The following is a 57671-nucleotide window of genomic DNA, read 5'->3' on the forward strand; positions in this document are numbered from 1 at the left end:
GCCAGGCTCGCCACGCGCGCGTCGTGGGTGACCATCACGATCGTCTGACCCTCCTTGTGGACGTCGCTGAGCAGGCGGAGCACGTCGCGGGTGTTGCGGCTGTCGAGGTTGCCGGTGGGCTCGTCGGCCAGCAGCACGCTGGGCTGGTTGGCCAGCGCCCTGGCCAGCGCGACCCGCTGCTGCTCGCCTCCGGAGAGCTGGGCGGGCGAGGCGTCGGCGCGGTCGGTGAGGTTGAGCGCGCCGAGCAGGCTCTCCCTGCGCTCGCGGGCCACCTTGGGCGAGGCCCCGGCCAGCAGCGCGGGCAGCTCGACGTTGTCGCCCACGGTCATGTTGGCGACGAGGTTGAAGAACTGGAAGACGAACCCGACCTTCTTGCGCCGCAGCAGCGCCCAGGCGCTCTCCGAGAGCGTGTCGACGCGCTTGCCGTCGAGCCAGATCTCGCCGCTCGTCCTGGTGTCGAGCCCGCCCAGCATGTGGACGAGCGTGGACTTCCCGGAGCCGGACGGACCCATGATCGCGACGAACTCACCCGGCTCGACCTGCAGGTCCACGCCGCGTACGGCAGGCACGGGCACTGCGCCATCCTGGTAGATTTTGACCAGATTGACCGTTTTCACAACCGCGCTCATGCCAGATCCTCCTGGCAACGCTCCAGCCAGTCAAGGTCCGCCTGCAGGTGGAGCATGGCGCCCTCGATGAGGAGGATGGCCACCCGGTCGGTCGGCGCAGTGCGGGCCAGGAGGTCGTTGAGATCGCCCATGAGCGACAGGTAGTGGCGGCGCTGACGACTGATCAGCGCCATCCGGTCGGCGATGCCGGTGAGCGGCGCCAGCACGAGCTTCATGAAGAACTCGTCGCGCACCCTGGGGCCCTCGGTGGGCTCGTCCACCCAGAGGGTGAGCACGTCCCGGCCCTTGGCGGTGAGGTAGTAGACCTTCTTGTTGGGCCGGTTGGACTGCTCCACGTCCACCGCCCGGACGAGGCCGTCCTTCTCCAGCCTGCCGAGCGTGACGTAGATCTGGCCGATGTTGGGGGACGGATAGGCGCTGCCGAACGTCTGCTCCAGCGCCTGTTTGAGCTCGTACCCATGGGCCGGCTCCTTAGCCAGGAGCGCCAGCAGGTGAAGCCGCACCGCCCCACCTCCCCGCCGTGTTACGAACGCGTTACGTATCTAGCCGTTGACCTACAGATTACATGTGTGCATAACATGAATGCATCTACCTAACACGTATGTAAATCACTCTGAACGTGGAGGAAACAGAGTGCGCTCGCTCACGCTCTCCCTGGTCGTCCTCCTGGCGGCGGCCGGCTGCGCGCCCGCGAGCAATGAGGGCGGCGGCGAAACGGGCACGGGCGGCACAGGCCCCATCACGTTCGCCACCGGCCGCGACACCACGGCGTACCTGCAACCCTTGCTGGACCGCTGGAACCAGGCCCACCCGGCCGAGAAGGTGACGCTGCTGGAGCTGCCCGAGGCCGCCGACGAGCAGCGCGCTCAGATGGTGGCCAACCTCCAGGCCAAGAGCAGCCGGTACGACGTACTGGGGCTCGACGTGGTGTGGACTGCCGAGTTCGCGGAGAACGGCTGGATCATCCCCCTGGAGCGCGGGTTGTTCCCGCTCGACAGGTTCCTGCCGCCCGTCGTGGAAACGGCGGTCTACAAGAACAAGCTCTGGGCCGTCCCGTACACGAGCAACGCAGGGTTGCTCTACTACCGGACCGACCTGGTCAAGAAGCCGCCACGGACGTGGGCCGAGCTTCGCGACCAATCCCGACAAATAATGAAAAAGAACGATATTGGAGGCTATGCCGGGCAGTTCCTGGCGTATGAAGGGCTCACCGTCAACTTCTCCGAGGCGCTGCAGTCCGCCGGCGGGCAGATCGTCAGCAAGGACGGCACCGAGGTGACCCTCGATCCGGCCAAGACGCGCATCGCACTCGACTTCCTGCTCCAGGGCCTGCGCGAGGGCTGGATCCCCAAGGAGTCACTGAGCTACAAGGAGGAGGAGACGCGCCTGGCCTTCCAGGAGGGCAGGCTCGCCTTCGCCCGCAACTGGCCGCACGGCTACGGCCCGGCCAGGGCGAAACTGGGCGACAAGCTGGGGGTGACCCGGCTGCCGGGGCTCAACGGCCCCGGGTCCAGCACGCTGGGCGGCGCCAACCTCGCCATCAGCGCGTACTCCAAGCATCAGCACACGGCGCAGGAGTTCATCCGCTACTTCACCAGCCTGGAGAACGAGCGCCGCGTCCTCACCGAGGGCTCCTTCCCGCCCGTGTGGACCGAGCTCTACGACGACCCCGCCCTGATCAAGCGCTTCCCCTACCTGCCCGTGCTCAAGGAGAGCATCCTCGCCGCCAAGGCACGGCCGGTGAGCGCCAACTACAACCAGCTGAGCCTGGTGATCGCCAGTTCGGTCGCCAAGGCGCTCGGCAACCCCTCCACCGAGTCCGCGGACGACGCCGCGGTCTCCATGAAGTCCGAAATCGAAGAGATCATCAGAACACAGTGAGGCAGCCATGCGAAACGCCAGAGCAGCAGCAATCCTGGCCGGGCTCGCGGTAGCCGTCGCCGCCTGCGGCAACGCCCCGACGACCACCTCGCCGTCCACCGACGCTTCCGGCTCCGCGTCGGCCCCCGCCGCCGGCGCCAAGCCGCTGCAGGGCGTGAAGCTCGAGGTCGCCGCCAAGTGGACCGGCGACGAGCAGAAGAACTTCCAGCAGGTGCTCAAGGCCTTCACCGAGAAGACCGGGGCGGAGGTCACGTACGCCTCCACCGGTGAGGACACCGGCGCCTACCTCGGCCCGCGCATCCAGGGCAAGAACCCGCCGGACGTCGCGATCCTGCCGCAGCCGGGCCTGGTGCAGCAGTACGCCGACCAGAGCGCGCTCATCCCGCTGACCGACGACGTCGTCAAGGAGGTGGACACCAACTACACCCCGTACTGGAAGGAGCTCGGCTCCGCCAGCGGCAAGGTGTACGGCGTGCTCATCAAGGCGGCGCACAAGTCGCTGGTCTGGTACCGGGCGCAGGCGTACGACGACGCGGGCGTGCAGCCGGCCACCACCTGGGACGAGCTGGTCAAGAACGCGCAGACCATCGCCGACTCCGGCACCGCGCCGTTCTCGTTCTGCGGTGCGTCCGGCTGGACGCTGACCGACCTCTTCGAGAACGTCTACCTGTCCACCGCCGGGCCGGAGAACTACGACAAGCTCTCCAAGCACGAGATCCCGTGGACGGACCCGACCGTGACCACCGCGCTGGAGAAGATCGCGCAGATCGCGGGCAAGAAGGAGTTCGTGGTCGACGGCAACGCCGGCGCCCTGCAGACCGACTTCCCCGGCTGCGTGACCAAGGTCTACGGCGACAAGAAGGCCGCCATGGTGATCGAGGCCGACTTCGTGGCCGTCTCCGCGGCGCAGTCGAAGGCCAAGGTGGGCGAGGAGGCCAAGTACTTCCCCTTCCCCAAGGCCGGTGACACGGCCCCCGTCGTCCTGGGCGGCGACGTCGCGGTCGCGATGAAGGACTCCCCCGGCGCGATGGCGCTGCTGCAGTTCCTGGCCTCCAAGGAGGGTGGCGAGATCTGGGCCAAGCTGCCCGGCTACCTGTCGCCCAACAAGAACGTCTCCCCCGACAACTACCCGGACGAGCTGACCAAGCAGCTCGGCCAGACGATCGTCTCGGCCGGCGACGCCGTCCGCTACGACATGTCCGACCTGGCGCCGAGCGCCTTCGGCGCCACCGACGGCAAGGGCGAGTGGAAGGCGCTGCAGGACTTCCTGCGCAACCCGAGCGACATCAAGGGCACTCAGACCACACTGGAAGCCGAGGCCAAGAAGGCCTGGAAGAAGTAAAGAGGTAAGGCCGTGACCGAACGGTTGGACGGCCCGCAGGTCTCGTCCGCGGACACCGCGGACGAGCCCTCCACCGGACCGGCTGAAACCCCCCGTACGCAACGACGCCTCGGCCCCTCGCCGGCGGTCGCCATCGCCTTCCTCCTCCCGGCGGCGGTGCTGCTGGGCATCTGGGTGGTCTACCCGATCGTCTACTCCATCTTCCGGAGCCTGTTCGACTCGGCGGGCACCGGATTCGTGGGACTGGGCAACTACGCCACGATCTTCACCGACTCCGGCATGCTCACCACGATCCGCAACAACCTCATCTGGGTTGTCATCGCGCCGATCGTGGTGACCACGCTGGGCCTGATCTTCGCGGTCCTGACCGAGCGGATCAGGTGGTCGACGGCGTTCAAACTGATCGTGTTCATGCCCATGGCGGTCTCCCTGATGGCGGCGGGCGTGATCTTCCGCTTCGTCTACGAGCAGGACCCCGCCAAGGGCGTGGCCAACGCCGTGCTCACCACCGTGCACGACACGTTCTCCTCCTCACAGGGCTACCCGGAGGCGCGCCCGCGCGAGGGCGAGCAGTCGCCGGTCGCCGCCGACGGCGGCGCGGTCGTCACCAAGCAGCCCGCCCAGGCGGGTCAGCCGGTGCTGATCCCGATCGTGGGCGTCAAGCCGAACGCCCTGCCGAGCAACGCCCAGACCGCCAAGGCCCCCGCGGCCGGCGACGGCCTCTCGGGGACCGTGTGGTTCGACTTCACGCCGGGAGGCGGCGGCAAGAACGGCGAGGTGGACGCCTCGGAGAAGGGCCTGCCGGGCATGACCGTCGAGGCGGTGCAGAACGGCAAGGTCGCCGCGACCGCCACGACGGCCGACGACGGCTCGTTCCGCTTCCAGGGCCTGTCCGCCGGCTCCTATGTCGTACGACTCCCGCAGTCGAACTTCCAGGCCGCCTACAAAGGCCTGAGCTGGCTCGGCCCGACACTCATCACCCCGGCGATCATCGGCGCGTTCGTGTGGGTGTGGGCCGGTTTCGCCATGGTGCTGATCGCGGCGGGGCTCGCGGCGATCCCGCGTGACGCCCTGGAGGCGGCCCGCATCGACGGCGCCTCGGAGTGGCAGGTGTTCCGCAAGATCACCGTGCCGCTGCTGTCGCCGGTGCTGCTCGTCGTCTTCGTGACGATGATCATCAATACGCTGAAGGTGTTCGACCTTGTCTTCATCATCGCCCCGGCCTCGGTCCAGCCTCAGGCGAACGTGGTCGCGCTGGAGATGTGGCGCGTGGCGTTCGGCGGCGGGAACAACCAGGGTCTGGGCAGCGCGCTGGCCGTCTTCCTGCTCGTTCTGGTCCTCCCCTTCATGATCATGAACATTCGCCGGTTCAGGAGGGACGAATCATGACGACAGCCACGGCTACCGCCCCTTCGGGGCTGGAGACGGGCGCGCCGCGCAGGAGCGTGGTGAGCAAGATCGTGGACCGGATCGGCGGCGGCGCCGTCCAGGTGATCATGATCCTGCTGGGCCTGTTCTGGCTGGTGCCGACGCTGGGCCTGCTCGTCGTCTCGATGCGTACGACGGACGTCAACACCTCCGAGGGCTGGTGGACGATCTTCACCAAGCCTGCCGAGCTGACCCTCGCGAACTACAAGGACCTGTTGGCCAGCGGCTTCACCGCGTCCTTCTGGAACACCGTGCTGATCACGGTCCCGACGACGGTCCTGGTGATCGGCATCGCGGCCATGGCCGCCTACGCGTTCGCGTGGATGGAGTTCCCCGGGCGTGACGGGGCGTTCCTCGTCGTGGTCGGATTGCTGATCGTGCCCATCCAGATCGCGCTGATCCCCGTCGCGTCCTTCTACGGAGGCATCGGGATCTTCGGCTCGATCCCGGGGGTGGTGCTCTTCCACACGGCGTTCGGCCTGCCGTTCGCCATTTTCCTGCTGCGCAACTTCTTCGTCGGCATCCCGTCCTCGCTGCTGGAGGCGGCGCGGATGGACGGGGCGCCGGAGTGGAAGATCTTCGTGTCGGTGGTGTTCCCGCTGGGCAAGCCCGCCATCGCCTCGCTGGGCATCTTCCAGTTCCTGTGGGTGTGGAACGACATGCTCATCGCGCTGGTCTTCGCCAACACCGACAACCAGCCGATGACCAAGGCCCTGCAGTCCCAGATGCGGCAGTTCGGATCGAACGTGGACATCCTCTCGTCCGGTGCGTTCCTGTCGCTGCTCATCCCGCTGGTCCTGTTCTTCGCCTTCCAGCGGTACTTCGTCCAGGGCATGATGGCCGGTTCCGTGAAGTGATCGTTATGGGTGCCCGCCTGTCAGCGTGGCGGGCACCCATAACGTGCGCTCGAGCGTCCTTCGGCCGTACCAGACCTAGTTGACTTCCCCCCAACGCCTAAAGGTGGAGGGTTCCAACCTTCGCAGGCTGGGGTTCCTGCTTCGTGGGCGACTGCACCCGGAAAGACCCGGGATGTCTGACGTCACCTCCACAGGCAGACACGGCAAGACCTGCCGCCAAGATGTTCTTCGCGGCGTTGACATCCCTGTCATGCAGGGTGCCGCATCCAGGACACGTCCAGTGGCGTGTCCTGAGCGAAAGCGCAGCCAGCAAGTGCCCGCACGCGCTACATGTTTTCGAACTTGGATACCAGCGGTCGATCACGATCAGGTGGCGGCCGTACTTGGCGGTCTTGTACGCGAGCTGGCGGCGGAATTCGCCCCACCCGCAGTCGGAGATCGCTTTGGCCAAGGAACGATTGCGGACCATGCCACGCACATTCAGATCTTCGACCACGATCACGTCGTGGTCGCGGACCAGCCGCGCAGATGTCCGGTGCAGGAAGTCAGCGCGGGACGCGGCAACCTTCCGGTGCGCGCGGGCGACCTTCGCCTTCGCCTTCTTACGGTTGTTGGACCCGCGTTGTTTGCTGGTCATGCGCCGCTGGTAACGGGCCAGGCTGCGTTCTCGTCTCGCCAGGCTTCGCGGGTTGGCGATCTTCTCACCGCCGGAAGTGACCGCGAAGTCTCCAACCCCGAGATCCACACCGACCGCGGCACCGGTCGCAGGAGCCTGCTCGGGGTCGGCCACGCCCACCGAGAAGGAGACGTACCAGCGTCCGCACGGGTCACGCGAGACGGTGGCTGTGGTCGGGTTGATCGAGGCCGGGTCGATGCCGGGCCAGGACCAGACGAACTGAAGCGGGGCGTCCATCTTCGCCAGGAACAGTCGCCCGTCTCGGTAGCGGAAACCCGCCCGGGTGTACTCGGCGCTCTGGCGGCCATTGCGGGCCTTGTAGCGCGGGTATTTCGCGCGTCCGGCGAAGAAGTTCGTGAAAGCCACCTGCTGGTGGCGGATCGCCTGCTGAAGCGGCACGGACGCCACCTCGCTCAGCCACGCCGTTTCATCTGCGCCCTTCATCGCGGTGAGGTAGGCGTTGGCCTGGACGAAATTCGTCTTTACCCGCTCACCGTGGTAGCGGGCGTGCCGCCAGGCCAGGGTCCGATTCCACACGAAGCGCACACAGCCAAACGTGCGGTTCAGCGTCGCAGCCTGTTCGGGTGTCGGGTAAACCCTGCACTTGTACGCGGTCCGCATAGATCCATATTAACAGAGCGAAACGAACTGATTACGAACCGTTGCCGTCGCGTTCGGTTTCTTTGTTGGGCGCGGCCAGACGTCTCCGGCGATCAAGAAATTTCGATAAGCTCATCGGCCATGGCCGGTCGTCCACTGAACGAAGTCGTCGAAGCCGGATGGGCCAGTGCGCTTGAGCCCGTCTCCGAGCAGATCTCCCTGATGGGCGAATTCCTGCGCAAGGAAATCGCCGATGGCAGGCAGTACCTGCCCGCGGGCACGCACGTGCTGCGTGCCTTCAACCAGCCCTTCGACGACGTCAAGGTGCTGATCGTGGGTCAGGACCCCTACCCCACGCCCGGTCACCCGGTCGGGCTGTCGTTCTCGGTGGCGCCCGAGGTGCGGCCGCTGCCCGGCAGCCTGCTCAACATCTACAAGGAGATGGAGACCGACCTCGGCCTCCCCCGCCCCGCCAACGGCGACCTGACGCCGTGGGCCGAGCAGGGCGTCCTGCTCCTCAACAGGGTCCTCACCGTGATGCCCGGCAAGCCCGCCTCCCACCGGGGCAAGGGCTGGGAGCAGGTCACCGAGCAGGCCATCCACGCCCTCGTGGCACGCAACAAGCCGATGGTGGCCATCCTCTGGGGCCGCGACGCCCGCAACCTGGCCCCGATGCTCGGCAATGTGCCCCGCATCGAGTCCGCCCACCCCTCCCCTCTCTCCGCGCGCAGCGGCTTCTTCGGCTCGCGTCCCTTCAGCCGGGCCAATGAGCTGCTGGAACAGCAAGGCGCGGCACCTGTCGAGTGGAAGCTGCCCTAGAGTCGTCGCCATGAGTGATGAACCGAAGTTCCTGCGTCTCACGGTCGAGCTGACCGTCGAGGTGCTTGACGTGGACGCTTTGCAGGCGGCGGCGCTGGCCGAGATCCGGCACCCGGACGCCGACCTCACCGCCGAGGAGCGCACCGAGCAGGCCGAGCTGGTCGGCTCCGACGAGACGGGCGCCTCGGCACTGCAGTGGCTCATCGAGCCGGACCACGTGCTGCAGCTCGTCGACCACATTAACGAGATCGAGCCGCGCGAGGCCGTCCTCGGGGTGGAGCCCTCCGAGGGGCCCAGCGAGGACGAGGACGAAGAGGAGCACGACCACGTGTGACGCGTGGGTGAAGTACGGCGGTGGCCACGGCGTTCTGGGAGGCGTCGTGGCTTTTCGCTTCTCTCTGGCGGCTCGTTGAGACCTGGCGGCTGTCGAGACTCGACGGCTCGTTAAGATCGGTACCCTCCGGCCCGCCGCAAGGAGGCACGCAGTGATCGTCGCATTCTCCATCACCCCGCTGGGCGTCGGCGAAGGAGTCGCCGAGCCCGTCGCCCGCGCCGTCAAGGTGGTCCGCGACAGCGGCCTGCCCAACCGTACGGACGCCATGTTCACCACGATCGAGGGCGAGTGGGACGAGGTCATGGACGTGGTGAAGCGCGCGGTGGACGCGGTGGCGGAGGTCGCGCCCCGGGTCAGCCTGGTGCTCAAGGCCGATCTCCGGCAGGGGGTCACCGACGGCATGACCAGCAAGCTCGAGTCCCTGGAACGCCACCTCTCCGAATAGCCGATTTTCCAACCTTGGACCCTTCGGCGAAGTTGTTTTATGCATGGACCGTTACGAGGGGTTCCACGAGTTCGTACGAACCCGCCAGCAATCGCTGATGCGGACGGCGTACCTGCTCACCGGGAACGCCCACCTCGCCGAGGACCTGTTGCAGACGGTCCTCACGCGCGTCGCCTCCCACTGGGCCAAGCTCGCCAAGGGTGGCAACCCCGAGGCGTACGCGCGCAAAGCCCTGGTGAACCAGACCATCTCCTGGCGCAAGCGCAAGCGGATCGAGGTCTCTGAGGCCGAACTGCCGGAGTTCGCGGCGTCCGGGCAGCCGCACGACGAGGCGACCGTACGCCGGATCGCCCTGCTCCACGCACTGGCGCGGCTCACGCCGAAGCAGCGGGCGCTGATCGTGCTGCGCTTCTACGAAGATCGCACCGAACACGAGACCGCGCAGCTCTTGGGCGTCTCGGTCGGCACCGTCAAGAGCCAGACCCACTATGCGCTGTCGAAACTGCGCGCGCTCGTCCCCCAGGAGGTGTACCGGTGAACCCGCTGCGCGAAGACCTGCACGCGCTGGCCGAACAGGCGCCCGCCGTCGATCTGGCGGCCCAGGCGATGCGGGGCGCCCGCCGTCGGCGCGCCACCCGCCTGGCCGTGGCCATCGCCGCGGCGACCTGCCTCATCGCGGGCGGCGGCACCGTGCTCCTCCAACAGCTACGCCCCGAGCCCCCGGTCATGCTCACCCCGCCGGAGACGACGGTCTCTCCGCTGCCCCCGGAAGGCGTCGGGCCGATCGAACAGGGGTACCGGCCGGAATGCCGCACCACCACGTGCGCGAAGAACGCCTGGCGGCTCGTGACCCGCGACGGCGACACCTACGAACTGACCGCGGCACCGGAGACCGGCCCCCTGGCGGTCACGGCGGACGGCCGCCGGCTGGCCTACTACAGCTCGAAGCAGCGCACGATCGTGGTGCGCGACCTGGCGAGCGGCAAGACCTGGAAGTCCCCGCTGAAGCAGCCCGCGGAGGACTTCTCGAGCTCGGCCGAACACACCCTGCGACTGTCGCCCAGCGGGCTGCGGTTCATCGTGTCGAGCTGGGGCGGGCGGCGGGAGCCCAACAAGCTGGTGGACGTGGAGCGGGGCACGGTGTCCGACCTCCCGCGCGGCTGGTGGCCGGTGAGCGTGTCGGACGGATCCGGCCCCGTCGTGCTCGTCAAGCCGTACGAGAACTCCAGCCAGGTGCGGGTGCTCGGCCACGACCCGATCACCATCCCGGACTTCACGTACGACTACAGCACCCTCGCCCCCGACGGCCGCACCCTCACCCGACTGGGCCAGACCTACGACCCGAACCGCCGCCCGATGGTGCAGCTGGACGGCTCGATCGTCGTCTTCGACCCGGTGCGGGGCGGCCGCGAAACCCGAGTCCCGATCTCCGGCATCCCGGAAGGGCTCCAGCCGTCGGGGCTCGGCGGCTGGCTGAACTCCACCGAGGTGACCGTGGTCGCCACCCCCGAGTCACCACGCGGACCCAAGCCGATGGTCTACGCCATGGACGTACGAACCGGCAAAACCCGAGAACTCTTCACCCTACGCAACTACGGAAAAACCCTGGTCCCAGGCCTGGTCCACTAACACCAACCCCCCACACCCACCCACCAACCCACGGACCCGCCCACCCCATGCGCGGGTCCACCTCACCCCCACAACATCGGCATCCACCACAGCGCACTCGCCCCACACCCCGGCACCCGCCGCGCACGTCCCACCCCACACCCCCGTACCGGCCGTGACACCCCCCACAAACCCCGACACCGGCCGAACCGCACACCTCCGCCCCTGCCAGCCGCACCCACACCCCCAAGCTCCGGCGCCAGCCGGGCCGCACACGCCTGACTCCGCACCCCTGACAGCAGCGCACATGCCCCAGCACTGGCCGAACCGCACATCCCGCCTCCGCCCCCTGCCAGCCGCGCACCCACACCCACAAGCCCCGGCACCGGCCGCGTCCGCACCCCCACCACCCACAACCCCCGGCACCCGGCACCCGGCCGGGGCGCGTACACCCCCGCCTCCGCGCCCCTCCCACCGCGCACACCCACGCCCACAAGGCCCCTGTGCCGACCACGCAGACCCACAAGTAGCCCTCGGCGCCGGCCGGGCCACGCACACCCCACAGCCACAACCCCTCCGGCGCCGCCCAAGCCGTGCGCATCCCGCACCCCGCTCCCCCTCGCACCCCGGTATCCCCGCACCCGCAGTTCACATCCCCACCCCAACCCAATCCCCGCTCCCCCACCCCCCATAACGCGATATGTCTTGACCGCCTCCCCTGACGCGACATATCGTGTCCTCGACCATAGACGCGATACTACGCGTTCCCGGAGGTGGACAAGCATGGAACAAGAGCGGGTGCCCGTCCTGGTGGTGGGCGGTGGGTACGCAGGTCTGAGCACGGCAACACTCCTGGCTTGGCGCGACGTACCCGTCATGCTGGTGGAGAAGCACCCAAGCACCTCGATCCAACCCAAGGCGTTCGGTGTCGGCCCGCGAGCCATCGAGCTGCTGCGCCCCGTCCCCGGCATCGAGCAGGAGCTCCGCGAGACCTGGGCAGGCATCGGGGACAACATGCGGATAGCGATCGCCAAGAGCTTGGCCGACCCGAACCCCCACATGATCATCAACGATGAGCGGGAGGAGATGGCCTTCCTGGCCGACATCACCCCGGCGGCGCAGGTGGGAGCGCCCCAGGCCGCGATCGAGCAGCTGCTGCGGTACACGGCAGAGGAGCTGGGCGCCGACCTGCGCTTCTCCACCGAGCTGGTCTCACTGGAACAGGACGAGGACGGCGTGACCGCGCTGATCCGCGACGCCGACGGCGACCGCCTCGTACGGGCCGACTACGTGGTCGCCGCGGACGGCTACCGGAGCCCGCTCCGCCGCCTCCTGAACGTCCCCACCTCAGGCAAGGGCGAGCTGGGCCGGATGTGCTCGATCATGTTCGACGCGGACCTGAGCGGGCTGGTACGCGAGCGCGAGGTCACGCTCTGGTACCTGCAGAACGACCTCTTCACCGGCGTGATCGTGACCGGCACCGGCGTCGGGGCGCACGTGCTGGGCGTCAACTACTCCGACGGCCAGAGCGAAGCCGACTTCACCGAGGAGCGCTGCAGAGAGCTGGTACGCATCGCGGCCGACCAACCTGACCTGGACGTCCAGTTACTGGACAAGACGTCGTTCACTCTGGGGCACGTGGTGGCCGACACGTACCGCGCCGGCCGGGTGTTCTTCGCCGGGGACGCCGCCCACACCATGCCGCCGACCGGCGGGCAGGGTGGCAGCACCGCGCTCCAGGACGGCTGCGACCTCGCCTGGCGGCTCTGGCTCGTCGTCACAGGCCAGGCCGGGCCCGACTTCCTCGACACGTACGACGCCGAACGCCGCCCGATCGGCACGCTGACGGCCGACGCCCAGCTCGCCAACCTCGGCGTACGCATGCCTCCAACCGCCCGCGTCGGCTACCCGGAGCCCCTCGAGGACTTCATGAGCGTCATCATCGGCTACCGCTACCACTCCACAGCCATCCTGGACGAACCCGGCGACGACGGCTCCATCCTGGAGGACCCACGCGTACCCACCGGCCGTCCGGGCAGCCGCGCCCCACACGTGGTGCTCGACTGGGAGGGCCAGCGCATCTCGACCATCGACCTCTTCGGCTCCGGCTTCGTACTGCTGGCCGACAGACAGGGCGGCCAGGCCTGGATGGACGCCGGACGTCTGGTCAAGGAGCGCCTCGGCGTCCAACTCACGCGCTTGGTGGTGGACGAGGAACTGAAGGACGTGGAGGGACACTTCCGGAAGCGGTACGGCGTCAGCGGGGGCGGCGCCGTCCTGGTCCGACCGGACGGCTACGTAGCCTGGCGCTCCCCCGGCCCCGTCCCAAACCCGGCAGCCACCCTCGACCAGATCATGACCCAACTCCTGAGCCGCTAGCAGCCATCCCCCAACCACTCAGAGCAGATCCCAACCCACCCCCCAACCACCCCAAACCAGATTTCCGAGCCATCCCCCCGGCCACCCCAAACCAGATCCCAATCCCCTAACCACCTCGAACCAGGTCCCGAGCCATCCCACCCGACCACCTCGGGCCAGACCCGAACCATCCCACCCGACCACTTCAAACCAGGTCCCGAGCCATACCACCCGACCACTTCGAACCGCCGCGACCGGGCCCCGCCCCGACTTCCGCGCCCGGATGGATGGGGACCGTTGGCCATGTCCGCTGTCCGTTGGCCGTTGGCTGGTTGCCGTTGGCCGATGTCCGTTGGCCGATGCAGGTTGGCCGATGGCTAGGGATCGTTGGCCAATGCCCGTCGTTGGCCGTTGCCCGTTGGCCGTTGCCTGTGGCTGGTGGCTGGTGGCGAGTGCTTTCGATCACTGCACTAGCCCAATTTCACTCAATTGGGCTTTAGCTGCTGGTCCAACCGATCTCGAACGGGACAGACCACACAGGACCGGCTCAGCCGAGCAGCAACTCCTCTCGGCGAGCCCGCAACCTGTCACGGAGCTGCGCCAGTTCCCGGCAACGGTCCTCGAGCTGCTCCGCGATATGCCCGACACCACTCATCTCCTGAATGCCGTCTTCCGCTATCAGGCCGAGTGCCTCCATCTGCCGGACGAACTCGCCCACCGTCCCCCGGCCGTGCAGGGCCGCGAGACCGGCCGCACGGGCCCGTTCCCGAGCAGGCAGCTCCACATCCAGCTCGGCGAGCAACCGCCCGATCTCCAGCAACTCGGCACCTCGGGGATCGGCCGATGCGGCCACTCGCTGCTCTTCACGTGCCAGCAACTCCTCGTAGAGCTCCCGCGCCGGACCCACCTCGGCCAGGTCCCGTTCCACCTCCGCGAGCGCTGACGTGTACGCGCCCAGCCTCGTTTCCGCGACGGCTACCTGCTCTTGATCCCACACCTCGACCGCATCGAGCTCCCGCCGGGCCTTTCTCACGAGGGCGACGACCGCCGTGCGGCGCTCGCTCAGCCCCTCCCAGCGACGCGCCCGCCGACGCGCTGTACGCAGATCTTCATCGATCATCTCAAAGGGGATCACGTCACTTGGACGGTCGAATGTCTCGATTCGGTTCAGGACGAGCATGCACTTTTATTAACAAATCCGGTCAGAACAGGCATCACTCCTGTCCTTCCCCTGCTCTCCTGCACGTGAGTGCGTAAGAGGAGGGTGTCCGTCGATGCCGTAGCCGGGTCGCGCCTGGGTCGCTGGGGCCCAGGGTCGGGCTCAGGCTGCTGCACGTTCGACCTCCGCGCGTGGGGGATGAGCGGGGGTCGGAGTCGGTGCCATGGCCAGGATCGGGGCTGGCCTCGGCTCCGTGAGCGGAGCTTGCGGGACGGCTCGAGTTGGTTCGAGAGGGTGTTGCGGGGTCGGGGATGTTGGAGCGAATGGGGCTGGGAGTGAGGGGGTGGGTGGGGTTGCGGGGTGGCAGTTGATCAAGGTGAGTGAGGGGTGGGCGGGTTTTTGGGTGGCGCATAGCCAGTCGTTCAGGGAGCCGGGGAAGCCGGATGGTGGGCCGACCTTCAGGCAGGTGATCTGGCCGGCGCCTGGTGGTGGGCCGATCTTGAGGCGGCGGATGGTGCCTGTGCGGCCCAGTTCGCCCTGGTCCGCGTCGTAGGGCGTCAACTGGACGCCGAAAGGGAGGCCGCCGTCCGGCTGGTCTGTGGGGCTTATCTGGAGGAAGTCGTCGATTTTGCGGTCGGTGGCCTCCGGGTGAGTGGCTACGTAGGCCAGGTGGTCTGTGACGAGGCGGTGGGCCACTGTGCGGAGGAGGTTGGTCGCGCACAGGTTGTGGGCGCAGGCGGCGCCGTCGAGGGTGATCTCGGGGAGGGCGAAGCGGCGCAGGCCTCGGGATGTGACGCGCAGGCAGTCGCACACGCCCATGTCGGACGGGTCCCAGGGTGGACAGGTCGCCGCGTCGTGGACCTGGACGTCCCAGGACAGCCAGTCGTCGGTGAGGCGGAAGTCCGGGGGCTCGCCTGCGCATCTTCCGCAGGTGAGGATGTTGGTGCCTGTCAGCGGGTCGATCAGGAGGCCGTCGCACTCCCTCGCCAGGGCCCGGGCCGTCGCCCTCGCCGTCTGAATGCTGGTCGGAAGCTTGTGCGAGGGTGCGGTCGTGGACACCACCACGTGTTGGCCGGTGCGGCGTAGGCGGCGTCTTTCCTCGCTTGTGAGGTTGGTCGCGGTTGGTTTCCAAGGAGTCTGGTGGTGGGTCACCGTCAAGGAGCCGCTGCCTGCTGCGGTGATCGCGGCTCTTCTGTACGGGCCGGCTATGCGCCAGGGCACGAAGGAGTCGACGTCGAACGGCAGGTGCTCCGTGGCCACGATGAAGAGGGAGGTCAGCGTGGCGGGCAACGGCAGGATGATCTTCATGGTGAATGTACTCCGGGTTGTCTGTCTCTGGCTCCGCACGAACCGTGGTGTTGAGGATGTTGGTGGGTTGGGGTGTTGAGGGTCGTCACGGCGTTTGGGGTCGCGGCGAGGCGCTGTTGGTGGTGTCGCGGTATGGAAGCCGCGATGTTGAGGGCTTGCGATGTTGGGGGGTGCTGGAGGCGCCGGGAGTGCCCGGGGTGTTGGTGGGTGTAGCGGTGTTGGGGGTGTCCGGGACTATCCGGACGTCGGGCGAGTTGGGGGTCTGGGGCGTGTCGGGGTGTCGGGGTGTCGGGCCGGTTGAGTGTCCGGCTGGTCGGGGGCTTCTCGCGAGTTGGGGGTGTCCGGCCGGTTGGGGATGTCCGGCCGGTTGAAGGTGTCTCGCGAGTTGGGGGTGCCCGGCGTATTGGGGGTGTCCGGCGTATTGGGGGTGCCCGGCGTATTGGGGGTTTCAGCGGGTGTTTGGAGGGTCGGGGTTGGTGGGGCACTCAGGATCATCGGTGATCGCGGGGGGCTTGGGCGGGGTGGAACGGGGTTCTGTGGATAAGGCCTGGGGCTGTGCTCGCCCTTGTGGATGACGGTCCGCTCCGGCAGTTGTGGGTGGCCGGTCACCAGGCTCGTAATCCGCATCGGTGGGCGTGATGTGCCGGAAGAGTCGGCCGTGCGCTCGGCGCGCCGGAGGATGGCGCTGCTCGTCAATGCTCAGGCGAAGTAGTTTTGCGCCGCGCCGGCTCGCTCGCTGGCTAGAGTGGCGCGGTGAACCTCTCAAGATCCAGAAATCGAAGTCGAGGTCTCGCCGGGCTCGCAGCCGCAGCCGTACTGCTGGGCGGTCTGGTCGCGCCGCCTCCGGCTGCCGCAGCAGAGGACGACTCCGCGAGCGTGCTCGCGCATCACTTACGCCGGGCTCTCGACCATTCGCAGTTCGAGCAGGTCCTGGACACCAATCCGCCGACCGGCGCGGCCGAGTTGAACGCGCTGCGGCAGGACAGCGTCGACAAGGAGGCCAGGAAGCCGCCGAAGAAGGCTGACCTGCTCGCGGCCGTCGCGGCGGCCGAGCCGATCTCGCAGCAGCCGCAGATCGACCTGACCGTCATCGAGCTGAACCGGGCGGGCCGCCCCGTCTCCTCGGGCACCGTGCTGATGAGCCCGCAGTATCCGGACGGGAAGGTCGTACCGGTCGACCGCAATCTGCACACCACCGACGTCCGCTGGCGGCAATGGGACGACGCGGGCTGGTACGCCAATCACGGCCAGGGCACCATCGACGTGGTGCCGGGCCGCGAGAACGCCTCCATCGACTTCATGAGTCCGTACCCCGCGTCGGTGCTGAAGCTGATGGTGGCCTTCGGGGTGCTGCGCCTCGTGGACCAGGGGCAGATCTCGCTCGACGACACCTACAACTACGAGCCGATCGCGCCGATCAGCTCGCTGTGCGGGCCGGGCAGCAGCAACACGATCCGCGGCTACCTGGACGCCGCGCTCACCTGGTCGTCCAACAACGCCGCTTGCGCCATGGTCAAACTGCTGCACGACCGCGCAGCCGTCGACGGCCTCAACCAGACCTTCCAGGACCTGGGCCTGGAGACCCTGCAACTGAAGAACACCAACCCGAACACCGGCGGACGCTGGGGCAACCCCGTCACCATGAGCTCGCTCGACACGGCCAAGCTGCTGATGCTGGTCAACGGCGGCCTGGGCACCCTGTGGACGGCTCCCAACGGCACCGGCGTCACCGCCGCCGTCCTCAGCGACGCCTCCCGCGAGTTCTTCAAGAGCAAGCTCGGCGACCAGGGCATGAACCTCACCCTGTCGACCACCAACTGGTGTGGCGCCGCCTACCCCGCCCCGGGTATCCCGCAGCTCACGCCCTCGCGTTGGATCGGCGCCGACGGCACCGTGACCGTCCCCGGCCAGGGCATCGCGTACGGCCGCGACGTACGGCCGTGCAACGACGCGGCCGAGGTGACGTACGCCCACAAGAACGGCTGGGTGAACAACTCCGGCGCTGACGCGGGCATCGTGAAGGCCCTGCCCGGCAAGGGAGGCCGCACCTACGTCGTCACCATGTTCTCCAACCTCGGTTACCAGTACGTGGACTCCAACCGCCCGCCGACGGGCGCCGAGAACGTCTGGTTCACCGAGAAGCTCGCCAAGCTGGGCAAGGTCATCGACGACTACGAGAAGCGGCGCTATCCCTAGCGCATGAGACCTTGGCCGAGCGGGGCCTGCCCAGCCCGGGGCAGGCCCCAGCGCTGAGCAGGCCCCAGCGCTGGACAAGCCCCAGTGCTGGACAGGCCCCCGTTGCGCAGGCTCGCGCTGGGTAGCCCGCGCTGGATGCAGGTGCGGGGCAGGTGCGCGGAGAGCGTGAGAAATAGTCTCGGGGTGGGGCCGGTAGGGGCGCTACGGATGCCGGCCGGCGTCACCGCGTGATCGGGCCGCGCCGGAGAACCCGTCTGACGCCCTGCGCCCCCACCACGAATGGCTGTCACTGAGCCGAGTGGGGTTTGCAGATGGCCATGGATTGGGCGGGAAGGCGCAGGGAGCGGCCGTCCGCCATGACGGGGTCGTCCGAGGCCAGCAGCACCGTTCCAGAGGGCACCGGCACCCTGGCCGGCTCCTGGGCGAAGTTCACCGCCACCGCCAGCGCCCCCCGCCACATCACCAGCCACTTCCCCAGCGGATCCACCTCCACCCTGACCCGGTCCATGCGCGGGTCGGACAGCTCGGGCAGGGCCTTGCGCAGGGCGATCAGGTCGCGGTACCAGCACAGCAGCGACCAGTGCTCCTCCTCCTTCACCTCGCTCCAGTCCAGTTTCGAGCGCAGGAACGTGTCCTCGTCCGACGGGTCGGGCGCGTCCCAGACGTACCCGAACCCCTCGAACTCCCGCTCCCGGCGCGCCGCCTCGCTCTCCCGCAGCGCGGTCTCCAGGTGATCGGAGAAGAACAGGAACGGCGTGCGCGCCCCCCACTCCTCCCCCATGAAGAGCATGGGGGTGAACGGCGAGGTCAGCAGCAGGCCCGCGCCCAGCTTGAGCGCGGGGACGGGCAGGCGGTCGCCGCCGGGGCGGTTGCCGATCTGGTCGTGGTTCTGGAGGCAGGCGACCAGCCGGTGGCCGGGAACGCCCGTGAAGGGACGGCCGTGGGAGCGGCCGCGGAAGGAGGAGTAGGTGCCGTCGTGGAGCAGTCCCGAGGTCAGCACCTTGGCCAGCGCCGACAGGGAGGCGAAGTCGGCGTAGTAGCCGTGGGACTCCCCGCTCACCGCGCAGTGCAGGGCGTGGTGGATGTCGTCGCACCACTGGGCGGTCATGCCCAGGCCGCCGGCGTCGAGCGAGCGCACCATGCGCGGGTCGTTCAGGTCGGACTCGGCGATCAGGGACAGCGGGCGGCCGAGCGAGCAGGCCAGCGCGTCCACCTCCCCCGACAGCTCCGCCAGCAGGTGTTCGGCGCGGCGGTCGTGCAGCGCGTGTACGGCGTCCAGCCGCAGCCCGTCGATGTGGTAGTCGCGCAGCCACTGCACCGCGTTGCCGATGAAGTACCGCCGCACCTCGTCGGAGCCCGGCCCGTCCAAATTGACCGCATCGCCCCAATAACTGCCCTTAAATCCGGAAAAATAGGGAGCGAAGGGGTGCAGGAAGTTCCCCGACGGGCCGAGATGGTTGTAGACGACGTCCAGGATGACCCCGATCCCCGCCTGATGGCACGCGTCCACGAACGACTTGAGCCCGTCAGGCCCCCCGTACGTCTCGTTGACGGCGTACAGATCCACCCCGTCATAGCCCCAGTTCCGCCCCCCGGGCACGGGCGCGACCGGCATGACCTCGACGAAGTCGACCGACAGCTCCACCAGGTGCGGCAGCTTCTCGATGGCCGCCGAGAACGTCCCCTCCGACGTGAACGTCCCCACGTGCAGCTCGTAGATCACCGCCCCCCGCAGGTCGCGGCCCTTCCACTCGTGGTCGGACCACGTGAAGCGAGCGTGCTCGTACACGGCGCTCTGCCCGAAGATCCCCTCCGGCTGCCGCCGCGACCGCGGATCCGGGTACGGCCCTTCGCCGTCCACCTGGTACGCGTACCGCGTGCCGTGCGAGGCCCCCGCCACCTCGACCGACCACCAGCCCCCCTCCCCACGCGACATCGCGTGAGGTCCGCCCGCGGCGAACAGTTCGACAGCCGTGGCCTTCGGTGCCCAGACCTCAAAGATCATGTCGCTCCAGCAGTGAGACCGGATACTGACCGAGCAGGTGCGCGAGCGGGATCCGCCCCGTGTAGAGGCCGCCGGTGAGCAGGTCGCGCCAGATCCCGCCGGGCAGCGTCAGGGACGTGGTGCCCCATCCGCACCGGGCCAGACGCGCGGGAAGCCGGGTGGCGACCGCGACGGCCTGCGGCCGCTCCCCGCGGGCGAAGGCGATCACGTGCGACGCCGCCGGCCCCTCCGCCCACAGCGGCCGGTACGGCGCCGCTCCCCCGAGACGGCGGCGCAGCCGCAGCGCCTGCGCCGTCACCAGCAGCTTGGCCGCGTCCCACGCGGTCTCGGGTTTGCGGGGGTATGTCACCGGCCGCCGGTTGTCCGGATCGACCAGCGAGAAGTCGGTCGTCTCGTTGCCCTGGTACACATCGGGCACCCCGGGCATCATGAGCTGCACGAGCTTGGCCCCGAGCGAGTTGGACATGGCGTAGGGCTCGATCCGCGCGGTGAACTCGCCGACGGGCTGCCGCACCGCCGCAGCCGCAAACTCCCGCAACCCACGCTCATAGGACGGATCCGGATTTATCCAGGAAATGGCGGTCTTGGCCTCCCGCGCCGCCTTGAGCAGGTAGTCCGTGAACCGCTCGACCGAGATCGGCCAGGCCGCCATGAGGTTCTGCCAGCCCAGATAGTCCAGATGGGGATCGAAGCGCACCGAGGCCGACCACGACGCCACCGCCGCGGCCCACTCCTCGGGCAGCTCCGACAACACCGACAGCCGCGCCCGCACGTCCTCCGACCGCTTCGTGTCGTGCGTGGACAGCGTGGTCATCGTGTACGGCCGCAACTCGGCGCAGAAGTCGTGGAAGTCCTCCACCGCCACCCCGAACGCGTCCGGCTCCCCGCCCACCTCGTTGAGGCACGCCAGCGGATACCACCGGTAGAGCGCCGTGTCCTCCACACCCTTGGCCATGACGGGCCCGCACGCCTGCTGGAACCGTACGACCGCCTCGTCCGGGCCGTACAGGACCTCGCGGGCCAGCGGCAGCACGGCGGGCGAGCACGCCTCGGCGGCCAGCTCGACGATCTCGACGGACTCGGGCGGCGGCGGCTCGCCGGGCACCACGTACGCGCGATAGACCGGCATCGCGGCGAGCAACTCGCGCACGGCGGCGGGGTCCTGAGCGGCGGCCCTGGCCAGGCGCGCGACCTCGGCGCCGAAGAACAGGTCGATCACCTCCCGCTTGGCCTGCGCCATCACGGGCCGGTACTCGGAAGGTTGCCCGGTTATATCGGCAAAAAGCTGGACGAGTGGAGCTTTGCCGTCGGGATCGACGAAGAGCCCGTTCACCCGGTTGAGCACGTCGTAGCCGCTGGTGCCGTCGCAGGCCCAGTCGCCCGGCAGCCGCTCGGGTCCGATGAGGATCTTCTCGACCACGGTCCAGGTATCGCCCGCCCTGGCGCGCAGCCGTTCCAGGTAGCCCCGCGGGTCGGCCAGCCCGTCGGGATGGTCGACCCGCAACCCGTCCACCAGCCCCTCGTCGAGCAGCCAGAAGATCACCTCGTGCGTGGCGAACAGCACCGACGGATCCTCCACCCGCAGGCCGATTAAGGAGGACACGTCGAAGAAGCGCCGGTAGCCGGGCCCCTCGCGCCAGTCGACCAGCCGGTAGCGGCCGGGATAGGGGTAGGTGTGCCCGTGGTAGCGCACCACGTCGCCGTGCACGTACGGCTCCGTGTCGTCGCCGAGCACGGGCAGCGCGACCTTCCCGTCCTGCCAGTCGATGTCGAACCAGCTCGCGTACGGCGAGGCGGGCCCGTCCTTCAGCACGGACCAGAACTGCGCGTTGACCGTGTTCATGTGGTTGGGCACGATGTCCACCACGATGCCCAGGTCATGGGCGGCGAGCTGCTGCGCCATCTCCCTGAACCCCGTCGCCCCGCCGAACTCCTCCCTGATCCTGGAGTGGTCGGTGACGTCATAGCCGTGCCGCGACTCCGGCGTGGACTGCAGGATCGGCGACAGGTAGACGTGGCTCACACCGAGGTCGCGCAGGTAGCCGGCGATCTCGGCCACCTGGGCGAAGCCGAAGTCGGGGGTCAGCTGCACCCGGTAGGTGGAGGCCGGCCTAGACACGGCGCAACACCCGCACACTGCGTCCGGGCACCTCGATGGCCTCCCCGCCGCGGCACATCGGCGCGTCGAGCATGATCGGCATGGCGGTGTCGATCTCCGTGTGCCACATTTCGCCGTAGTCCTTGGGGATCGTGAACTTGATCATGTCGTAGTGCGCGTTGAACAGCAGCAGGAACGAGTCATCCCTGATCGGGCGGCCCCGCCGGTCGGGCTCGGTGATGGCGTCGCCGTTGAGGAACACGGCCAGCGACTTCGCGTATCCGACGTTCCAGTCGCCGTCCGTCATCTCCTCCCCGGACGGCGTGAGCCAGGCGATGTCGTTGAGCCCGCGTACCGGCTTGCCGTAGAAGAAGCGCCTGCGGCGGAAGACCGGATGCCGCTTGCGCAGCGCGGCCAGGCTCTGCGTGAACTCCAGCAGCAGCCAGTTCTCCCGCACGTCGGACCAGTCGACCCAGGTCAGCTCGTTGTCCTGGCAGTAGCCGTTGTTGTTGCCCTTCTGCGTGCGGCCGAGCTCGTCGCCGTGGGAGAGCATCGGCACGCCCTGCGACAGGAAGAGCGTGGTCAGGAAGTTGCGTTTCTGCTGCTCGCGCAGCGCCTCGACGGGGTCGCCTGCCGGGCCCTCCTCGCCGCAGTTCCAGGACCGGTTGTCGTCGGTGCCGTCGCGGTTGCCCTCCTTGTTGGCCTCGTTGTGCTTGCCGTTGTACGAGACGAGGTCCTGCAGGGTGAAGCCGTCGTGGCAGGTGACGAAGTTGATCGAGGCCGCGGGACGGCGGCTGTCGTCCTGGTAGAGGTCGCTCGACCCGGTGAACCTGGACCCGAACTCGGGCAGCGTGGCCGCCTGCCCGCGCCACAGGTCGCGGATCGTGTCGCGGTAGCGGCCGTTCCACTCCGTCCACCGCGACGGGAAGTTCCCGACCTGGTAGCCGCCCGGCCCCACGTCCCACGGCTCGGCGATCAGCTTGACCTGCGACAGCACCGGGTCCTGCTGCACCAGGTCGAAGAACGAGCTCAGCCGGTCGACCTCGTGCAGCTCCCGGGCCAGCGTCGAGGCGAGGTCGAAGCGGAACCCGTCGACGTGCATCTCGATGACCCAGTAGCGCAACGAGTCCATAATCATCTGCAGGACGTGCGGCGAGCGCATGAGCAGGCTGTTGCCCGTGCCCGTGGTGTCCACGTAGTAGCGCGGGTCGTTGTCGACCAGCCGGTAGTAGTCGGGGTTGCCGATCCCCTTGAGCCCCAGCGTGGGCCCGAGGTGGTTGCCCTCGCCGGTGTGGTTGTAGACCACGTCGAGGATGACCTCGATGCCCGCCTCGTGCAGCGCCCTGACCATGGCCTTGAACTCCAGCACCTGCCCGCCGCGCTGCCCCTGGCTGGAGTAGCGGTTGTGGGGCGCGAAGAACCCGATCGAGTTGTAGCCCCAGTAGTTGGACAGGCCGCGCTGCTCCAGGATGTGGTCGGTCACGAACTGGTGCACCGGCATGAGCTCCAGTGCCGTGACGCCGAGCTTGGTGAGGTGGTCGAGGATCTCGGGGTGGCCGAGCGCCGCGTACGTGCCGCGCAGGTGCTTGGGGATCTTGGGGTGGCTGACCGTCAGCCCCCGCACGTGGGCCTCGTAGATCACGGTGTCGTGGTACGGCGTCGCGGGCGGCCGGTCGTGCCCCCACCCGAAGAACGGGTTGATCACGATGGACCGCGGCACGTACGGGGCCGAGTCGGCGTCGTTGCGCGTGTCGGGCTGGCCGAACCGGTAGCCGTAGACCGCCTCGTTCCAGGCCACGCCGCCCTCGATGGCCATGGCGTACGGGTCGAGCAGCAGCTTGGCCGGGTTGCAGCGCAGCCCGCGCGCCGGCTCGTACGGGCCGTGGACGCGGTAGCCGTAGCGCCGGCCCGGCCCGATCCCCGGCAGGTAGCCGTGCCAGATGAACCCGTCGACCTCGGTCAGCGGCACCCGCGACTCGACGTTGTCCTCGTCGAACAGGCACAACTCGACGGCGTCCGCGACCTCGGTGTAGAGCGAGAAGTTCGTGCCCGCGCCGTCGTAGGTCGCCCCGAGCGGATAGGGGTCTCCCGGCCAGATCTCGATCATCGAGGCTCCCTTGCGGTCTCTCCCCATGTTCCGTTCCCCCGCTCACCCGGACAAGCCGCTTTGTTCCTTCCCATCCTCACCAGGTCGTTATTCCAGTTGAACGAGGTGAGCCGTCCCCGACGGCGCGGCATCAGAGGCGGCCGACGCTCAAAGCATGGTTTGCCGGCGCCGATCCCGGCAACGTGGTGGTGCCATGGGCGGCTTCAAGAGCTTCTTACTTCGCGGCAACATCGTCGAACTGGCCGTGGCGGTGATCGTCGGCGCCACCTTCAGCGGCCTGGTGCAGGCGCTCGTCTCCGACCTGATCACTCCGCTGATCGGCGCCGTCACCGGCGGCAGGCAGCCGAACTTCGCCGAGTACTCCTTCACCGTCAACGGCAGCCGGTTCAAGTACGGCGACTTCCTCAACCACCTCCTCACCTTCCTGATGGTCTCCGCCGTCGTGTACTGGCTGATCGTGGCCCCGATGACCCGGCTGATCAGCCTGCTCGACCGGAACAAGGACGCCACGACCAAGCAGTGCCCCGAATGCCTCACCGACATCCCCGCCGAGGCCCGGCGATGCGCCGCCTGCACGGTCGAGCTGGTGCCGGATTCGGAGAAGCCCGCCTAACTTTGTCCGGCACGGCTTTCCGGTACATGGGTGCCGTGTCGCGCGAGTACGGTGCTTGTCCGTCAAGATGGACCGATGAGCGTTGAGTTGATGGTGTGGGACGAGCCGGTGCCCATCAGCAGGGACCAGGCCCGCGCCACCTATCTGGCGGTCAAGCGGGACTCCCCTGTGACCGGGGAGGCACCCGACGTCGCCAAGGAGCTGCCCGGGGAGGTCACGATCTACCCGGGCCATGTGCTGGTGACGATGGACCTGGACACGATGGACGAGATGTCCGCGCAGGTGTTCACGATCGCGCGGGCGCACGGGCTGGTCTGCTACGACCCTCAGCGCGACCTGGTGCACAACGTGGCGCCCCTGGGGGTCTACGAGGGCATGCAGCTCCACACGGGCGACGGCATGCTCGTCCACGACCCGGACCTCGGCCTGATCCACGACGTCCTCGCCACGCTGACGGCGCAGAACCCGTTCGTGGCCCTGGTCAACTTCGGGCGGCACTTCCTGCAGGTGTCACCCGGCTACGAGCTGGAGTACAAGGAGGGCACGCTCATCCGGACCATGGTGCCGGAGCTGGCGGAGGTGCAGGCCGCCTTCAACGAGTACGCCACGGGCGACCGCTCGTTCCTGACGCGCCACGAGTGGGCCTCCTAGATCACCTGCCTGAACAGCTCGGGGTCCACGTTCCCCCCGGACAGCACGACCACCGTGCGCCCGGTCGCGACGCGGCCGGACAGCAGCGCCGCCGTGGTGACCGCCCCGCTCGGCTCGGCCACCAGCCGGGCCGAGCGCGCCAGGTGCCCCATGGCGGCCTTGATCTCGTCCTCCGACACGGTGACGATCTCGTCGACCCGGCGGCTGATGTGCGCGAAGGTCAGCTCGGACAGCGCCGTACGCAGCCCGTCGGCGACGGTCCGGAACGTCCGGGCCGTCCCCCACTCCACGGGGTGGCCGGCGGCCAGGCTCTCGGCGGCGTCGGCGGCCAGCTCCGGCTCGACCCCGATCACCCGGACGTCGGGCCGCAGCGCCTTGACGGCCGTGCCGACCCCGGACGCGAGCCCTCCGCCGCCCACCGGCACCAGCACCACCTCGACGTCGGGCAGATCCTCGACGATCTCCAGCCCGACGGTGCCCTGCCCCGCGATCACCGCCCGGTGGTCGTAGGGCGGCACCAGCGTCAGCCCCCGCTCCGCCGCCAGCTTCTCGGCCACGACCTCCCGCTGCTCGGGCGGCACGACGACGACCTCGGCACCCCATCCCTCGATGGCCGCCGTCTTCACTCGGGGCGTCCCCTCGGGCACGACGACCACGCACGGCACCCCGAACTCCCTGGCCGCGAAGGCGAGGGCCTGCCCGTGGTTGCCGGACGAGTGCGTGACCACGCCGTCGGGCCGCAGCGAGGCCACGGCGTTGTACGCGCCCCGGAGCTTGAACGCCCCGACGGGCTGCAGGCTCTCGGGCTTCACCCACGCCTCGCCCATCCGCACGAGCGGCGTCCGCACCGCCACGCCCTTGATCCGCCCGGCCGCCGTCCGAATGTCGTCGATCGTCACCAGCTCCATGCGATCACCCTACGGGCCGCCGGGATGAGGCAGGATCGGAGACTATGAGAACGCTGTACCCGCCCATCGAACCCTACGAGTCTGGCCTGCTCGACGTGGGAGACGGCAACCAGATCTACTGGGAGGTCTGCGGCAATCCCGAGGGAAAGCCCGCTGTCATGCTGCACGGCGGCCCCGGCGGCGGGTGCTCTGCCAAGCACCGGCGCCAGTGGGACCCGGAGCGCTACCGGATCGTCCTGTTCGACCAGCGCAACTGCGGCCGCAGCCTGCCCCACGCCAGCGACCCCGCCACCGACCTCGCCGCCAACACCACCTGGCACCTCGTGGCCGACATGGAGAAGCTGCGCGAGCACCTCGGCATCGACAGGTGGCAGGTCTTCGGCGGCTCGTGGGGCAGCGCGCTGGCCCTGGCGTACGCGCAGCGCCACCCCGACCGCACGACCGAGCTGATCCTGCGGGGGATCTTCACGCTGCGGCCCCACGAGCTGCACTGGTTCTACCAGGACGGCGCCTCCTACCTGTTCCCCGACCGGTGGGAGTCGTTCCTCGCGCCCATCCCCGCCGAGGAGCACGGCGATCTCATGGCCGCCTTCCGCAGGCGGCTCGAAGGGCAGGACGGGGAGGCCAGGCTGGCGGCGGCCAAGGCGTGGGCGCAGTGGGAGGCGGGCGCGATCACGCTGCTGCCCGACCCCGAGCTCGTCGCGTCGTTCGGCGAGGACAAGCTGGCCGTCTGCTTCGCCCGCATCGAGAACCACTACTTCCACCACAGCGGCTGGTTCGAGCCCGAGCAGCTCATCAGGGACGTCGACAAGATCCGGCACATCCCCGCCGTGATCGTGCAGGGCCGTTACGACGCCTGCACGCCCGCGGCCACCGCCTGGGACCTGCACAAGGCCTGGCCCGAGGCCGACTTCCACATGATCCACGACGCCGGGCACGCCTTCAGCGAGCCGGGCATCCTGGACCGGCTCATTGAGGCGACAGACGGGTTCTCGCAAGCCGTACCGCAGGGGTGACGGCCCCCACCGACAGCAGCGCGAACAGCGGCGCCAGCGCCAGGCCGAGCAGGAACCCCGCGGCCACGTCGTGCGGATAGTGCACGCCCACGAAGACGCGGGAGAAGGCCATGACCGCGGCCAGCGGCAGCACCACCCACGCGAGCGCCCGCCAGGCGAGCACGAGGGTGGCGGCGGCCCCGGCCGCGATCACCGAGTGGTTGCTGGGGAAGGACCAGTCGCCCGAGGGCGGGCAGGCGGAGATCGTCGTGACCCCGCCCCGGCACGGCCGGTCCTCCCTGATGACGGTCTTGACGACCTCGCTCACGACGTACGCGAACACCACGCCGGCCGGACCCGCGATCACCAGTGCCAGGTCGCGGGCCGGAGCCCGCCACGCCCGGAACGCGGCCGCCGCGTACAGCGCCACGAACAGGAATAACCCGGCATCCGTCCCGACTTCGGCGAGGGTGTGCAGCCACCCGGGCGTGGTCAGGGCGAAGTCGACGATGTCGCGGTACACGTGTGTCCAATCCGTGAATGGGCAATGGACACGACCTTACGAACTCCCGCGGTCAAACGCCTCGACCATAAGGCCGAAAGTCGGGAAACGTCCTAAGAAAGAAGTTTGCGCGCGAGGGCGGCGTGCTGCATCTCCAGCTCGGCCCTGGTGATGAGCCCCCGGTCGAACGCCTCGGAGGTGGCGTCCCGCTCGGCGACGTAGTAGGCGGCCATGATCTCGCTGCGGAGCGGCGTGAACCCGCGCTCGACGCAGGCGGAGAAGATGGTCACTTTCTGCTCCACGGTGTCTGCTGCCACCGTGCAGGCCAGATCCCGCTCTTTGAGCTGTTGAACCGCTTCACGGAGAGTGACCGGACCAAGGGTCCCGTTGAAACTGATGTCGAGGGTGATCTTCACTTCTTTGCCCTTCCGATGGTTTACAACGTTCCGATCAAGGCCGCGTATTCCCAGCTCAGAGCGGGTAGGAGGGCTCTCGTGATCGGAGAGCACGTGATCGTCGGCTACACGAACGACCCGGGCGGGCGCGACGCCCTGGCCCTGGCCGCCGCGATCACCCGGGTCACCGGCGGCGAGCTCACGGTCGCCACGATCTACCCGCCGGGCAGCCCGGGGCTGGCGGTGGAGGCGCAGGCCAACCTGGCGCACGCCGCGGAGGAGCTCGGTCCGATCCCCGCCGGCTACCTCACGTACGAGAGCAGGGGCACAGGACGCGGGCTGTCGGTGCTGGCCAGCCGTATCAGGGCCGACCTGATCGTGGTCGGCTCGGCCGACGGCGGCCGGCACGGCCGCATCACCATCGGCGCCACCTCCAACCACCTGCTCCACCTGTCGTCCGAGGCGGTCATGCTGGTGCCCGCCCGGTACGTCCCGGACGACGGGCCCGAGCGCCTGACGCTGGCGTACGTGCACCGGCCGCAGTGCGACGAGGCGGTGGAACGGATGGCGCAGGCGGCGCTGCGGCTGGGCATCCCGCTCCGGCTGATCACCCTCGACCTGCGCACGGAGGATCCGGGCAAGCTCAGGGACGACCTCGCGCTGGCCGTGCGGCTGGCCTGGGAGACCACCGGCATCGAGGCGGAGTCGGAGGTGGCCGAGGGCCACGACGTGACCGCCGCGCTGGCGGACGTGGAGTGGCTGCCGGGCGAGCTGCTGATCTGCGCGGCCAGCGAGGACGCGCAGCCGCACCGGGTGTTCCTGGGCGAGCTGGCCATGAAGGCGCTGCGGGCCGCGCCCTGCCCGGTCATCGTGCTCCCCCGCGGCTTCGCCTGACACCGCGCCTGATACCGCGCCTGATACCGCGACTGATACCGCGACTGACACTGGCGCGCGGAGGCGCCCGAGCCGGCTCCCCGACCGGCTCGGGCGCCTCTTCAGCGCGGCACGAGGTCAGCGGGCCGTGGCGGCCTCGTACAGCTCCAGGTAGCGCTCCGCCATGACGGACGGCGAGAACCGTCGGCGGGCCTCTCTGCGGCACTCCTCCGGGTCGATCTCGTCCACCCGCAGCACCCACTCCGCCAGCTCCGCCTCGGAGTCGGCCAGGAAGCCGGTGCGGCCGTGGTCGATGATCTCGGGCAGGCAGCCGCGGCGCAGCCCGACCGGCGGCACCCCGAGCGCGAGTGCCTCGACGACGGCCGTGCCGCCGGGCTCGTCCCACTGGATGGGGAAGAGCGCGGCCCTGGCCTTCGCGTAGAGCTGGTCCCTGGCCTCGCCGCCCACGGCGCCGACCCACCTGACCAGCTCCCCGTCGAGGTACTGGGACACCTGGTCGAGGTGGTAGCGGACGTCGGGATGGCTGTGCAGGGGGTGGTACGGGTTCTGGACCACGTCGTCCAGCTCGGCGGGGGTGTTCCGGCCGCTGACCGGCCCCGCCAGGATCAGCGGGAGCCCCAGCTTCTGGCAGATCCTGGCCGCCACGTGCTGGCCCTTGAGCCCGCAGATCCGGCCCATGACCAGCATGTACTCGCCCCGGTCGACCCGCAGGTCGCGGTCGGCGAGCGGGCTGGCCAGGTAGACGGCCCCGAGCGAGGCCGCCCGCAGAGCGTCGGGGGCGCGGGCGAGCTGCGACTCCGAGACGCCGTTGACCGCGATCGACGGCGGGAACGCGCCGTAGAACGCGGGATGCTTGCGCAGGTCCCAGTGCAGGGTGTGCAGGACGGGCGGCCCGCCGAACGCCGACAGGACCGCCGGCCCGACCACCTCGACGTGGTCGTGGACGAGGTCGATGTCGCCGCGGGCGCGCAGCTCGGCCGCCACCCTGGCCTGGTGGGCGTGCGCGATGCCCATGACCTGGTTGTACGGCTTCTGCAACTCGGTGAACTGGCCGTCGTCGTACACGCTGATCAGCTCGTCCACCTCGAGCGTGCTGGACCCGACGGAGGCCAGGACGACCTCCACCCCGCGCTCGCGCAGCGCGGGCACCAGCGTGGCCACGACGTTCTCGATCCCGCCGTAGCCGGGGGGCGGGACCGCGAGCCACGGCCCCGCGTTGACCAGGACTTTCATGCCACATCCTCCTCTTGTACGAGGGAGGCGAGCGGAGGTCGCTCCGCCACGGCCACGTCCACCAGGTCCGCCCCGTCGATCCCGAACTGCAGCATCGTGTGCGCGGGGCGCTGAGCCGCCAGTACGCGCCCCTGGCGCTCCAGGCGTGACCAGGCGGTGAGCATGATCTGCCCGGCCATCCGGCCGAGCGCGCTCATCGACTGGTGCGTGTGCGTACGGCTGCCCAGGTCCACCTGGGCCATCGCGTCCAGGCCGACGAGCTGGAGCAGGTCGACGAGGAGGCCGAACTCCACCCCGTACTCGGTGACGAAGGGCACCTGCTCCAGGACCTCGCGCCTGGCCGCGTACTCTCCGCCGAGCGGCTGGGCGAACCCGGCCAGCTCCGGCCAGAACATATTGATCAAGGGTCGGGCGACCAGCTCGGTCACCCGGCCACCCGCGGCGCGGCGAACCACGCCGTCCTCGCCCGTGAACGGACGTTCGTAGGTCGCCTTGACGAAGCTGATGTCACTGTCCACCAGCAGCGGCCCCACCAGGCCGGACACGAAGTGGGCGCCGAAGTTGAGCAGATCGGCGTCCACGAACACGACGATGTCGCCCCTTGAGGCGGCCAGCCCCTTCCACAGCGCCTCCCCCTTGCCCGTCAAGGGCGGCAGGTGGGAGAGCACCTGGTTCTGCGCCACCACGCGGGCGCCCGCCTCGCGGGCGCGTTCGGCGGTGGCGTCGATCGAGTTGGAGTCGACGACGAGGATCTCGTCGACGAGCGGAACCCGTTCGACGAGGTCGCGGCGGATCACACGGACGATGTCACCCACTGTGCGCTCTTCGTCACGAGCAGGCAGGATGACACTTACCGTGGTGGATCCCTTGGCCAGCATCAAGGCGTCGACCGGCCACTCGGCTGCCGTGCTCGAGTGCGGACCGTACCATTCCTGGATTCTGGCCAAGGCTCGCAGGTTTCTCTCCATGCAGTAAGCCCCGATCTCACGAGGTCACGACTTCTGCCCGATCTATGCGCCTTTGAACCTCTTTGTTTGATGGCGATCAGATGTGGCATATGCCGGAATGTGTCCCCAATGACCCGCGTCGGCATCATCGGTGCCGGAAATGTCGCCGCTCGCCACGCAGATGTACTGTCCGGCTTCCCAGATGTCTCGATCGCGGGAATCGCCGACATTGATCTCCACAGGGCCGAGGCTTTGGCCTCCCAGCACGGCGCCCCCGCCTATGGTGACCATGCCGACCTACTCAGCGCCGGCGGTCTCGATGCTGTTTACGTCTGTGTGCCTCCTTTCGCGCACGGCACCCCCGAACATGATGTTCTGGCGTGTAATCTACCGTTTTTTGTGGAAAAACCCCTTTCGCTCGATCTCCAAACCGCAGAAAACATCGCGTCCGAAATCGAACGGAGATCGCTGCCGACCGCGGTCGGCCATCACTGGCGTTATCTCGACATCATCGAACACGCCCGTGACCTGCTCGCGGAGCGCCCCGTACGGCTCGCCCTGGGCCACTGGCTGGACAAGGTGCCGCCGGTCGCCTGGTGGCTGAATCCGAACATGTCCGGCGGCCAGATCGTCGAGCAGGCCGTCCACGTGCTCGACCTCGCCCGGGTCCTGGTGGGCGAGGTGTCGATGGTGCACGCCGTCCCCGCCGCCAACCACAGCGACGGCGAGGTGGACCGGGCCACGGCGGCGGTCCTGCGCTTCGCCGACGGCGCGGCCGGGCTGCTGGCCACCTCCTGCCTGCTCACCCAGAAGCACCGGGTGGGGCTGGAGGTGTGCGCCGACGGCCTCGCGCTGGAGCTCAGCGAGACGCGGCTGCTGGTGGACGGCCGGCGGGTGATCGAGGACGACGGCCAGGCGAAGACGCGCGTGGACCGGGAGTTCATCAACGCGGTGCAGGGTAAGGAGGCCGACGTACGCGTACCGTACGGGGAGGCGCTGCGGACGCACCGCCTGGCGCTGGCCCTCGCACAGTCCGCGGCGGAACGGAGGCCGGTGGTGCTGGATGAGTAGTGTGCTCAGTATTGAGGCACCGGGGGAAGTGTGCCTGGTCGAGGAGAAGTTGCCGGGCATTCCCGAGGGCGGGTTCATGCTGGCCACCACCCACAGCGGGGTCTCGGCCGGGACCGAGCTGACCTACGTCAAGGGCACCAACCCGTACCTGTCCTCGACCTGGGACCCGGCGCTCGGGCTGTTCGCCGAGGGCACGCCGTCGATCGCCTACCCGGTGCGCGGCATCGGCTACATGCAGGTCGGCCTGGTGGTCGAGACGCGTACACGGGCCGTGAGCGAGGGTGCGCTGGTCGCGATGTGTTACGGACATCGCACGGCGTACGTGGCGGACCCGATGGCCGACCGGTTCGTGGAGCTGCCGGACGACCTCGACCCCATGCTCGGCGTCTACGTCGCCCACATGGGCCCGATCTGCGCCAACGGCCTCCTGCACGCCGCGCACGACCTGCACGGCCCGGCCGTGCAGCGGCTCGGTGACGGCGTGCGCGGGCGGCGGGTCGCGGTCGTGGGAGCGGGCGTGGTGGGGCTGCTGACGGCGTGCTTCGCGATGGCCTGCGACGCGGCCGAGGTCGTGGTCGTGGACGAGACCCCGGCCAGGCTGGCGATCGCCGCGGCGCTCGGCGCGAACGTCCTTGCCGCCGACGTGGATCCCGACGGGGATCCCGCCGTGGACCTGAAGCGCCGCTGGCGGCACGGCCGCGACGACCGGGGCGCCGACCTGGTGTTCCAGTGCCGCGGCCAGACCAGGGCACTGGCCCTCGGGCTCAGGATGCTCCGCCCTCAGGGCACGCTGGTGGACCTCGCCTTCTACACCCAGGGCGCGCAGGAGGTGCGGCTGGGCGAGGAGTTCCACCACAACGGGCTGACGCTGCGCTGCGCCCAGATCGGCCGGGTGCCGCGCGGCCTGGCGCACTCCTGGGACAGGGAGCGGCTCTCGCACGAGACGATCGCCCTGCTCAGGCGGTACGGAGGGCGGCTACGCGAGCACGTGATCACCGATGTCGTCGGGTTCGCCGAGGCCCCCCAGTTCCTGTCCGACCTCGCGGCCAGACGCCGGCAGACCGTCCAGGCCGTGCTCAGCGACCACGTCGAGGAGGAGGGCGGCTGACCAGCTGAAGTCGTGGCTGCCGTGGCCGTGCAGGCTGAAGGGGTCGAAGTACTCGCGGAAGCCCGATCGCGCGACCGCGTTGACCATCCCTTCGGCGACCAGGGCGCCGAGGTCGGGGCGGCGGTCCTTGAGCCCCTGCCAGACGAGCCAGGTGAGGTTGACCCAGCTCGGGCCGCGCCAGTAGCGGGCCGGGTCGAACTCGAGCGCCGCGGGAGAGTAGCTGGGCAGCGCCCCGTCCTTGAAAGCGAACCGGTCGAGCGTGGTGCCGATCAGCGCCTCGGCGACCTCGTCCGGCAGATGCGGGAGCATGAGCGGGGTCAGCCCGGCGGTGCTGGCGGAGTGGAGCAGCCGGCCCGTGCGCACGTCGCGGGCCTGGAAGAGGCCGCCGTCGAAGAGGTGCTCGACCATGGCGTCGGTGATGGCGGCCGCCTCGCGCTCGTGCGGCTCGGGGTCGAGGCCGCAGACCTCCGCGATCCGGGCCAGCGCCGACTCGGCGACGCCGTACGCGGCGTTGAACAGGGGGCACTCGACCTGGAACTCCCCCGGACTGCGGTAGGCGGAGTCGCGGTAGGCGCGGGCGAGCGAGACGTAGCGCTCGTAGTCGCGATCGGTGGGCCGCTCGTCGGCGCTGACCGTGGCGAGGTCCCGGCGGACGAAGCCCACGGTGTCGGGCCGTACCGCCCGCAGCGGCAGGTCCCAGGCCGGGCTGTTGTCCATGCCCGACTCCCAGGGGTGCACGATCGAGATCAGCCCCTCAGGGGAGCGCCTGGCCGCGCGCAGGAACTCCTGCTGGGCCACGAGCCGGGGGTAGATCCGGCGCAGGAACGCCGGGTCGGGCTCGGCCAGGTGCGTCTTCCACGCGGCCAGCGCGTGGACCGGCGGCTGGACGATGCCGGAGGTCGCGGAGCCCGACGGCGCGTGCGCCTGCCAGAACTCGGGCCCGGGGAAGTAGGCCCCTTCGGGCACCGCAGGGTTGAAGACGATGTGCGGCACCCTGCCGTCGCGCCACTGCGCGCCGAACAGGGAGAGCAGCTCGATCCTGGCCCTTCGCGGCGACCACTGGGCGTTGCCGATCGCGATGAAGGCGGAGTCCCAGCTCCACTGGTGCGGGTACAGGCGCCGGGAGGGGACCGTGTAGCTGCCGTCCCAGTTGGTCACCAGGACGCGCACGGCGTCGCGAAGGATCATAGGTATTTCCTGACGAAGGCCGCGGTCTGGGGGAGGACGATCTCGGGTTCGCCCCGCAGTCGGCATTCCAGGGCGAGGTAGCCGTCGTAGCCGACGGCGTCGAGCGTGGCCAACTGCGCGCCCCAGTCGATGTGACCGGTGCCCGGCTGGTTGCGGTTGGACTCGCTGATCTGCATGTGCGCGAGGTAGGGGGCGGCCTCGACCAGCGAGCGGCAGGGGTCGTCCTCCTCGATGTTCATGTGGTAGGTGTCGCCGACGATCCTGATCGAGTCCATCGAGCAGTAGGAGACGGCCTCGGCCAGGGTGTTGACCATGTGGTTCTCGTACCGGTTGAGGGGTTCGAGCATGATCAGCACGCCGTTGCGCTGCGCGTGCTCGCCCAGGACGCCCAGCGCCTCGGTCAGCACCTCGCGGTCCTCCTCCGCGCTGCGCGGCGGCTCGAACGGCGGCAGGCGGCGCGAGAACTGCCCCCAGGAGGCGGGCGTCATGACGCCGATGCCGCCCAGCTCGGCGATCACCGTGAGCTGCGACCTGAGCTGCTGGATGGCGTCCTTGCGCTTGGCCGGGTCGAAGTCGCCGATGAAGTGCGGCATGTCCACGCACACCGTCGGCATGACCACGCCGTCGGCCCGCGCCCGCTTGAGCTCCGTCAGGCGGCCCGCGAAGTGGAAATCGCCCTTGCCGCGCAGCTCGATGGCGTCGAACCCGGCATCGAGCGCGAACGCGAACTTCTCCTGCAGCGTGCGGCCGGGCAGAAGCTGCTCCTGTACGGCGAGCTTCACTGTCACTCCTCGAAGGTGAAGACGAGCTGGAGCACCTCGGACTGGTGCTTGTCGATCAGGTCGAAGGCCTCCTCGGCCCTCTCGACGGGGACCACGTGGCTGATCAGGTCGCCGACCTCGACCTGGCCCTCGTGCACGAGCGCCATGAACGTGCGCTGCAGCCGCTCGACGTCCCACCGGTGCGCCAGCCACGAGGCCACGCCGCCGATCTGGGAGGAGACGAGCTGGACCTGGTTGTGGTGGAACTCCTCGCCCAGCCGCAGCCCGACGCCGTCGCCCTGGTAGAAGCCGGCGGCCACGACCCTGCCGCCCTTGCGCACGGTCCTGATGGCCTCGTGCAGGCCCTGGTGGGTGCCGCTCAGCTCGATGACGGTGTCGGCGCCCTCGACGCGCTTGCGCATGAACTCGGCCACCGACCCGGAGCGCACGTCGAACACCTCGGCCGCGCCGAACCTCCTGGCCAGCTCCAGCCGGTCGGGGATGGCGTCGGCCGCGACCACCCGGGCGCCGCTCAGCACGGCCAGGCGGGTGGCGAGCAGCCCGATGACGCCCTGCCCGAAGATCGCGATCTGGTCGCCGAGGTGCACGTCGGAGGCGTGCACCGCGTTGAGCGCGATGGCCCCGACCCGGGCGAACACGCCGGTCAGCGGGTCGGCGCCGGGCGGCATCACGTGCCCCACCAGCTTCTCCGCCGGCACGACGGCCTCGGCGCGGTGGCCCCAGATGCCCCACACGATGCTGCCCACCGGCGGGTCGGCGACGTCGGGCGCGGCCTCGACGACCTCGCCGACCTCCTGGTAGCCCCAGCCGGTCAGCGGGTACGCGTGCGTCTGGCCATCGACGAAGAGGCGGCGCTCGGTGTCCCAACGACGGTTGAGATATGGATTTGTGCCGCGATAGGCGGTGAGCTCCGTGCCTGCCGAAACGCCGGAGTAGATCGTACGGACTCGTACGGTTCCCGGCGCCAGGTCGGCTGGCGATTCCAGGCTGACGCGGACACGGCCTGGCTGCTCGAACGTGATGACGCGCATTCTCCACACTTACGCTTAATGATCAAACAAAAGTCAAAGCTTTAGTACTTGTTTGCATACGATAGTTGCGCTCGTAACACTCTTAAGTCTACGACTTCCGCCGGGGGCGGCTGGTGAAATTGGGGTTTCTGCCAGCGTGTCTTCCGGAAAGTGACCTTACCGACATCGCCTGCCAGGCCGAACACCTGGGCTTTCTAGCTAGTGCGGTGACCTCCGGATGACCGAAATACCCCAAAAGTAGATCTTTTGCGACAAAGATCCAGTTATGGCCGTGTAGGCACGGAGTGGGTACAGACCGGTCTCGTTATCGACTACCGAACGTTGCCGAGGTCATGGCGAGGGTAAGGGCGGCATATCCCCGAATCGGAGGAGCGTGCCATGCCGAAGAAGGTAACCGCCGTCCTCTCCGTCGCGCTGCTGGCCGCCGCCTCGTTGGCGGCGTGCGGCGACGGTGGCGAGTCGTCCGCCGGCAACCAGATCACCGTCTGGACCGAAGAGAACCTCAACGACCGGATGGCCGTACAGAACCAGATCGCCGCCGACTTCACCAAGAGGACCGGGATCCAGGTCAAGCTGGTCGCCATGGCCGAGGACCAGTTCAGCCAGGCCGTGACGGCCGCCGCCGCGGCCGGCGACCTGCCGGACGTGATCGGCGCGCTGCCGCTGGCGGCGGTGCGCGAGCTGGAGGCCAACGACCTGCTCGACACCGAGACCCCCGGCAAGGTCGTCGACCAGCTCGGCCGGGACTCCTTCTCGCCGCGGGCCCTGGAGCTCGACAGCTCGGGCGGGAAGCTGCTCGCGGTGCCGAGCGACGGGTGGGCGCAGCTGATCCTCTACCGCAAGGACCTGTTCGACAAGGCCGGGCTGCAGCCGCCCGACACGTACGAGCGGCTGGAGGCGGCGGCCGCCAAGCTCAACACAGGGCTCAACACGGGAGGGGTCGCGGGCATCACGCTGGCGATCGCGCCGAAGGACTCGTTCACCGCGCAGAGCTTCGAGCACGTCGCGCTCGCGAACGGGTGCCAGCTCGTCGACAATTCCGGAAATGTCGCCCTTGACTCGCCGCAGTGCGTGAAGGCGTTCGCGTTCTACGGCAAGCTCGCCAAGGACTACTCGGTCAAGGGCAAGCAGGACGTCGACTCCACCCGGGCCACCTACTTCTCCGGCAAGGCGGCCATGACGATCTGGTCGTCGTTCATCCTCGACGAGCTGGCCGGGCTCCGTAAGGACGCGCTGCCGAGCTGCCAGGAGTGCCGCGCCGACCCCGAGTGGCTGGCCAAGAACACCGGCGTGGTCACGGCACTGAAGGGGCCCGACGGGAGCGCGCCCGCGCAGTACGGCGAGATCGTCTCCTGGGCGGTCACCCGTGACGCCGCCAAGGACCCCGCGGCGAAGTTCGTCGCCTACATGATGAACGAGGGCTACGAGCGCTGGATCGGCATGGCGCCCGAGGGCAAGTTCCCGACCCGCAAGGGCTTCGAGGACAAGTGGAACAAGCTGCCCGCCGGGGTCGACTCCAAGAAGCCGCTGGCCGACATCTACCCGGCCGACGTGCTGGACGCCCTGCGCAAGAGCCCGGACACCTTCGCCCGCTGGGGGATCCCGCAGGGGCAGGGCAAGCTGGTCGGCGCCACCATGGGCGAGCTGCCCGTGCCCAAGGCGCTCAGCGCGGTCGTGGACGGCTCCCTGACCCCGCAGGCCGCCGCCACCCAGGCCAAGACCGACGTGGAGACGATCAAGCGCGGGATCCGCCAGTGACCCGCACGCTGCGGCAGCAGGAAGGGCGGGCCGGGCTGGCGCTCATCTCGCCGACGCTCGTCATCACGCTGGTCGTGGTGGTGCTGCCACTGCTGTGGGCGATCATGCTGGCGTTCCAGGACGCCCGGCTGATCAACATCCGCCGGGCCGGCGTCTTCGGCCACTACACGCTGGAGAACTTCTCGTACGTGGTCTCCGAGCCCGGCTTCTGGTCGTCCCTGGTCAACACGCTCGTCTACACCGTCGCGGGCACCGCGCTGTCGATCGCGATCGGGCTGGTGGCGGCGCTGGCGCTGCGCGACAGGTTCAGGGGGCGGACCCTGGTCAGGGCCTCCATCCTGATCCCGTACGTGGCGCCGGTCGTGGCCGTGGCGTTCCTGTGGGAGACGATGCTCAACCCCCAGTACGGCATCGTCAACACCTGGCTCCACGAGCCGATCGCGTTCCTCACCCAGGCCAGGGGCGAGCTCCTGGGTGTGCGGGTGCCGGTGGCGCTGTTCACGGTGATCGCGTTCGAGGCGTGGCGGTACTTCCCGTTCGCGTTCCTGTTCATCCTGGCCAGGCTGCAGGCGCTGCCCGCGGAGCTGGACGAGGCCGCGGTCGTGGACGGGGCCACGCCGACCCAGCGGTTCCGATACGTGATCATGCCGCAGCTCTGGCGGATCATCGCGCTGCTGTCGGTGCTGCGGTTCGTGTTCACGTTCACCAAGTTCGACGACGTCTACCTGCTGACCGGCGGCGGGGCCGGGACCGAGGTGGTCAGCGTGCGGGTCTACAACTTCCTGACCGCCCGCGACGACATCGGCGCCTCGGCCGCGCAGGCGATCGTGCTGGCCGTCTTCCTGGTCGTGTTCCTGGCCGTCTACCTGCGGTTCTTCGGCGGGGGTGAAGGTGAGCAGAGATAGGTTCGAGCGGGTCCTCTTCCGGGTGCTGAAACCGCTGGTCATCGCGGTGCTCTTCGTGATGACCGCGTTCCCGTTCCTCTACATGGTGATGCTGTCCGTACGCGACATCCAGGAGCTGATCCTGGAGCCGGGCTCGCTCTGGCCGCGCGGCTTCACCCTGGACACGTACGTGGACGTGCTGACCCGGCAGGGCTTCCTGAGCTTCCTGGGGAACAGCGCGATCGTCGCGCTCGCCTCGGTGGCGGTCACGCTGCTGATCTCGATCCCGGGCGCGTACGCGGTCGCGCGGCTGCGCTTCTTCGGGCGGCGGCAGGTGCACTTCCTCTTCCTGGCGGTGTACCTGTTTCCGGCGATCGTGCTGGCCATCCCCCTCTTCGTGCTCTTCACGATGCTGGGGCTGCGCGGATCGCTTTTCGGACTGATCCTCGTGTATATCGCGCAAACCGTGCCCGTCACGGTATACATGCTCCGCAACTACTTCGAGACCGTGCCGCAAAGCGTGGAGGAAGCGGCCGCGATCGACGGGTGCACGAGGCTTTCGACCATCTGGCGCGTGGTGCTGCCGCTGTCCAAGCCCGCGCTGATGGCGACTGGTCTCTACGCGTTCATGATCGCGTGGAACGAGTTCCTGTTCGCCCTGCTCTTCCTCGTGGAGAAGCGGGAGAGCTGGACGGTGTCCCTGGGCCTCTCGCAGCTGGCGGGGAGCATAGAGATCCCCACGACGGTCCTGATGGCAGGTTCGGTGGTGCTCACGCTGCCCATCGTGATCGTGTTCTTCGCCAGTGAGCGACTGCTGACGGAGGGCCTCACGGCAGGAGCAGAGAAGGGATAGACCATGCTGACGGCAGGGCAGATCCTCCAGCTCATCCGCCATGGCACCTGCCGTACGCGCAAGGAACTGATCGAGTACACCGGCCTGTCCCGGTCGACGATCACCGACCGGGTCGACCGGCTCATCGACGCCGGATACATCCACGAGTCCGGCGTCGCGGCCTCCGGGGGCGGGCGACCGCCCTCGGTGCTCGACGTGGACGCCGGCCGGCGCCTGATGCTGGTGGCCGACCTGGGCGCCTCCCACGCCGGCGTGGCGCTCACCGACCTGGCCGCCAACACCCTGACCGAGGAGCGCGCCGAGATGCGCATCGAGCTCGGCCCCGAGGCGGTCCTGTCGTGGGTGCGGGAGGCGTTCCAGCGGCTGCTCGACCGGGCCGGCCGGCCGGCGAGCGACGTGTGCGGCATCGGGCTCGACCTGCCCGGCTCCGTGGACCACACCACCGGCCGGATGATCAGGTCGTTCCTGATGCCCGGGTGGGACGGCTATCCGGTGGGCGAGGCGATCGGCGAGACCTACGACGTGCCCGTCCTGGTCGAGAACGACGCCAACGCGATGGCGCTGGGCGAGTGGTGGTCGTCGTGGCGCGACACGGACTCGCTCATCCTCATCAAGGTGTCGACCGGGATCGGCACCGGGATCGTGATCGACGGGCAGATCTACCGGGGCGTCGAGGAGGCCGCCGGGAACATCGGGCACGTGCGGCTGAACGAGCACGACGACCGGGTCTGCACGTGCGGCTCGCGCGGCTGCGTGGCCTCGCTGGCCAGCGGCCACGCGCTGGCCACCGACCTGGGCCAGGGCTCCAGCCGCGACGTCGTACGCCTCGTGCAGGCGGGCGATCCGGCGGCCATCGCCCGCACCCAGGAGGCGGGGCGCACGCTGGGCCTCGTGCTGGCCACCGCGGTCAGCCTGCTCAATCCCGGCGTGCTGGTGCTGGCCGGGGACATGGCGGAGACCGGGGAGCACTATCTGACGGGGATCAGGGAGGTCGTCTACCGGCACAGCCTGCCGTACACGACCAGGCACCTGGAGATCGTGCCCACCTCGCTCGAGGACCGGGCCGGGATCGTGGGGATGGCGGTGATCGTCATGGAGCACGTGCTCTCCGCCGCCTCCGTGGACGCCGCCCTGGGCATCACGGGACGCGTACGGGTGCGCTGAGCCGGCCTCTTGAGGCGGCAGGGTCAGGCGAGAGCGCTCCGCAGCAGAGCGGGCGCCCCCACGAGCGAGGGGCCGTACCAGGTGAGCAGCCGCCCGCTGACCAGCGCGCAGGCGAGCCCGGGGAAGCACTCGGGCCCGTCCGTCTCCGAGAACGCGTACGGCTCGTCCGGCAGCACCACCAGGCCGGGCCGCCGCTCGACCAGCTCGGACAGCGGGATCTTGGGGTAACGCTCCTCGTGACCGGCGTAGAGGTTGTCCACGCCGAGGCGCCTGAGCACGTCCCCGGTGAACGTGTCGCGCCCCACCACCATCCACGGCCGCCGCCAGATCGGGACGACGGCCGTGCGCCGCGCCCCTTCCGCGGGCGCGCGCCACGCCTGCTCCGCCGCGTCCAGCCACCCGGGACGGCCGGTACGGCACGCCTCCAGGAACATGCGCTCCAGCGACACGAAAGCCTGATCCAGCGTCTCGATCTTCGTCACCCAGACCGCGATGCCCGATGCGCGCAGAGCCTCGATGTCGGGCGCGCGGTTCTCCTCGGCGTTGGCGAGGACCACGTCGGGCCGGAGCCTCCTGATCGCGTCGAGGTCGGGGTTCTTGGTGCCCCTGACCCTGGTCACGTCCAGGTCGGCCGGGTGCGAGCACCAGTCGGTCGCCCCGATCAGCGCCTCCGGCACGGTCGCCGCCACCGACTCGGTCAGCGACGGCACCAGGGACACGATCCGCCGCACGGTGCCGGGAATCTTCACGGGTACGCCGGTGTCGTCCACAACATCAGCCTAGATCCGACGGGTATTCGGCAGTGAATGTCGGTATAGATCCGTAGAATCCAGGTCGAAGATCGTTAACTCTTGATCGGGGGAATGACGGTTGGAACGAGAGTCGCCAGCCTTCGATCCGCACACTCCCAACGTCGCCCGGCTCTACGACTACCTCCTGGGTGGCAAGGACCACTTCCCTGCCGATCGGGCGGCGGCGGAGAAGCTGCTCGAAGCGGCTCCGGAGTTACGGGCGGCGGTCCGGGCGAATCGCGCGTTCCTGGGGCGCGCCGTTCGGTACCTCGCCGAGTCCGGCATCACGCAGTTCCTGGACATCGGCACAGGACTGCCCGGCCAGGACAACGTGCACGAGGTGGCCAGGAAGATCACCCCGGGGGCCAGGGTGGTCTACGTGGACCGGGATCCGGTGGTGCTGGTGCACGCCAGAGCGCTGCTGGCCGGGCAGGGTGACACGACGGCGGTGGAGGGTGACCTGCGCAAGCCCGAGGGCATCCTGCGCAATCCCGAGGTGATGGCGGCGATCGACTTCAGCCGCCCGGTCGGCGTGCTGCTGACGGCGACCATGCACTACATCGCCGACTCCGACCACCCTCGGGAGATCGTGGCGAGCCTGCGTGACGCCATGGCCCCCGGCAGCTGTCTGGTCATGTCCCACTGCACCGGCGACGCCCGCGCCGCGGCCGTGGAGGCGATCACCGAGGTCTACCGGGGCACCAACGCTCCGCTCACGTTCAGGAGCCGGACGCGGATCGCGGCGCTGTTCGAGGGGTTCGAGCTGGTCGACCCGGGTCTCGTGTGGCTGCCGGAGTGGCGTCCCGACCAGGCCGACATGATCGACTTCGTCGACGGGCCCGAGTCGTCGCTGATCCTGTGCGGCGTGGCCAGGAGGAACTGAGATCGGGGGTCCACGCCGTGGACCCCCGGCTCACTTACTTGAGCGCCGTCAGCGCGGCGTCGTAGTCGGGCTCCTGGGTGATCTCCGGCACCAGCTCGGAGTAGACCACCTGGTTGTCACCGTCGAGCACGACCACCGCGCGCGCGGTCAGCCCCGCCAGCGGCCCCGACTCCTGCGCCACGCCGTAGTCGGTCAGGAACTCACGGCCCCGCATGAGCGAGAGCGTGACCACGTTGTCGAGCCCCTCGGCGCCGCAGAACCGCTTCTGGGCGAAGGGCAGGTCGGCGGAGATGCAGAGCACGGCCACCTCGGGGTGCTCGGCGGCCACCTCGTTGAAGCGCCGCACCGAGGCCGCGCAGACGCCGGTGTCGAGGCTCGGGAAGATGTTGAGCACCTTGGTCTTCTGGCCGTACTCCTCCAGCGAGTGCTCGGCCAGGTCGCCGCCCACCAGCTTGAACGCGGGCGCGCTGTCGCCGGGCTTCGGGAAGGTGCCGCCCACGGCGACGGGCGTGCCCTTGAAAGTGACGTCGGACATGAAAGCCTCCTGGATAGCGATGTTCCCCGACCCGTGATCCTATCCGCGCGGCTCCCGCGCCCCCTCATCACCCACGCACGTGGTCAGACGTTGCGGCGGTACTGGCCGCCCGCCTCGAACAGCGCCTCCGTGATCTGGCCGAGCGAGCAGACGCGGGCCGCGTCCATCAGCACCTCGAACGCGTTCGCGTCCGACATCGCCACCTCGCGCAGCCGGGCGAGCTGCGCCGGGGCCTCCGAGCGGTTGCGCTCGTGGAAGGTGCGCAGCCGGTCGAGCTGCGAGTGCTTCTCGTCCTCGGTGCCCCTGGCCAGCTCCAGCTTGTGCGCCGGCGGCTCGTCCGTGCCGTTGCGGAACGTGTTCACCCCGACGATCGGCAGCGAGCCGTCGTGCTTGCGCATCTCGTACAGCATGGACTCGTCCTGGATCTTGCCGCGCTGGTAGCCGGTCTCCATCGCGCCCAGCACGCCGCCCCGGTCGGACAGCCGCTCGAACTCGGCGAGCACGGCCTCCTCCACCAGATCCGTCAGCTCCTCGACGATGAACGAGCCCTGCAGCGGGTTCTCGTTCCTGGCCAGGCCCCACTCGCGGTTGATGATGAGCTGGATGGCCATGGCCCTGCGCACCGAGTCGGCCGACGGGGTGGTCACGGCCTCGTCGAAGGCGTTGGTGTGCAGGCTGTTGCAGTTGTCGTAGACGGCGATCAGGGCCTGGAGGGTGGTGCGGATGTCGTTGAAGTTCATCTCCTGGGCGTGCAGCGACCGGCCCGAGGTCTGGATGTGGTACTTCAGCTTCTGCGACCGGTCCCCGGCGCCGTAGCGCTCCCGCATGGCCACCGCCCAGATGCGGCGGGCCACCCGCCCGAGCACGCTGTACTCGGGGTCCATGCCGTTGGAGAAGAAGAACGACAGGTTAGGGGCGAAGTCGTCGATCTTCATGCCCCTGGCCAGATACGCCTCCACGTACGTGAAGCCGTTGGCCAGCGTGAAGGCGAGCTGGCTGATCGGGTTGGCCCCGGCCTCGGCGATGTGGTAGCCGGAGATCGAGACCGAGTAGAAGTTGCGCACGCCGTTCTTGATGAACCACTCCTGGATGTCGGCCATCATCCGGAGCGAGAACTCGGTGGAGAAGATGCAGGTGTTCTGGCCCTGGTCCTCCTTGAGGATGTCGGCCTGCACGGTGCCCCTGACCGTGGCCAGCGTCCGGGCGCGCAGGCCGGCGGCCTCCTCGGCCGACGGCGGGCGCCCCTGCTCGGCCTGGAAGCGGTCGAGGGCCTGGTCGACGGCGGTGTTGAGGTAGTAGGCCAGGATCGTGGGCGCGGGGCCGTTGATCGTCATGGACACGGACGTGTTCGGCGCCGCCAGGTCGAACCCGTCGTAGAGCACCTTCATGTCGTCCAGCGTCGCGATCGAGACGCCCGAGGTGCCGACCTTGCCGTAGATGTCGGGCCGCAGGTCCGGGTCGTGGCCGTAGAGGGTCACCGAGTCGAACGCCGTGGACAGCCGGGTCGCGGGCTGGCCCTCGGACAGCAGCTTGAAGCGCCTGTTGGTGCGGAACGGGTCGCCCTCACCGGCGAACATCCTGGTCGGGTCCTCGTCGTCGCGCTTGAACGGGAACACGCCGGCGGTGAAGGGGAACGATCCGGGCAGGTTCTCGCCGCGCAGGAACCTCAGCAGGTCGCCGTGGTCGCTGTAGCGCGGCAGGGCCACGCGCGGGATCCGGTTGCCGGACAGGGTCTCGCGCCAGAGCGGGGTGTGGATCTCGCGGTCGCGCACCTTCACCACCAGCTCGTCGGCGGTGTAGCGCTCCTTGACGGCGGGCCAGGCAGCCAGCAGGGCCCGGCTCTCCTCGCTCAGCTCCCGCTCCGCCTGCGCCTCCAGCTCCTCCAGGCGGGAGTCCTCCAGGAGGGAGCGCACGGCGGCCAGCTGCTGGCGGCGGCGGGCGACCTCGGCCTGCGCGAGCGTCTCGGCGTGGTACGAGCGCACGGTCTCGGCGATGTCGGCCAGGTAGCGGACCCGGGCCGGCGGCACGATGGCGGCCGACGCCTGCGAGGTGCGCCCGGACACCTTCGGCAGCAGCCCCGGCCCCGGCTCGCCCAGCAGGAGGGGCTTGAGGTGCTGGTAGAGGGCCGTGACCCCGGCGTCGTTGTAGCGGGCCGCGATGGTGCCGAAGACCGGCATGTCCTCCGGCCGGACGCCGAACGCCTCGCGGTTGCGTACGAGCTGGCGGCGCACATCGCGCAGGGCGTCCTCCGCGCCGCGCCGCTCGTACTTGTTGATCACCACGGCCTCGGCGAAGTCCAGCATGTCGATCTTCTCGAGCTGGGAGGCCGCCCCGAACTCGGGCGTCATCACGTAAATCGGCACGTCCACGTGGGGGACGATCCCGGCGTCGCCCTGGCCGATGCCGGGCGTCTCCACGATCACCAGGTCGTGGCCCGCGGCCCGGCAGGCGGTGATCACCTCGTCGAGGCAGGCGGGCACCTCGTTGGCGGCACCCCTGGTGGCCAGGGAGCGGAAGTAGGTCTGGGGGCTCAGGCTGTTCATCCTGATGCGGTCGCCGAGCAGCGCGCCGCCGCCGCGACGGCGGGTGGGGTCGATGGCGATGACCGCGATGCGCAGCTTGTCGTCGTTGTCCACGCGGAACCTGCGGACCAGCTCGTCGGTGAGCGAGGACTTGCCGGAGCCGCCCGTACCGGTGATGCCGAGCACGGGGACGCGCTTGTCCGTCGCGGCGGCCTTCAGGCCCTCGACCAGCCCTTCCGGCGCGCGGCCCGACTCGATGAGCGTGATCGCGCGGGCCAGCGCCGCCTGGTCGCCCGAGACCACGGCCTCGACCGACGGGGTGCCGTCCAGCTCGACGTCGCAGTCCTCGATGAGCTGGTTGATCATCCCGGGCAGCCCGTACCGCTGGCCGTCCTCGGGCGAGAAGATGCGGGTGACGCCGCGCGAGTGCAGCAGCTCGATCTCCTCGGGGACGATCACTCCCCCGCCGCCGCCGTACACCTTGACGTGCCCGGCCCCGCGCTCGCGCAGCAGCTCCACGAGGTAGGTGAAGAACTCCACGTGGCCGCCCTGGTACGAGCTGATCGCCACGCCCTGGACGTCCTCCTGGAGGGCGGCCGTGACGATCTCGTCCACCGAGCGGTTGTGCCCGAGATGGATGACCTCGGCCCCCTGTGACTGGAGGATGCGCCGCATGATGTTGATCGCCGCGTCATGGCCGTCGAACAAGGCCGCGGCGGTCACGAAACGGACTGGGTGTACCGGGACGTGCACGCCTGTTCACTCCTTCGTGAGGGCTCTCCCTTCCGAAGATACTAGGACGTCCTACTAATAGACACTAGGACGTCCTACTATTTCCTCCGGCCATCCGGGTAGGGGCCCCGAGGGGGTGACGTCGCATGCGCGCACTGACGTTCGCACCGGGCAAGAAGGGGACGCTCGCCGTCGAGCAGGTCCCCGATCCCGCACCGGAGAAGGGTGAACTGCTGGTCCAGGGGCTGGCGCTGGGGGTCTGCGGGACGGACAGGGAGTTGATCACCGCCGATTACGGCTGGCCGCCGCCCGGCAAGGAGCGCATGGTGCTCGGGCACGAATCGCTGGGCCGGGTGCTGGAGGTGCCCGACGGGTCCGCGTACTCGCCCGGCGACCTGGTGGTCGGGGTGGTACGGCGGCCCGATCCCGTGCCGTGCGGGGCCTGCAAGCGGGGCGAGTTCGACATGTGCCGCAACGGCGAGTACACCGAGCGGGGCATCAAGCAGATCGACGGGTACGCCTCCGAACGCTGGACGGTCGAGGGCGGCTACGCCGTGCGCCTGGATCCGTCGCTGGAGAGCGTCGGCATGCTGGTCGAGCCCGCGTCGGTGGTCGCCAAGGCGTGGGAGCAGATCGAGCGGATCGGGTCGCGGGCCTGGTTCGAGCCCCAGACGCTGCTGGTCACGGGGGCCGGGCCCGTCGGGCTCCTGGCGGCGCTGATGGGGCGGCAGCGGGGGCTGGACGTGCACGTGCTCGACCGCTCGGCCGCCGGGCTCAAGTCGCGGCTCGTGGAGGATCTGGACGGGACCTACCATTCCGGCTCGTCGCTGAAGGAGCTCACCACGGTCAGGCCCGACATCATCATCGAGTGCACGGGGGCCGGGTCGCTCGTCATCGACGCCATGGTCGGCACGGCCGCCGCGGGGATCGTCTGCCTGGCCGGGCTCTCGCCGGGAGGGCGTGAGCACCGGGTGGACGCGGGGCTCATCAACCGGGACATCGTCCTGGAGAACGACGTGGTCTTCGGCTCCGTGAACGCGAACCTGCGGCACTACAGGGACGCCGCCGACGCGCTGGCCAAGGCCGACACCGGGTGGCTCGAACGGCTGATCACGCGGCGGGTCCCGCTGTCGCGCGCCCTGGACGCCTTCGAGCGCGACCACGACGTCAAGGTGGTCATCGACCTCACGTCCTAGCACTTCGCGGGCTGGAACGCGGGCTAGTCGGGCTCGTAGGGCTTGCGTCTCGTCGAGGTCGAGTGCCTGGTGGCGGCGGCCGTGACGCGCGTCCTGGCCGGGCGGGCGGCCGGCGCCGGGGCGGGACGGGGCTTGGCCTGCACGTGCTCCGCGGGCTTGGCAGGGGCGGGCTTGGCAGGGACCGTCACCCGTTCGCGAGCGGGAACGCCGTCCCGAGCCGGAGCCGCTTCACGCTCGGTGGTTGGTGCGTTCCAGGGCAAGGCGAGGCGGCGGTGGGTGCCGCGGCGGCGGCCGGTGATGCGGAGGGACAGGACGACGGTCATGAGCACCATCGCGGTCAGCAGCGCGGGCGGCGTGCCCAGGACGTCCAAGGGTGATCCCCGCCCGGTCTCCACGCGCGGCGCCGGCACGAAGGGCCGCTCGGTCGAGCGGATCTCCCCGAGTTTGTCGGCACTGGCCTTGACCAGGCGCGGAATTCCGTAGCCGACGACTTTGTCCGTCTCCCGCGTCTTGCGCTTGAGCCAGATCCGGTCCACGTTCGCCTCGATCGTGTGGATCTTCTTGCCGCTGACTTTCTCCACGATCCCCACGTGGTCGATGCCCTTGTAGCTTTTGCCGCCCTTCCAGTCGAAGAAGACGAGCGCACCCGGCTCGGGCTTCTGCGTCCACGCCCCCTGTTTCATGAACCAGGCGGCATGGGAGGGCGTCCAGGCGAACTCGCCCACATATTGGCTGAGGTCGGCCTTGTCCGCGGCCCAGGCGATGAACATGTCGCACCAGGGCCCGTTGCGGTACTGGGTGTCTTGGACGCGATCCGCATACCACTGGCCGAACTTGGTGAACTGGCCGTTCTTCTCCTTGTAACCGAGTTCCTGCCGCACCGTCTTCAGCAGCTCGTCCGCGATCGGGTCCAGGGTGACTCCTCCCAGAAAACCGATAAATCACGATGGACTGTAGTAGCGCCATCGGGAAATTGCGCGAATCACTCGGAAAGTGTCGTGCTATTAACCAATATTTCGGTTTTGTGACTGGTGAGGCAGGTGAGACTGATGACCACTCCTGCTAGGCGCCGGCCCCCACGCGATAGACGGCCGCCTCGCCCGAGCCCGGCGCGACCACGTCGGCCACGATCACGGTCACGTTGTCCGGCGAGCCGCCCTCGTTGGCCAGATCGATCAACCGCTGGACGGCCGCGCCCGGGTCTGCCACCGTGGTCAAAACCTCGTGCAGAACCTCGGGACCGAGTACGGTCGTGAGGCCGTCGGAGCAGAGGAGGTAGCGGTCATCAGGCTCGGCTTCGCGCAGCGCCATGTCAGGCTCCGCCCTGCCCTCGCTGCCCAGCACCCGCAGCACCATCGAACGCCGGGGGTGCACGGCGGCCTGGTCCTCGGTTATCCGTCCTTCGTCCACCATCGACTGCACAAGTGTGTGATCCTTGGTCATCTGGTAGAGCGCACCATCGCGAAGCAAATATCCGCGGGAGTCACCGAGATGAGCCAGGGCGAACCGGTAGCCGTCCCACAGCATGGCGGTCACCGTGGTCCCCATCCCCCTGCGCGCGGGGTCGATGTCGGCCAGCTCGACCAGCCTGCGTGCCGCCTCGTGCACGGCGCCCTCCAGGGCCGCCTCGAGGTCCGAGCCCGTCTCGGGAAGCGTGGCATCCAGCTCGCGCATGACGGCGATCGCCGCCGAGCTCGCCAGCTCGCCGGCCGCGTGTCCACCCATTCCGTCGGCCACCACGAGCAGCCGGCCACTCGCATAGCCGGAATCCTCGTTCTGCTCCCTGCGGCGGCCCACGTCTGATCCGGCGGCATAGCGGATGTTGTGCTTCATACCCTGCAGTAAATCATTGGTTGAAAGACTTCACAAGCAGATGCGCTGAAGACTCTTGTGAACTACTGTGGGCACCATGAGCCACGACCCGACCGTCAACGCCGGGGACATCGCCCGGCTCGCCGGTGTCGGGCGTGCCGCGGTGAGCAACTGGCGCCGTCGCCACGACGACTTCCCCGATCCCATCGGCGGCACGGCCAACCAGCCGCTCTTCTCGCTCCGGCAGGTCGAGTCCTGGCTACGTCGCTATGGGAAGTCCTACCAGGTCTCGCTGGGAGATCGGGTGTGGCAACGCCTGAAAGCTGCAGGCGATTTGCGCCTGGGCGAGCTGGTGGCCCAGGCCGGCGTCCTGCTGACCCGCCCGGCCACCCCGGGTGAGCCGAGTCCCGAATCGCCCGTGGAGAGCGGGTTGGAGCCGGAGCTGGCGGAGCTCTTGCTGGAGCTGGCCGAGCAGCTCGGCGCGCTGACCGCGTACGAGTTCCTCTGTGAGCGCTATCTCGAGGCGCACTCGCGGCAGCTCTCCGTGACCCGCGAGGACGTGGCCGGGCTCATGGTCAGCCTCGTACGGCCGGGCGGCTCGACGATCCTCGACCCGGCCTGCGGCGTCGGCACGCTGCTCCTCGCCCCCACCCACGACCGGCACGCCCAGGCGGAGCCGGGGGCCAGGATGCTCGGGCAGGAGCTCAGCGAGACCTCGGCGGCCATCACCGCCTCCCGGCTCCGGCTGCGCGGCATCGAGGCCGAGGTCGTGGCCGGCGACTCGATGCGCGACGACGGGTTCGCCGGCGAGCGGGCCGACGCCGTGGTGTGCGACCCGCCGTTCAACGAGCGGGCCTGGGGCTACGAGGAGCTGACCGGCGACCCGCGCTGGGAGTACGGCCTGCCGCCGCGCGGCGAGCCGGAGCTGGCCTGGGTGCAGCACTGCCTCACCCACGTCAAGCCGCGCGGCCTGGTCGCCATCCTCATGCCCCCGGCCGCCGCCAGCCGCAAGGCGGGCCGCCGCATCCGGGCCAACCTGCTGCGCGCGGGCGCGCTGCGGGCCGTCATCGCGCTGCCGGGGTCGGACCTCTGGCTGCTGCGCCGGCCGGCGGCGGGCGAGCGGCCGCCGTCCGAGGTGCTGATCCTCGACGCCGCGGCCGACCTGGCGAGCGTCGGGCCGGCCTGGGAGGCGTATCTGGAGGACCGTTCCGACCAGACCGTACGCATCATCGACCTGCTGGCCGACGAGGTCGACATGACCCCGGCCCGCCACCAGCGGCGCGACGACGTCGGCAAGGCGTACGCCGAGGCCCGCGACCGCTTCATGGCCGCCGCCTCGGCCCCGCCCGACCTGAAGGTCCTGGAGCAGCCGCTCGACCAGCCCGCGACCACGCTGGGCGACCTGATCAAGGAAGGTCTGGTGGCCACGTCGCAGGCTCCGCCCAAGATGGCCGCGGACGGCGGCGAGGTGCCCGTGCTGACCTCCGACGACGTGCTCAACGGCACGCCGCCGTCCGGCTCCACCACCATGCAGCAGGGCCTGATCGCGATCCGCCCGGGTGACGTGGTGGCCTCCTACTCCAGCGTGCGCGTGATGACCGACGGCGGCGCGGTGCTGGGGCCCCATCTGACGCTCTACCGGGTGGACGCGCGCCGGCTCGACCCCGACTTCCTGGCGGGCTTCCTGCGGGCCGCCGGCGGCCGGGCGACCACCGGCTCCAGCAGGTTCGACGTGCGCCGCACCCGGCTGCCGCGCCTGTCGCTGAAGGAGCAGAAGGCGTACGGCGACGCCTTCCGGCAGCTCGCCGTGCTCGAAGACGCCATCCGCGAGACCTCGACGCTGGGGCAGGCGCTGATCAGGCTGGGCCTCGACGGCCTCGCCGACGGCCACCTCCACCCGCGCGCTCATGGCCTCACCCCATGACGCGACGGCATTCCCTCGCGTGACGGTGTAGTTTTTTCCCGGAAGGCTGCGGGGAGGGGCGAATGGTCATCGGCGACCGCTATGTGCTCGACGACCTCCCTCTCGGGCAAGGCGGCATGGGCGCCGTCTACGCGGGCCACGACCGCCACCTGGACCGCCGGGTGGCGGTGAAGCTGCTCAGGCTGCCCAGCGGGCACGATCACGAGCTGGAGCGCAGGTTCATCCGCGAGGCCCGCATCCTGGCCCGGCTCGAGCATCCGGGCGCGCCGGTGCTCTACGACTTCGGCACCCACGAGCAGCGGCTCTACCAGGTGATGCAGTTCATCGAGGGCGTCACGGTGGCCGACGTGGTCAGCGAGCACGGCCCGCTGCCCGTCTGCTGGGCCGCCGCGATCGCGGCCCAGGCGTGTGCCGTGCTGTCGGCGGCCCACGCCCTGGCGATCTGCCACCGCGACCTCAAGCCCACGAACCTCATGCTCTGCCCCGACGGCAGCGTGAAGGTGCTCGACTTCGGGCTGGCCATGCTCCGGGACGCCGAGGTCACCACGTTCACGAGGATCGGGCAGATCCTGGGCACGCCGGCGTACATGGCTCCCGAGCAGATCAAGCACGGCGTCGCCGAGCCGCGCAGCGACCTCTACTCGCTCGGCTGCGTGCTGCACGAGATGCTGACCGGGCAGCAGTTGTTCACCGGGCCCACCGACTACATGGTCTTCGAGAAGCAGGTCAAGGAGCGCCCGCCGGCCATCCCCGGGCTGCCCCCCGAGCTGGACGCGCTGCTGTCGCAGCTGCTGGAGAAGCTTCCGGACGACCGGCCCGCCGACGCGAACGAGCTGTACGAACGGCTCGACCCGTTCGCCGTCGAGCTGCCCGTGCTGCCCGGCTTCCTCACCGAGGCCCCGAGCCCCGGCCGCATGTACGCCCGCATGGCCGGCCGCGCGCTCAACGCGTGAACGCGCTCTCTCGCTAAGCCGGATCGTTATTTAGCCCCCGTTGACAGGCCGGTGTTATCGCCGCGAATCTCTTGAGAGAGCGCTCTCTCACATACCTCGCAAGCACCGACCAAGGAGGGTTCCATGACCCCTCGCGTCCGGCGATTCGCCATGCCCTTGATCACCGCGTCCCTGCTCGCCCTGGCGACGGCCTGCGGCGGCGGAGGCGGCGGCGGGAGCACCGCCACGGAGAGCGCCAAGCCGGGAGAGAAGATCAAGCTCACCGTCGGCCTCTTCGGCGACTTCGGCTTCAAACCGCTCTACGAGGAGTACAAGAAGACCCACCCCGACATCGAGATCGTCGAGAACGTCACGCAGTTCAACGACCACCACAGCAACCTCGTCAAGCGGCTGGCCACGAACGCCGGCGCGGGCGACATCGAGGCGGTCGAGGTCGGCTACATCAGCACGTTCACCGCCCAGCCGGGCAAGTTCGTCGATCTCAAGCAGTACGGGCTGGACAAGCGGCAGCCCGACTACCTCGACTGGAAGTGGCAACAGGGCCTGAGCAAGGACGGCGCGCAGGTGCTCGGCCTCGGCACCGACGTGGGCGGCCTGGCCATGTGCTACCGCAAGGACCTGTTCAAGAAGGCCGGGCTGCCGACCGACCGGACCGAGGTGGCTGCCCTCTGGCCGACGTGGGAGCAGTACATCGCGACCGGCAAGAAGTTCGGCGCGGCGAACGTGGCGGGCGCCAAGTTCGTGGACTCCCCCGGCGAGATCTTCCGCGCGATGGTCAACCAGGCGCCCACCGGCCTGTACGACGCCCAGGACAACATCATCGTGGCCTCGAACCCCGACGTGAAGAAGGCCTGGGACCTGTCCAACCAGCTCACCCAGGAGGGCCTGACCGCCAAGCTGGCGGCCTTCACGCCGCCGTGGAACACCGGCTTCGCCAAGGGCTCGTTCGCCACGATCATCTGCCCGGCCTGGATGACCGGCTTCATCCAGGAGCAGGCCAAGGACTCGGCCGGCAAGTGGGACATCGCGACCGTGCCCGGCGGCTCCGGCAACAGCGGCGGCTCGCACCTCATGGTGCCCAAGCAGAGCAAGCACCCGAAGGAGGCGGCCGAGCTGATCGACTTCCTGACCTCCAAGGACAACCAGGCCAAGGTGTTCAAGGAGGAGGGGACGTTCCCGTCGATCCCGGCCCTCTACGACGACCCGTCGATCCAGAACTTCACCAAGCCGTTCTTCGGCGACGCCCCCATCGGCAAGATCTACTCTGACGCCGCCAAGGCGCTCAAGCCGCAGCACCTCGGCCCCAAGGAGGCCGACGTGCGCACGGCCGTCGGCAACGGCCTCGGCCGCGTGGAGCAGGGCAAGCAGTCGCCCGACGAGGCGTGGACCCAGGTGCTCGAGGACGTCAAGAAGATCAAATGAGCTCCCTTCCCCTCGCGGTCTCGCGACGGCGTAGGCGCAGCGTGCGGCACACCCTCGACCTGAGGGTGTCGCCGTACGCCTACGTGGCGCCGTTCTTCCTGCTCTTCTGCGCCTTCGGGCTGTTCCCGCTGGTCTACACGGCCTGGGTGAGCCTGCACGAGTGGTCGCTGCTGTCGGAGACCCAGACGTTCATTGGGCTGGACAACTACTCGACGCTGCTCGCCGACGGGTACTTCTGGAACGCCACGTTCAACACCCTGTCCATCGGCGTGCTCTCGACCGTGCCGCAGCTCATGCTGGCCATCTGGCTGGCACACCTGCTCAACCGGCGGCTGCGCTTCCAGACGCTGTTCCGGGTCGCGCTGCTGCTGCCGAACGTCACGAGCGTGGTGGCCGTCGTGGTCATCTTCAGCCAGCTCTTCGGCCGGGACTTCGGGCTGATCAACTGGGTGCTCTCGTGGTTCGGCGTCGGCACCATCGACTGGGCGGCCGGCACCGCGACCTCGCACCTCGCGCTCTCCGTGATGATCATGTGGCGCTGGACCGGCTACAACGCGCTGATCTTCCTGGCCGCCATGCAGGCCGTGCCGCGCGAGCTGTACGAGGCCGCCACCATCGACGGCGCCAGCGGCTTCACCCAGCTCCGCAGGATCACGATCCCGATGATCCGGCCGACGATCGTCTTCGTGGTCATCGTCTCGACGATCGGCGCCATGCAGATCATCGCCGAGCCCCTGCTGTTCGGGCAGAGCAGCGGCGGCGGGGGCGGCATCGCCACCGGCGGGCCCGACCGGCAGTTCCAGACCCTGGCGCTGTTCGTCTACGAGCAGGGCTTCGCGAACTCGACGTTCGACTTCGGCTACGCCTCGGCCGCGTCCTGGCTGATGTTCCTGGCCGTGGTGATCGTCGCGCTGGTCAACTTCCTGATCACCCGCCGGGTGAAAGGGGGCCTGATATGAGGCTGCGTTATCTCACCCTGACCGCGGTGGCCTTCTTCTCGGCCTTCCCGCTCTACTACAGCGTCGTGGTGGCCTCCCGGCACAACTCGGCGCTGGGCCAGGTGCCGCCGCCGCTGATCCCCGGCGGCAACTTCTTCGCCAACGTCTCCCGGGTCTTCGACACCGTCCCCTTCGGGCTCGCGCTGCTCAACTCCGTCATCGTGGCGGGGTCGATCTCGATCGCGGTGATGTTCTTCTCGACGCTGGCCGGGTTCGCCTTCGCCAAGCTGAAGTTCAGGGGCAGGAACGTCATGCTCGTGATCACCGTGGCCACCATGATGGTCCCGGCGCAGCTCGGCATCATCCCGCTCTACATGCTCATGGTGAAGCTGGAGTGGACCGGCACCACCTACGCGCTGATCGTCCCGGCGCTGGTCAACGCGTTCGGCGTGTTCTTCATGACCCAGTACCTGTCGCGGGCCCTGCCCACCGAGCTGCTGGAGGCGGGCCGGGTGGACGGATGCTCGACGTGGGGACTGTTCTGGCACGTCGTGCTGCCCGCCGCCCGTCCGGCGGCGGCGGTGCTCGGCATGCTGACGTTCATGTCGGCCTGGAACGACTACTTCTGGCCGCTGGTCGTGCTCAACCCGGACAACCCGACGGTCCAGGTCGCGCTGTCCACGCTGGCCAGCGGGTACGTCAACGACTACGTGCTCGGGCTGGCCGGGACGGCGATCGGCACGCTCCCGCTCGTGGCCGTCTTCGCCCTGTTCGGCAGGCAAATCATCGGTGGAATCATGCAAGGAGCTGTTAAGGGATGATCTTTCCCGAGGAGTTCGTCTGGGGTGCCGCGACGGCCTCGTACCAGATCGAGGGGGCGGTCAAGGAGGACGGGCGGGGCCAGTCGATCTGGGACACCTTCTCCCACACCCCCGGGAACGTGGCGGACGACGACACCGGCGACGTGGCCTGCGACCACTACCACCGCTACCGCGAGGACGTCGGGCTGATGCGCGAGCTGCGGCTGGGGGCCTACCGGTTCTCGGTCGCGTGGCCGCGTGTTCAGCCGGACGGCGCGGGCCCGGTCAACCCGCGCGGGCTGGCGTTCTATGACCGGCTCGTGGACGAGCTACTCGCCGCCGAAATTTCGCCTTATGTCACGCTTTATCACTGGGATCTTCCCCAAGCCCTCGAAGACCGTGGTGGGTGGACAAATCGCGATACGGCGTACCGGTTCGCCGACTACGCCCAGGCCGTCCACGACCGGCTCGGCGACCGGGTGGGCGACTGGACCACGATCAACGAGCCATGGGTGTCGGCCTTCCTCGGCTACGGCAACGGCGTGCACGCGCCGGGCCGCCGCGACCCGGCCGACGCCCTGCGCTCGGCGCACCACCTGCTGCTCGGCCACGGGCTGGCCGCACGGCGGCTGCGCGCGGCCGGCGCCCGCAGCCTCATGCTGGTGGTCAACTCCTCCCCGGTGCTCACCCCCGCCCAGGTCAACGATCCTTCGGCGGTGGCCGGCGAGGCCGACGCGGCCGTCGCGGACCGCGTCCACGCGCTGCTGACCAGGCAGTTCCTCGACCCGGCGGTGCACGGCACGTACCCGCCGGAGATCCTGGAGGCGGCGGCGCGCAACGGCGGGACGGAGCACATCCTGGACGGCGACCTCGCGCTCATCAACGCGCCGATCGACCTGGTCGGCGTCAACTACTACAACCCGTGTGTGGTCGAGTCGGGCCCGGGGCTGCCGGCCGACGCGGCGTGGCCGGGCTCGGAGGACGTCAGGTTCGCGGCGGCGGACGCGCCGACGACCGCGATGGGCTGGCCGATCGTGCCGGACGGCCTGTCCCGGCTCCTCGTACGGCTCTCGCAGGACTATCCGCAGGTCGGCCTCATGGTCACGGAGAACGGCGCGGCCTTCGACGACGTCGTGGCGGACGGCCGGGTGCACGACGACGAGCGGGTGGCGTACCTGGAAGGCCACCTGCGCGAGGTGCACCGGGCCATCGGGGCGGGCGCGGACCTGCGCGGATATCTGGTCTGGTCGCTGCTCGACAACTTCGAGTGGGCCGAGGGCTACCGGCGCCGGTTCGGCATCGTGCACGTCGACTACGCGACCCAGGCCAGGATCCTCAAGGACAGCGCTCTCTGGTACAGAGACGTCATCACCAGGAACGGCCTGTAGATTTTTTCCGTGCTCTCCCACTTGGTGCAGTCATGAGACGCCCGACCCTTGAGGCGGTCGCCGCCCGGGCGGGGGTCTCGCGCGCCACCGCCTCCCGGGTCGTCAACGGCCAGACGACGGTGGCGCCCCACATCCGCGACGCCGTGCAGCGCGCGATCGACGAGCTGGGCTACGTGCCCAACTCGGCCGCGCGCAGCCTGGTCACCCAGCGCACCGACTCGATCGCCCTGGTCGTCAGCGAGCCGGGCACCCGGGTCTTCTCCGAGGACCCGATGTTCTCCACGGCGATCAGGTCGGCGTCCGTGACGCTCGAAGCGGTGAACAAGCAGGTCGTGCTCATGCTGGCCTCCTCCGCCAAGAGCCACGCCCGGGTAGAGCGTTACATCGCGGGCGGGCACGTCGACGGGGTCATGCTGATCTCGATGCACGGCGCCGACCCGCTGCCGGCCGCGCTGTCGCGCCTGCGCGTCCCCGTGGTCTCCTACGGACGGCCCGCCGTCCCCGTGGACATCCCGTACGTCGACAACGACAACGTCGGCGGAGCGGAGATCGGGGTCCGGCACCTGGTGGAGACGGGACGGCGCAGGATCGCCACGATCGCGGGCCCGCAGGACATGATCGGCGGCCAGGACCGCCTGGCCGGCTACCGCAACGTGCTGCGCGACTCCGACCTCAGGTCGATCGTGGCGATCGGCGACTTCACGCGGGAGTCGGGCGCGGTCGCGATGCGGCAGCTCCTGCGCGACGACCCCGACCTGGACGCCGTCTTCGTGGCCAACGACCTGATGGCCGTCGGCGCCCTGCAGTCACTCCGCCAGTCCGGGCGCCGCGTGCCCGGCGACGTGGCGGTGGTGGGCTTCGACGACATCGAGGCGGCGAAATACACCGAGCCGCCGCTGACGACGCTCAGGCACCCGGTGGCCGAGCAGGCGGCGGCCATGGTCGGGC

At 69.2% G+C, this 57671-nt stretch carries 51 protein-coding genes and 1 pseudogene (2 of these 52 only partly in view); 30 read left to right on the forward strand and 22 right to left on the reverse strand.

What is annotated here, in order from left to right; genetic code table 11:
* Together ACWDRB_RS34005 and ACWDRB_RS34010 are read right to left on the reverse strand one after the other, a co-directional pair.
* On the reverse strand, positions 1–629 hold the 5' portion of the coding sequence (locus ACWDRB_RS34005) for an ABC transporter ATP-binding protein (protein WP_350729980.1). The gene continues 100 nt to the left of window position 1, outside the view; the window shows 629 of its 729 coding nt (coding positions 1–629); it begins with the start codon at positions 627–629; its stop codon lies beyond the left edge, outside the window.
* On the reverse strand, positions 626–1132 hold the full coding sequence (locus tag ACWDRB_RS34010) for a PadR family transcriptional regulator (RefSeq protein ID WP_350729978.1): 507 nt from the start codon (positions 1130–1132) through the stop codon (positions 626–628). Before ACWDRB_RS34010 ends, ACWDRB_RS34005 begins: the two co-directional genes overlap by 4 nt.
* Before the next feature lie 130 nt (positions 1133–1262).
* Between ACWDRB_RS34010 and ACWDRB_RS34015 the strand changes: the two genes are divergently transcribed.
* Genes ACWDRB_RS34015 through ACWDRB_RS34030 form a run of 4 tightly spaced genes read left to right on the forward strand, consistent with a single transcriptional unit; the run spans position 1263 to position 6137 of the window.
* On the forward strand, positions 1263–2510 hold the full coding sequence (locus ACWDRB_RS34015; RefSeq protein WP_355191377.1) for an ABC transporter substrate-binding protein: 1248 nt from the start codon (positions 1263–1265) through the stop codon (positions 2508–2510).
* A gap of 7 nt (positions 2511–2517) precedes the next feature.
* Positions 2518–3852, forward strand: coding sequence for an ABC transporter substrate-binding protein (locus ACWDRB_RS34020; protein WP_363962772.1), 1335 nt, complete (start codon positions 2518–2520; stop codon positions 3850–3852).
* Between the two features lie 12 nt (positions 3853–3864).
* Positions 3865–5241 (forward strand): ABC transporter permease subunit, encoded by a 1377-nt coding sequence (locus tag ACWDRB_RS34025; RefSeq protein ID WP_449900624.1) that lies wholly within the window; start codon positions 3865–3867, stop codon positions 5239–5241.
* On the forward strand, positions 5238–6137 hold the full coding sequence (locus ACWDRB_RS34030) for a carbohydrate ABC transporter permease (protein WP_350729971.1): 900 nt from the start codon (positions 5238–5240) through the stop codon (positions 6135–6137). Before ACWDRB_RS34025 ends, ACWDRB_RS34030 begins: the two co-directional genes overlap by 4 nt.
* A 97-nt stretch (positions 6138–6234) precedes the next feature.
* Here the strand turns inward: ACWDRB_RS34030 and ACWDRB_RS34035 are convergent, their stop codons facing one another.
* Positions 6235–7434, reverse strand: a complete 1200-nt coding sequence (locus tag ACWDRB_RS34035) for an RNA-guided endonuclease InsQ/TnpB family protein (protein WP_449900628.1) — start codon at positions 7432–7434, stop codon at positions 6235–6237.
* 120 nt (positions 7435–7554) lie between these two features.
* On the opposite strand from ACWDRB_RS34035, the gene ACWDRB_RS34040 reads away from it, so the two are divergent.
* From ACWDRB_RS34040 to ACWDRB_RS34065, 6 genes are all read left to right on the forward strand, one after another.
* Positions 7555–8232, forward strand: coding sequence for a uracil-DNA glycosylase (locus tag ACWDRB_RS34040; protein WP_449900631.1), 678 nt, complete (start codon positions 7555–7557; stop codon positions 8230–8232).
* A gap of 10 nt (positions 8233–8242) precedes the next feature.
* Positions 8243–8566, forward strand: a complete 324-nt coding sequence (locus tag ACWDRB_RS34045) for a hypothetical protein (protein WP_449900632.1) — start codon at positions 8243–8245, stop codon at positions 8564–8566.
* A 151-nt stretch (positions 8567–8717) separates the two neighbouring features.
* Entirely contained in the window at positions 8718–9011 is a 294-nt protein-coding gene (locus ACWDRB_RS34050) for an MTH1187 family thiamine-binding protein (RefSeq protein ID WP_192790536.1), read from the forward strand.
* Positions 9012–9054: 43 nt separating this feature from the next.
* Entirely contained in the window at positions 9055–9549 is a 495-nt protein-coding gene (locus tag ACWDRB_RS34055; RefSeq protein WP_449900634.1) for a SigE family RNA polymerase sigma factor, read from the forward strand.
* A complete protein-coding gene (locus ACWDRB_RS34060) occupies positions 9546–10640 on the forward strand; it encodes a hypothetical protein (protein WP_449900637.1) in 1095 nt (364 codons plus the stop codon). Before ACWDRB_RS34055 ends, ACWDRB_RS34060 begins: the two co-directional genes overlap by 4 nt.
* 762 nt (positions 10641–11402) lie before the next feature.
* Entirely contained in the window at positions 11403–12998 is a 1596-nt protein-coding gene (locus ACWDRB_RS34065) for an FAD-dependent monooxygenase (RefSeq protein ID WP_449900639.1), read from the forward strand.
* 526 nt (positions 12999–13524) lie between these two features.
* On the opposite strand, the gene ACWDRB_RS34070 is transcribed toward ACWDRB_RS34065, so the two are convergent.
* Positions 13525–14157, reverse strand: a complete 633-nt coding sequence (locus tag ACWDRB_RS34070; RefSeq protein ID WP_449900641.1) for a hypothetical protein — start codon at positions 14155–14157, stop codon at positions 13525–13527.
* A 141-nt stretch (positions 14158–14298) separates the two neighbouring features.
* Positions 14299–15444 carry a hypothetical protein gene (locus ACWDRB_RS34075; RefSeq protein WP_449900644.1) on the reverse strand — a complete coding sequence of 382 codons (1146 nt, stop codon included), beginning with the start codon at positions 15442–15444 and terminating at the stop codon, positions 14299–14301.
* Positions 15445–16197: 753 nt separating this feature from the next.
* On the opposite strand from ACWDRB_RS34075, the gene ACWDRB_RS34080 reads away from it, so the two are divergent.
* Positions 16198–17640 (forward strand): serine hydrolase, encoded by a 1443-nt coding sequence (locus tag ACWDRB_RS34080; protein ID WP_449900646.1) that lies wholly within the window; start codon positions 16198–16200, stop codon positions 17638–17640.
* A gap of 286 nt (positions 17641–17926) precedes the next feature.
* Here ACWDRB_RS34080 and treZ read toward each other — a convergent pair whose 3' ends face one another.
* From treZ to glgX, 3 genes are read right to left on the reverse strand one after another with little or no spacing between them, the layout of a single operon-like run.
* Positions 17927–19645, reverse strand: a complete 1719-nt coding sequence (treZ, locus tag ACWDRB_RS34085; RefSeq protein WP_449900649.1) for a malto-oligosyltrehalose trehalohydrolase — start codon at positions 19643–19645, stop codon at positions 17927–17929.
* Positions 19635–21737 carry a malto-oligosyltrehalose synthase gene (gene treY / locus ACWDRB_RS34090; RefSeq protein ID WP_449900651.1) on the reverse strand — a complete coding sequence of 701 codons (2103 nt, stop codon included), beginning with the start codon at positions 21735–21737 and terminating at the stop codon, positions 19635–19637. Before treY ends, treZ begins: the two co-directional genes overlap by 11 nt.
* Positions 21738–21756: 19 nt before the next feature.
* On the reverse strand, positions 21757–23850 hold the full coding sequence (glgX, locus tag ACWDRB_RS34095; RefSeq protein WP_449900653.1) for a glycogen debranching protein GlgX: 2094 nt from the start codon (positions 23848–23850) through the stop codon (positions 21757–21759).
* 193 nt (positions 23851–24043) lie between these two features.
* Between glgX and mscL the strand changes: the two genes are divergently transcribed.
* Positions 24044–24463 carry a large conductance mechanosensitive channel protein MscL gene (mscL, locus tag ACWDRB_RS34100; RefSeq protein WP_449900656.1) on the forward strand — a complete coding sequence of 140 codons (420 nt, stop codon included), beginning with the start codon at positions 24044–24046 and terminating at the stop codon, positions 24461–24463.
* A gap of 75 nt (positions 24464–24538) precedes the next feature.
* Entirely contained in the window at positions 24539–25114 is a 576-nt protein-coding gene (locus tag ACWDRB_RS34105; protein ID WP_397369755.1) for a hypothetical protein, read from the forward strand.
* Here ACWDRB_RS34105 and ACWDRB_RS34110 read toward each other — a convergent pair.
* Positions 25111–26022, reverse strand: coding sequence for a threonine ammonia-lyase (locus ACWDRB_RS34110; RefSeq protein ID WP_355191355.1), 912 nt, complete (start codon positions 26020–26022; stop codon positions 25111–25113). The two genes, ACWDRB_RS34105 and ACWDRB_RS34110, sit on opposite strands and share 4 nt — an antisense overlap.
* A 44-nt stretch (positions 26023–26066) precedes the next feature.
* Here ACWDRB_RS34110 and pip point away from each other — a divergent pair, with 44 nt between their 5' ends.
* Positions 26067–27038 (forward strand): prolyl aminopeptidase, encoded by a 972-nt coding sequence (gene pip / locus ACWDRB_RS34115; RefSeq protein WP_449900658.1) that lies wholly within the window; start codon positions 26067–26069, stop codon positions 27036–27038.
* Here pip and ACWDRB_RS34120 read toward each other — a convergent pair.
* Both ACWDRB_RS34120 and ACWDRB_RS34125 read right to left on the reverse strand, forming a co-directional pair.
* Positions 26992–27540 (reverse strand): phosphatase PAP2 family protein, encoded by a 549-nt coding sequence (locus ACWDRB_RS34120; protein ID WP_350729939.1) that lies wholly within the window; start codon positions 27538–27540, stop codon positions 26992–26994. The genes pip and ACWDRB_RS34120 overlap by 47 nt on opposite strands.
* A 92-nt stretch (positions 27541–27632) precedes the next feature.
* Positions 27633–27935, reverse strand: coding sequence for a hypothetical protein (locus ACWDRB_RS34125; RefSeq protein ID WP_449900661.1), 303 nt, complete (start codon positions 27933–27935; stop codon positions 27633–27635).
* Between the two features lie 78 nt (positions 27936–28013).
* Between ACWDRB_RS34125 and ACWDRB_RS34130 the strand changes: the two genes are divergently transcribed.
* The gene (locus ACWDRB_RS34130; RefSeq protein WP_449900663.1) at positions 28014–28808 is read left to right on the forward strand and encodes a universal stress protein; all 795 of its coding nucleotides are present in this window, start codon (positions 28014–28016) and stop codon (positions 28806–28808) included.
* Between the two features lie 117 nt (positions 28809–28925).
* On the opposite strand, the gene ACWDRB_RS34135 is transcribed toward ACWDRB_RS34130, so the two are convergent.
* Genes ACWDRB_RS34135 through ACWDRB_RS34145 form a run of 3 tightly spaced genes read right to left on the reverse strand, consistent with a single transcriptional unit; the run spans position 28926 to position 31228 of the window.
* On the reverse strand, positions 28926–30041 hold the full coding sequence (locus ACWDRB_RS34135) for a glycosyltransferase (protein ID WP_350729933.1): 1116 nt from the start codon (positions 30039–30041) through the stop codon (positions 28926–28928).
* Positions 30038–31009 (reverse strand): glucosyl-3-phosphoglycerate synthase, encoded by a 972-nt coding sequence (locus ACWDRB_RS34140; protein WP_350729931.1) that lies wholly within the window; start codon positions 31007–31009, stop codon positions 30038–30040. The genes ACWDRB_RS34135 and ACWDRB_RS34140 overlap by 4 nt, the downstream gene beginning before the upstream one ends.
* Before the next feature lie 42 nt (positions 31010–31051).
* Positions 31052–31228 (reverse strand): hypothetical protein, encoded by a 177-nt coding sequence (locus ACWDRB_RS34145; protein WP_355191473.1) that lies wholly within the window; start codon positions 31226–31228, stop codon positions 31052–31054.
* Between ACWDRB_RS34145 and ACWDRB_RS34150 the strand changes: the two genes are divergently transcribed.
* Together ACWDRB_RS34150 and ACWDRB_RS34155 are read left to right on the forward strand one after the other, a co-directional pair.
* Positions 31175–32059, forward strand: a complete 885-nt coding sequence (locus tag ACWDRB_RS34150; RefSeq protein WP_449901003.1) for a Gfo/Idh/MocA family protein — start codon at positions 31175–31177, stop codon at positions 32057–32059. The two genes, ACWDRB_RS34145 and ACWDRB_RS34150, sit on opposite strands and share 54 nt — an antisense overlap.
* Complete coding sequence (locus tag ACWDRB_RS34155) at positions 32052–33167, forward strand: zinc-dependent alcohol dehydrogenase (RefSeq protein WP_449900666.1); 1116 nt, start codon at positions 32052–32054, stop codon at positions 33165–33167. The genes ACWDRB_RS34150 and ACWDRB_RS34155 overlap by 8 nt, the downstream gene beginning before the upstream one ends.
* Positions 33168–33176: 9 nt before the next feature.
* Here ACWDRB_RS34155 and ACWDRB_RS34160 read toward each other — a convergent pair.
* The 3 genes and pseudogenes from ACWDRB_RS34160 to ACWDRB_RS34170 all read right to left on the reverse strand — a co-directional run.
* Positions 33177–34421 (reverse strand): annotated as a pseudogene (locus ACWDRB_RS34160) (MGH1-like glycoside hydrolase domain-containing protein); the annotation flags it as partial.
* A complete protein-coding gene (locus ACWDRB_RS34165; RefSeq protein WP_449900668.1) occupies positions 34352–35137 on the reverse strand; it encodes a sugar phosphate isomerase/epimerase family protein in 786 nt (261 codons plus the stop codon). The pseudogene ACWDRB_RS34160 and the gene ACWDRB_RS34165, both read right to left, overlap by 70 nt.
* 2 nt (positions 35138–35139) lie before the next feature.
* Positions 35140–36168, reverse strand: coding sequence for a zinc-dependent alcohol dehydrogenase (locus tag ACWDRB_RS34170; RefSeq protein WP_449900670.1), 1029 nt, complete (start codon positions 36166–36168; stop codon positions 35140–35142).
* A 378-nt stretch (positions 36169–36546) separates the two neighbouring features.
* Here ACWDRB_RS34170 and ACWDRB_RS34175 point away from each other — a divergent pair, with 378 nt between their 5' ends.
* The 4 genes from ACWDRB_RS34175 to ACWDRB_RS34190 are packed head-to-tail and all read left to right on the forward strand — an operon-like array spanning position 36547 to position 40827.
* Positions 36547–37926: an ABC transporter substrate-binding protein gene (locus ACWDRB_RS34175; protein ID WP_449900672.1), complete on the forward strand. Its 1380-nt coding sequence runs from the start codon at positions 36547–36549 to the stop codon at positions 37924–37926.
* Positions 37923–38831: a carbohydrate ABC transporter permease gene (locus ACWDRB_RS34180; RefSeq protein WP_363962749.1), complete on the forward strand. Its 909-nt coding sequence runs from the start codon at positions 37923–37925 to the stop codon at positions 38829–38831. The genes ACWDRB_RS34175 and ACWDRB_RS34180 overlap by 4 nt, the downstream gene beginning before the upstream one ends.
* On the forward strand, positions 38818–39663 hold the full coding sequence (locus ACWDRB_RS34185) for a carbohydrate ABC transporter permease (RefSeq protein ID WP_449900674.1): 846 nt from the start codon (positions 38818–38820) through the stop codon (positions 39661–39663). The genes ACWDRB_RS34180 and ACWDRB_RS34185 overlap by 14 nt, the downstream gene beginning before the upstream one ends.
* A 3-nt stretch (positions 39664–39666) precedes the next feature.
* Positions 39667–40827, forward strand: a complete 1161-nt coding sequence (locus tag ACWDRB_RS34190; protein ID WP_449900677.1) for an ROK family protein — start codon at positions 39667–39669, stop codon at positions 40825–40827.
* Between the two features lie 23 nt (positions 40828–40850).
* On the opposite strand, the gene ACWDRB_RS34195 is transcribed toward ACWDRB_RS34190, so the two are convergent.
* Positions 40851–41597: a helical backbone metal receptor gene (locus ACWDRB_RS34195; RefSeq protein WP_449900680.1), complete on the reverse strand. Its 747-nt coding sequence runs from the start codon at positions 41595–41597 to the stop codon at positions 40851–40853.
* 100 nt (positions 41598–41697) lie between these two features.
* Here ACWDRB_RS34195 and ACWDRB_RS34200 point away from each other — a divergent pair, with 100 nt between their 5' ends.
* A complete protein-coding gene (locus tag ACWDRB_RS34200) occupies positions 41698–42501 on the forward strand; it encodes an SAM-dependent methyltransferase (RefSeq protein WP_397369766.1) in 804 nt (267 codons plus the stop codon).
* A 34-nt stretch (positions 42502–42535) separates the two neighbouring features.
* Here the strand turns inward: ACWDRB_RS34200 and tpx are convergent, their stop codons facing one another.
* Entirely contained in the window at positions 42536–43036 is a 501-nt protein-coding gene (tpx, locus tag ACWDRB_RS34205; protein ID WP_350729912.1) for a thiol peroxidase, read from the reverse strand.
* Between the two features lie 83 nt (positions 43037–43119).
* Positions 43120–46311, reverse strand: coding sequence for a fused isobutyryl-CoA mutase/GTPase IcmF (icmF, locus tag ACWDRB_RS34210; protein ID WP_449900683.1), 3192 nt, complete (start codon positions 46309–46311; stop codon positions 43120–43122).
* A 125-nt stretch (positions 46312–46436) separates the two neighbouring features.
* Here icmF and ACWDRB_RS34215 point away from each other — a divergent pair, with 125 nt between their 5' ends.
* The gene (locus ACWDRB_RS34215; protein WP_449900685.1) at positions 46437–47486 is read left to right on the forward strand and encodes a glucose 1-dehydrogenase; all 1050 of its coding nucleotides are present in this window, start codon (positions 46437–46439) and stop codon (positions 47484–47486) included.
* A 23-nt stretch (positions 47487–47509) separates the two neighbouring features.
* On the opposite strand, the gene ACWDRB_RS34220 is transcribed toward ACWDRB_RS34215, so the two are convergent.
* Entirely contained in the window at positions 47510–48367 is an 858-nt protein-coding gene (locus ACWDRB_RS34220) for a CHAP domain-containing protein (protein WP_449900687.1), read from the reverse strand.
* A gap of 181 nt (positions 48368–48548) precedes the next feature.
* A complete protein-coding gene (locus ACWDRB_RS34225) occupies positions 48549–49319 on the reverse strand; it encodes a PP2C family protein-serine/threonine phosphatase (RefSeq protein ID WP_363962741.1) in 771 nt (256 codons plus the stop codon).
* A gap of 76 nt (positions 49320–49395) precedes the next feature.
* Between ACWDRB_RS34225 and ACWDRB_RS34230 the strand changes: the two genes are divergently transcribed.
* From ACWDRB_RS34230 to ACWDRB_RS34260, 7 genes are all read left to right on the forward strand, one after another.
* On the forward strand, positions 49396–51222 hold the full coding sequence (locus ACWDRB_RS34230; protein WP_449900690.1) for an HsdM family class I SAM-dependent methyltransferase: 1827 nt from the start codon (positions 49396–49398) through the stop codon (positions 51220–51222).
* Between the two features lie 62 nt (positions 51223–51284).
* Positions 51285–52175, forward strand: a complete 891-nt coding sequence (locus tag ACWDRB_RS34235; protein ID WP_350729905.1) for a serine/threonine-protein kinase — start codon at positions 51285–51287, stop codon at positions 52173–52175.
* A gap of 123 nt (positions 52176–52298) precedes the next feature.
* Entirely contained in the window at positions 52299–53597 is a 1299-nt protein-coding gene (locus ACWDRB_RS34240) for an ABC transporter substrate-binding protein (protein ID WP_449900692.1), read from the forward strand.
* Positions 53594–54556 carry a carbohydrate ABC transporter permease gene (locus ACWDRB_RS34245; RefSeq protein WP_449900695.1) on the forward strand — a complete coding sequence of 321 codons (963 nt, stop codon included), beginning with the start codon at positions 53594–53596 and terminating at the stop codon, positions 54554–54556. The genes ACWDRB_RS34240 and ACWDRB_RS34245 overlap by 4 nt, the downstream gene beginning before the upstream one ends.
* Complete coding sequence (locus tag ACWDRB_RS34250; protein ID WP_350729899.1) at positions 54553–55356, forward strand: carbohydrate ABC transporter permease; 804 nt, start codon at positions 54553–54555, stop codon at positions 55354–55356. Before ACWDRB_RS34245 ends, ACWDRB_RS34250 begins: the two co-directional genes overlap by 4 nt.
* Complete coding sequence (locus ACWDRB_RS34255) at positions 55353–56723, forward strand: GH1 family beta-glucosidase (protein WP_449900698.1); 1371 nt, start codon at positions 55353–55355, stop codon at positions 56721–56723. Before ACWDRB_RS34250 ends, ACWDRB_RS34255 begins: the two co-directional genes overlap by 4 nt.
* 32 nt (positions 56724–56755) lie before the next feature.
* A protein-coding gene (locus tag ACWDRB_RS34260; protein ID WP_449900701.1) for a LacI family DNA-binding transcriptional regulator crosses the window boundary here: on the forward strand, positions 56756–57671 show its 5' portion. The gene runs 80 nt beyond the window's last position; 916 of the gene's 996 nt are visible here — the first part of the coding sequence; its start codon is at positions 56756–56758; the stop codon falls past the right edge of the window.

The sequence above is a fragment of the Nonomuraea sp. NPDC003707 genome (genome assembly GCF_053587055.1).

Coding starts and splice junctions, on each gene's coding strand:
- ACWDRB_RS34075 (WP_449900644.1), bottom strand. CDS start 15,444: ATGAAGATCATCCTGCCGTTGCCCGCCACGCTGACCTCCCTCTTCATC.
- ACWDRB_RS34020 (WP_363962772.1), top strand. CDS start 2,518: ATGCGAAACGCCAGAGCAGCAGCAATCCTGGCCGGGCTCGCGGTAGCC.
- ACWDRB_RS34175 (WP_449900672.1), top strand. CDS start 36,547: ATGCCGAAGAAGGTAACCGCCGTCCTCTCCGTCGCGCTGCTGGCCGCC.
- ACWDRB_RS34255 (WP_449900698.1), top strand. CDS start 55,353: ATGATCTTTCCCGAGGAGTTCGTCTGGGGTGCCGCGACGGCCTCGTAC.
- mscL (WP_449900656.1), top strand. CDS start 24,044: ATGGGCGGCTTCAAGAGCTTCTTACTTCGCGGCAACATCGTCGAACTG.
- ACWDRB_RS34070 (WP_449900641.1), bottom strand. CDS start 14,157: ATGCTCGTCCTGAACCGAATCGAGACATTCGACCGTCCAAGTGACGTG.
- ACWDRB_RS34135 (WP_350729933.1), bottom strand. CDS start 30,041: ATGAAAGTCCTGGTCAACGCGGGGCCGTGGCTCGCGGTCCCGCCCCCC.
- ACWDRB_RS34040 (WP_449900631.1), top strand. CDS start 7,555: ATGGCCGGTCGTCCACTGAACGAAGTCGTCGAAGCCGGATGGGCCAGT.
- tpx (WP_350729912.1), bottom strand. CDS start 43,036: ATGTCCGACGTCACTTTCAAGGGCACGCCCGTCGCCGTGGGCGGCACC.
- ACWDRB_RS34245 (WP_449900695.1), top strand. CDS start 53,594: ATGAGCTCCCTTCCCCTCGCGGTCTCGCGACGGCGTAGGCGCAGCGTG.
- ACWDRB_RS34155 (WP_449900666.1), top strand. CDS start 32,052: ATGAGTAGTGTGCTCAGTATTGAGGCACCGGGGGAAGTGTGCCTGGTC.
- treZ (WP_449900649.1), bottom strand. CDS start 19,645: ATGATCTTTGAGGTCTGGGCACCGAAGGCCACGGCTGTCGAACTGTTC.
- glgX (WP_449900653.1), bottom strand. CDS start 23,850: ATGATCGAGATCTGGCCGGGAGACCCCTATCCGCTCGGGGCGACCTAC.
- ACWDRB_RS34055 (WP_449900634.1), top strand. CDS start 9,055: ATGGACCGTTACGAGGGGTTCCACGAGTTCGTACGAACCCGCCAGCAA.
- ACWDRB_RS34190 (WP_449900677.1), top strand. CDS start 39,667: ATGCTGACGGCAGGGCAGATCCTCCAGCTCATCCGCCATGGCACCTGC.
- ACWDRB_RS34230 (WP_449900690.1), top strand. CDS start 49,396: ATGAGCCACGACCCGACCGTCAACGCCGGGGACATCGCCCGGCTCGCC.
- ACWDRB_RS34110 (WP_355191355.1), bottom strand. CDS start 26,022: ATGGAGCTGGTGACGATCGACGACATTCGGACGGCGGCCGGGCGGATC.
- ACWDRB_RS34045 (WP_449900632.1), top strand. CDS start 8,243: ATGAGTGATGAACCGAAGTTCCTGCGTCTCACGGTCGAGCTGACCGTC.
- ACWDRB_RS34215 (WP_449900685.1), top strand. CDS start 46,437: ATGCGCGCACTGACGTTCGCACCGGGCAAGAAGGGGACGCTCGCCGTC.
- ACWDRB_RS34235 (WP_350729905.1), top strand. CDS start 51,285: ATGGTCATCGGCGACCGCTATGTGCTCGACGACCTCCCTCTCGGGCAA.
- ACWDRB_RS34030 (WP_350729971.1), top strand. CDS start 5,238: ATGACGACAGCCACGGCTACCGCCCCTTCGGGGCTGGAGACGGGCGCG.
- ACWDRB_RS34035 (WP_449900628.1), bottom strand. CDS start 7,434: ATGCGGACCGCGTACAAGTGCAGGGTTTACCCGACACCCGAACAGGCT.
- ACWDRB_RS34105 (WP_397369755.1), top strand. CDS start 24,539: ATGAGCGTTGAGTTGATGGTGTGGGACGAGCCGGTGCCCATCAGCAGG.
- ACWDRB_RS34065 (WP_449900639.1), top strand. CDS start 11,403: ATGGAACAAGAGCGGGTGCCCGTCCTGGTGGTGGGCGGTGGGTACGCA.
- ACWDRB_RS34240 (WP_449900692.1), top strand. CDS start 52,299: ATGACCCCTCGCGTCCGGCGATTCGCCATGCCCTTGATCACCGCGTCC.
- pip (WP_449900658.1), top strand. CDS start 26,067: ATGAGAACGCTGTACCCGCCCATCGAACCCTACGAGTCTGGCCTGCTC.
- ACWDRB_RS34225 (WP_363962741.1), bottom strand. CDS start 49,319: ATGAAGCACAACATCCGCTATGCCGCCGGATCAGACGTGGGCCGCCGC.
- ACWDRB_RS34250 (WP_350729899.1), top strand. CDS start 54,553: ATGAGGCTGCGTTATCTCACCCTGACCGCGGTGGCCTTCTTCTCGGCC.
- ACWDRB_RS34140 (WP_350729931.1), bottom strand. CDS start 31,009: ATGGAGAGAAACCTGCGAGCCTTGGCCAGAATCCAGGAATGGTACGGT.
- ACWDRB_RS34170 (WP_449900670.1), bottom strand. CDS start 36,168: ATGCGCGTCATCACGTTCGAGCAGCCAGGCCGTGTCCGCGTCAGCCTG.